Here is a 55,484-nt window from a genome sequence, read left to right on the forward strand (position 1 = left end):
ATTCAACAGCTATCGATCAACTACCCAGCGCCTTCGAAGCCAGCCAGAACAACCCGGCCGACAGCGCCACAGTCGCCGGCAAGGTCAGCACCCACGCCAGCAGAATGGTCTTCACCGTGCCGCCCTGCAGGCCGCTCTTGTTGGCGACCATGGTCCCGGCCACGCCCGAAGAGAGCACATGCGTGGTCGACACCGGCAGGCTGAAGATGTTGGCCATCCCGATCAGAGTAGCAGTGGTGATCTGCGCCGACATCCCCTGCGAATAGGTCATGCCTTGCTTGCCGATCTTCTCGCCAATGGTCAGAACCACGCGTTTCCAGCCAACCATGGTGCCCAGGCCCAGGGCCAGAGCGACCGCCAGAATCACCCAGAACGGGGCATATTCAGTGGTGGTGGTCAGGTCTTTGCGCAGCTTGTCCAGGTCCGCCTTTTCACGTGCGTCCAGGCCCGGCAATTTGCCGACTTTCTTCGCCGTGTCGTCAAGACACAGCAGGTAGCGACGCACTTCGATGCGGCTTTCCGACGACAGCGAGTGATAGTCCGCAACACCTTTGAGCGTATGCAGCAGGGCGGTGATGGTCGGTTCGGTCTGCTGCGGGTTGCAGCGGAATTTCTCCGGCAGATCACCCTCTACGCTCTTGCCCAGGGCCAGGAACTCACCGAGGGAATCGGCGTTGCGCTGATAGAACTGGCTCAAGTGCAGGGTCGCGTCGCGGGTGCGTTCGATCTGGTAGGTGGTGCTGTTCAGGTCGAGGACGAACTGCGCAGGCACGATACCGATCAGCACGAGCATGATCAGGCCGATGCCTTTCTGGCCATCGTTGGAGCCGTGCACGAAGCTCACGGCCATGGCCGAGATCACCAGGACCAGACGGTTCCAGAACGGCGGGTGCTTTTTGTCGTCGATCTTGCGGCGCTGTTCCGGCGTCTTGTGCATCTTCGACAGCGGGCGCCACCACTTCAGGCCGATCAGCACCAGTGCGGCGATGAGGAAACCGGCCATCGGCGAGAACACCAGCGAGGCGCCGATGTCGATCGCTTTCTGCCAGTTCACGCCATCAGCCAGCGGAATGTCGTTGATCAGGGCGTTGGCCAGGCCGACACCGAGGATCGAGCCGATCAGGGTGTGCGAGCTGGAAGCCGGGATACCGAAGTACCAGGTGCCAAGGTTCCAGGCGATTGCCGCGGCGAGCAACGAGAACACCATCGCCAGACCATGACCGGTGTTCACATTGATCAGCAGCTCAACCGGCAGCAGATGGACAATGGCATACGCCACGCCAACCCCGCCCAGCAACACACCGAGGAAATTGAACACACCGGAGAAGAACACCGCCAGGTGCGGCGGCATGGCTTTGGTGTAGATAACAGTGGCTACCGCGTTAGCGGTGTCATGAAATCCATTGATGAACTCGAAGGCGAGGACAAACGTCAGGGCGAGCAAGAGGCTCACAAGCACCCAAGCATCCAGTCCGCTGAATAAATCGATCATGAAGGTTTTCTGACCCGGTCGTAAGGGGGCGCGATTATGCCAGAAAAGACAGGAAATCGATGCCCTGTCTGCTCACTGGTCACATTCATCTTCGATTTAATTTGTTGCAGGGCGTGAAAAACCGGTGTCACGCTGTGTTTATCAAGCTATTGATTTCGTTGATAAAAACGTTTTTTTTAAGCGATATTGCCAGTGTCTTGAAGGCTCAAACGCTTGTCTGAAATATCTCTGAAACCTGTGGGACGTTCGTTTAGAACCTGCGCAACAGGTCGCAGCCGCTGCCCGCGTATAGCGGGCGCGCGAGGTGTCGCCTTTCCACCGCGCTGTAGATCAGGTGGATGCCGACTTCGAGATTCAACGACCGTGGCTCAGGGCTCTTCGGCTTTGAGTTCCTTTTCGATTTTTTCGATTTCCTGCTTGAACACCTGATCTTGAACGGTAGGGCGCTTGCGCCATGCTTTGCGTTCCGGTTCAGGCTGAGCGGCGTAGGTGGTGACTTCCCCGCCGTAGACTTCCTTGTAACGTTGCTCCTGGCGCTCTAGTTCCGCGCGCAGTTCGTCTTTCGTCACGTTATTACCTGTATGAGTTGAATTGAATATCCGGTGAAACGCACTGCAACGAATCGATCGAACCCGCCAACGGTCCATTGTCCGAATGGACATGGAAACATAGGCAAGGCGATCAAGACTTCCATGTTACAGGCGGCTACGACACCCGATTAAAACTGACGCAGCATCAGTTTCCAATTTCAGCGAGCGCTGGCGTTGCAGGCGTAATGAGCGCCAGGCGCTGGCCGGGGCTGAAACGAAAGGCCTCGCTCCAGCGGGTCGCGGGCTTTTGATTAGAGCGCCGCTACTAGCGTGCATTATAGCGGCCGATTCGGGAATGACTATCTTTGCCAAGTTGAAAACGGTTCTGGATGTGTGATCGGTTTTGTTGTTCGCAACTTTTTGTCGCTAGTTAACTACAGAGACCGCGTTGACGGACAAATGATCTATTTCTGGCGCCATTAAGTCGAACATCCAGAATGCACTTCCCGCCTCTGAAGTTCAGAGGCGCCTGTAAAGCTTCCACAAGCACAGGGCAGATTGCGATTATCGGTCGGCGGTTCGATAATCGCCCAATATTGCCTACAGATGCTTGCGCATCGGGCGGCGAGCCTTTTGACTAGCCCATCGGTGCGTGCCCGGACAAGGACAAGAAATGAACGATCAAATGCGCAACTCCTTCACTTCCGTGGCGCCGCCCATCGTCGCCTCGCCGGCCAAGCGCATTCAGGCGCTGACCGGCGACCCCGACTTCATGACTTCTCTGGCCCGTGGCCTGGCCGTGGTGCAGGCGTTTCAGGAGCGCAAGCGGCACTTGACCATCGCGCAGATCAGCCACCGCACGGAAATCCCCCGCGCCGCCGTGCGCCGTTGCCTGCACACGTTGATCAAACTCGGCTACGCCACCACCGACGGCCGCACCTATTCATTGCTGCCCAAAGTGCTGACCCTCGGCCATGCCTATTTGTCCTCCACGCCGCTGGCCGTTTCCGCCCAGCCGTACCTCGACCGCATGAGCGAGCAACTGCACGAAGCCTGCAACATGGCGACGCTGGAGGGCGACGACATTCTCTACATTGCCCGTTCGGCGACGACGCAACGGCTGATTTCAGTGGACCTTTCCGTCGGCGGACGACTGCCGGCCTATTGCACGTCGATGGGGCGAATTCTGCTGGCGGCACTGGACGACACGTCGTTGCGCGAATACCTCGACCATGCCGAACTGGTCGCCAAGACCAGCCGTACGATTCACACCCCCGACGCCTTGCTCGAATGCCTGCAGCAAGTGCGGCAACAAGGCTGGTGCATTGTTGATCAGGAGCTGGAGCAAGGCCTGCGCTCGATCGCCGTGCCGGTCTACGACGCGTCCGGGCAAGTGGTGGCGGCGCTCAACGTCAGCACACACGCCGGCCGGGTCAGCCGTGCCGAGCTGGAGCAACGCTTTCTGCCGGGCCTGCTCAGCGCCAGTCGCGACCTCAGTGCGCAGCTGTTCGCCTGAGGAAGCTGTTCGATAAACGCACAGTGTTGCGTTTGTCGAATTGACGCTAAAACCCTTGGATCATTAATGTCGCGGCAGCGTCATCCGGTGCTGATGTGAATGAGCTCGCCGGACTGTCGACCTCCATAATAATGACAAGAGGCAATTCACCATGCGCTCGCTTTCCAACTGTTTGCCTTCATCGCGCTGTTGCCGGACTCCAAGCAACGCCTGATTCCAACCTTCTATTCTTGTGACCGTGCCGTGCTTTGGCCGGCCGCCGTTCGACTGCGTTTTTGCGTGGAATAAAAATAATGAACCAGCCTCAGTCCGCTGTGGGTAACTGCCTCGATGTGCAGACCTTCATCAATACCCAACCGATCTCGCGCTATCAGTGGCGGGTGGTGATTCTGTGTTTCCTGATTGTGTTTCTCGATGGCCTCGACACCGCCGCAATGGGCTTCATCGCCCCGGCTTTGTCGCAGGACTGGGGCATCGACCGCGCCAGCCTCGGCCCGGTGATGAGCGCCGCGCTGATCGGGATGGTCTTCGGCGCACTCGGTTCCGGCCCCTTGGCCGACCGTTTCGGGCGAAAAGTCGTACTCGTCGGTGCCGTGGTTCTCTTCGGCGGCTTCAGCCTGGCGTCTGCTTACAGCACCAACGTCGAACAACTCCTGGTGTTGCGCTTCCTGACCGGGCTGGGGCTGGGCGCGGGCATGCCGAACGCCACGACGCTGCTCTCCGAATACACCCCGGAGCGCAAGAAGTCGCTGCTGGTGACCAGCATGTTCTGTGGGTTCAACCTCGGCATGGCTGGCGGCGGATTTATTTCCGCCAAACTGATCCCGGCCTTCGGCTGGCATAGCCTGTTGCTGATCGGCGGAATCCTGCCGCTGATCCTCGCCGTGGTGCTGCTGTTCTGGCTGCCGGAATCGGCGCGTTATCTGGTGGTGCGCAACCGTGGTACCGACAAAGTGCGCAAGACCCTCGCGCCCATTGACCCGGTCACCGTCGCCCAGGCTTCGAGCTTCAGCGTGCCGGAACAGAAAACCGTCAAGGCGCGCAACGTCTTCGCCGTCATCTTTTCCGGCACCTACAGCACCGGCACCTTGCTGTTGTGGCTGACCTACTTCATGGGGTTGGTGATTGTGTACCTGCTGACCAGTTGGCTGCCGACGCTGATGCGCGACAGTGGCGCCAGCATGGAGCAGGCCGCGTTTATCGGTGCGTTGTTTCAGTTTGGCGGGGTTCTCAGTGCGGTCGGGGTGGGCTGGGCGATGGATCGCTTCAATCCGCACAAGGTCATCGGCATTTTCTATCTGCTGGCCGGGGTGTTTGCCTACGCGGTGGGGCAGAGCCTGGGCAACATCACCCTGTTGGCGACCCTGGTTCTGGTGGCGGGGATGTGCGTCAACGGCGCGCAATCGGCGATGCCATCCCTGGCGGCGCGATTTTATCCGACCCAGGGCCGGGCAACGGGGGTGTCGTGGATGCTGGGGATTGGCCGCTTTGGCGCGATCCTCGGGGCATGGATGGGCGCGACGTTGCTGGGCCTGGGCTGGAACTTCGAACAGGTGCTGACTGCCCTGGTGATTCCGGCCGCGCTGGCGACGGCGGCGGTGGTGATCAAGGGCATGGTCAGCCATGCGGATGCGACCTGATATTTCCGTATCTCGATCGTTCCCACGCAGAGCATGGGAACGATCATGTGCTAACTAACAATCTGTTCGATAAACGAACACTCAGTCGATTATCGGATTGTTTGGCGATTTGCCCGCGCTTACTCTTCAGTGACTCCGGCGCTGAACCTCGCGCCTTTTTATCACTGGCGATCCATCACAAAAAACGGGAGCCCGCTCCATGGCTGAGATCCTTTCGCTGCACGACGCGGTGAAGCAATTCGTCAACGACGGCGATACCGTCGCACTCGAAGGCTTCACTCACTTGATTCCTACCGCAGCGGGTCATGAAATCATTCGTCAAGGCAAGAAAGATCTGACGCTGGTGCGGATGACGCCCGACCTGATCTACGACCAACTGATCGGCGCCGGCTGCGCGCGCAAACTGATTTTCTCCTGGGGCGGCAACCCCGGTGTGGGTTCGCTGCACCGTCTGCGTGACGCGGTTGAAAAGCACTGGCCGCACGCGCTGGAAATCGAAGAACACAGCCACGCCGACCTGGCCAATGCCTACGTCGCCGGCGCTTCCGGCCTGCCGTTCGCGGTGCTCCGCGCCTATGCAGGTTCCGACCTGCCGAAGGTCAATCCACTGATCAAAACCGTCACCTGCCCGTTCACCGGCGAAGTGCTGGCGGCGGTGCCGTCGGTGCGCCCGGACGTCACCGTGATCCACGCGCAAAAAGCCGATCGCAAAGGCAATGTGTTGCTGTGGGGCATTCTCGGTGTGCAGAAAGAAGCCGCACTGGCCGCCAAGCGCTGCATCGTCACCGTCGAGGAAATCGTTGACGACCTCAACGCACCGATGAACGCCTGCGTGCTACCGACCTGGGCCCTGAGTGCGGTCTGCCATGTGCCGGGGGGCGCGCATCCGTCCTACGCCCACGGTTACACCGAACGTGACAATCGTTTCTATCAGGCGTGGGACCCGATCGCTCGTGACCGTGAGACGTTTACCGCGTGGATCAATGAATACATCCATGGCTGCGCTGACTTCAGCGAGTTCCAGGCCAGGTTGGCCGCTGCTTCGGAGGCCAAGTAATGACTTACACCACCAATGAAATGATGACCGTCGCCGCCGCTCGCCGCCTGAAGAACGGCTCGGTGTGCTTCGTCGGGATCGGCCTGCCGTCGAAAGCCGCCAACCTCGCTCGCCTGACGTCTTCACCCGACGTGGTGCTGATCTACGAATCGGGTCCGATTGGCGCCAAACCGAGCGTGTTGCCACTGTCCATCGGCGACGGCGAGCTGGCGGAAACCGCTGACACCGTCGTGCCGACCGGCGAGATTTTTCGCTATTGGTTGCAGGGCGGACGCATCGATGTCGGTTTTCTCGGCGCCGCGCAGGTTGACCGTTTCGGCAACATCAACACCACGGTGGTCGGCGACTATCACGCGCCAAAAGTTCGCTTACCGGGTGCTGGTGGCGCGCCGGAGATTGCCGGTTCGGCAAAGAGCGTACTGATCATCCTTAAACAGTCGGCGCGTTCGTTCGTCGACAAGCTCGATTTCATCACCTCGGTCGGCCACGGCGAGGGCGGCGATTCGCGCAAGCGTCTTGGCCTGCCGGGCGCCGGGCCGGTCGGCATCATCACCGACCTGTGCATCATGGAGCCGGAAGAAGGCACCCATGAGTTCGTGGTCACCGCGCTGCATCCGGGGGTGACCCGCGAGCAAGTGGTAGCCGCCACGGGTTGGGCGATCCGTTTTGCCGATTCTGTTGAAACCACCGCTGAGCCGACCGACGTCGAGCTGAGCGCGCTGCGTGATCTTGAAGCGCGTACCGCCGCCGCTCACGGTCAGGCACCGGGAGAAGCATGATGCGTGACGTTTATATCTGCGACGCGATTCGCACCCCCATCGGCCGATTCGGCGGCGGGTTGTCCACCGTGCGCGCCGATGATCTGGCCGCCGTGCCGATCAAGGCCTTGATGGACCGCAATCCATCGGTGGACTGGAGCGCCATTGACGAAGTGTTCATGGGCTGCGCCAATCAGGCCGGCGAAGACAACCGCAACGTGGCGCGCATGGCGCTGCTGCTCGCCGGCCTGCCGGAAACCGTGCCGGGCGTAACGCTCAATCGGCTTTGCGCTTCGGGCATGGATGCCGTCGGCACTGCGTTCCGCGCCATTGCCAGCGGCGAGATGGAGCTGGCGATCGCCGGCGGCGTCGAGTCAATGTCCCGCGCGCCTTTCGTCATGGGCAAGGCCGACGCGGCGTTTTCGCGCAACATGAAGCTGGAAGACACCACCATCGGCTGGCGTTTTATCAACCCGCTGATGAAGGCGCAGTACGGCGTCGACGCCATGCCACAAACGGCTGACAACGTTGCCGACGACTATCAGGTGTCGCGCGAAGATCAGGACGCTTTTGCCTTGCGCAGTCAGCAGCGCACAGCAGCAGCTCAGGCTGCCGGCTACTTCGCCGAAGAAATCGTCGAAGTGCGGATTGCCCACAAGAAGGGCGAAACCGTGGTCAGCCAGGACGAACATCCCCGGGCTGACACCACGATCGAAGCACTGCGCAAGTTGAAACCGGTCAACGGCGCGGACAAAACTGTCACCGCCGGTAATGCGTCCGGGGTCAACGATGGCGCCGCCGCGATGATTCTGGCCTCGGCCGAAGCGGTGAAAAAACACGGCCTGACCGCCCGCGCCAAAGTCCTCGGCATGGCCAGCGCCGCAGTCGCGCCTCGCGTGATGGGCATCGGCCCGGTGCCGGCGGTGCGCAAACTGACTGAGCGCCTAGGTGTGGCGGTCGGCGATTTCGACGTGATCGAACTCAACGAAGCATTCGCCAGCCAGGGCCTGGCGGTACTGCGTGAGTTGGGTCTGGCGGACGATGCCGTGCAGGTCAATCCCAACGGCGGCGCAATCGCCCTCGGTCACCCGTTGGGCATGAGCGGCGCGCGGCTGGTGCTGACCGCGCTGCATCATCTGGAAAAGACCGGTGGCAAGAAAGGTCTGGCGACCATGTGCGTCGGTGTCGGCCAAGGTTTGGCCCTGGCCATCGAACGCGTCTGACGTTAGCCGTGACGAACAAGAATTGAGGAAAAGCGAAATGTCTGACAAGCCTGGTTACCGTCGCCCGCAGGAAGGCACTCAGCCTGAATATCTGCACCCGACCTATCAATCCACCAACCTGCGCTCGCCGTCCAAGCCTTTGGTGTACCTGCCCCATTCACTCTCGGAAATCACCGGGCCGACCATCGGCGCCGAACGGCTGGCCGAGAAAGACAACGACCTGACCGCACAGCACGAAGCTGAACCGCTGGGCGAGCGCATCATCATTCACGGCCGCGTGCTCGACGAAAACGGCCTGCCGGTCCCGGGAATTCTAGTGGAGATCTGGCAGGCCAACGCCGCCGGTCGCTACAACCATGCCCGCGACCTGCACGACGCGCCGCTGGACCCGAACTTCACCGGCACCGGCCGCACCGTCACCGATGGCGACGGCTGGTATCAGTTCCAGACCATCAAGCCCGGCGCCTATCCGTGGGGTAACCACCACAACGCCTGGCGCCCGGCGCACATCCATTTTTCGCTGTTCGGCCCGAGCATCCTCACGCGTCTGGTCACGCAAATGTATTTCCCGGGCGACCCGTTGCTGGCCTACGACCCGATCTACAACTGCGTGCCGGACACTTCGGCCAAGGAACGCCTGATCGCCAGTTTCGATCTGGAAAAAACCATTCCGTCCTACGCCCTCGGCTACCGTTGGGACATCGTGCTGCGCGGCCGTGATGCCACGCCGATGGAGAAATAAGATGACCCTGACTGCGACCACGTCCCACACCGTCGGGCCGTATTACCACATTGGCCTGACCTGGCTGAACCGCGAAAACCTCACCAACGAGCTGACCCTTGGCGAGCGCGTGGCGATCACCGGCCAGGTGGTGGACGGCAACGGCGATGTCGTCAACGACGCCATGCTGGAAGTCTGGCAAGCCAACGCCGCCGGCAAGTACGACCACCCGGAAGACCCGCAGGACAAGCCGCTCGATCCGAACTTTGAAGGCTTTGGTCGGGTGCCGGTCGATGCAGAAGGGCGCTTTCGTTTCACCACGATCAAACCGGGCACCGTGCAAGGCCTGAAAGGCTCGACCCAGGCGCCGCATCTGGTGGTGCTGGTGTTTGCCCGTGGCCTGGTCAAGCACCTGCTGACGCGAATTTACTTTGAGGGCGATCCGGCAAACGCTGATGATCCGCTGCTGGAGTGCGTGCCGGCCGAACGCCGCGCGACGCTGCTGGCGAAGAAAGATGCGGCGGGTGTCTATCAGTGGAATGTGATTTTGCAGGGCACCGATGCCGAGACCGTGTTCTTCGATTATTAAGATCGCCACAGAGTTACGTGATCGTTCCCACGCTCTGCGTGGGCAATGCATCCCGTGACGCTCTGCGCCACAGTGGACGCGGAGCGTCCATGGCGGCGTCACCACGCAGAGCGTGGGAACGATCATCCAATACAGGACGTGGAACGGGACTGTTGCAAAGTATGTCTAGACTCTGACGGTCCCTATCGAGTGAAGATAACCATGACAACGCCCACCTCCCATTACACCGGCGAAGAGCGCAGCAAGCGCATCTTCGCCATCGTCGGCGCCTCATCCGGCAACCTCGTCGAGTGGTTCGACTTCTACGTCTACGCGTTCTGCGCGATCTATTTTGCCCCCGCTTTTTTCCCCTCCGACAACCCGACCGTGCAACTGGTCAACACCGCCGGCGTGTTCGCCGCCGGGTTCTTGATGCGTCCGATTGGCGGCTGGATTTTCGGCCGGGTCGCTGACAAGCACGGCCGCAAGAATTCGATGCTCATATCGATTCTGATGATGTGCTTCGGTTCGTTGCTGATCGCCTGCCTGCCGACGTACAAGGACATTGGCGTGTGGGCGCCGGTGCTGTTGCTGTTCGCGCGCCTGCTGCAAGGTTTATCGGTGGGCGGCGAATACGGCACTACAGCGACCTACATGAGCGAAGTCGCGCTCAAGGGCCAACGTGGCTTTTTTGCCTCGTTCCAGTACGTGACGCTGATCGGCGGGCAACTGCTGGCGGTGTCGCTGGTCGTTGTGCTGCAACAGTTCCTCTCTGAAGAGGACCTGCGCGCCTACGGCTGGCGGATTCCGTTCGTGGTCGGTGCGGTCGCGGCCCTGATTTCGCTGTTCCTGCGTCGCTCGCTGAAAGAAACCACCAACAAGGAAACCCGCGCGCACAAAGACGCCGGCAGCATCAGCGCCTTGTTCCGCGATCACAAAGCCGCGTTCATCACCGTGCTCGGTTACACCGCCGGTGGCTCGCTGATTTTCTACACCTTCACCACCTACATGCAGAAATATCTGGTGAACACCGCCGGCATGCACGCCAAGACCGCCAGCTACATCATGACCGGCGCGCTGTTCCTGTATATGTGCATGCAGCCGCTGTTCGGCATGCTCGCCGACAAGATCGGCCGACGCAATTCGATGCTCTGGTTCGGCGCGCTTGGCACGCTGTTCACCGTGCCGATTCTGTTGAGCCTGAAAAGCATCAGCAGCCCGTTTCTTGCCTTCGTATTGATCACCCTGGCGCTGGCGATTGTGAGTTTCTACACCTCGATCAGCGGTCTGGTGAAAGCCGAGATGTTCCCGCCGGAAGTCCGCGCGCTCGGTGTCGGCCTGGCCTACGCGGTGGCCAATGCGATCTTCGGCGGTTCGGCGGAATTCGTCGCCCTGAGCCTGAAGAACATCGGCATGGAAAACTCGTTCTACTGGTACGTGACGGCGATGATGGCGGTGGCGTTCCTGTTCAGCCTGCGCCTGCCGAAACAGGCCGCTTACTTGCACCACGATCTCTAACCCGAAGTGCGCGGGCCGTGTTGGCCCGCGCCGGCAAGGACTGTTTATGACTCAGCGACCGGGCAATCAATTGTTCGATGCCTATTTCACCGCCCGCGATATGCGCGAAGTGTTCTGCGATCAGGGCCGGGTGCAGGCGATGCTCGATTTCGAAGCGGCGCTGGCCCGGGCCGAAGCGCGGGTCGGCCTGATTCCCGGGTCTGCCGTGGCACCGATTGCGGCGGCGTGTGATGCGCGGCTGTACGACTTCGCCGCGTTGGGCGAGGCGATCGCCACGGCCGGCAACTCGGCGATTCCGCTGGTCAAGGCGCTGGGCAAGCAGATCGCGTCTACCGATGCCGAAGCCGAGCGCTATGTGCATCTGGGCGCGACCAGTCAGGACGTGATGGACTCCGGGCTGGTGCTGCAACTGCGTCAGGCACTGGAGTTGATCGAACACGAACTGGCGCAGCTTGCCGATTCGCTCGCCACTCAGGCCCAACGTTTTGCAGCCACGCCACTGGCCGGGCGTACATGGCTGCAGCACGCCACGCCAGTGACCCTGGGCATGAAAATCGCGGGATGGCTGGGCGCCGTGACGCGCAGCCGTCAGCGTCTGCAAGCACTGAAACCGCGTCTGCTGGTGCTGCAATTCGGCGGCGCGTCCGGGACGCTGGCAGCCTTGGGCGAGCAGGCGTTGCCGATTGCGCAGGCCTTGGCCGAAGAACTGCAACTGAGCTTGCCGGAGCAGCCGTGGCACACCCAGCGTGATCGCCTCGTCGAGTTCGGCGCCGTGCTGGGGCTGATCGCTGGCAGCCTGGGCAAATTCGGTCGCGACATCAGTCTGTTGATGCAGACCGAAGCGGCCGAAGTGTTCGAGCCAGCGGCGCCGGGCAAGGGCGGTTCCTCGACCATGCCGCACAAACGCAACCCGGTGGGCGCGGCAGTGTTGATCGGCGCGGCGACGCGCGTGCCGGGGCTTGTATCGACGCTGTTCAGCGCCATGCCTCAGGAACACGAGCGCAGCCTGGGCCTGTGGCATGCGGAATGGGAAACGCTGCCGGAGATCTGCTGCCTGGTGTCCGGTTCGCTGCAACAGGCGCGTCTGCTCATCGACGGCCTGGAAGTCGACGCCGCGCGCATGGCCCGCAACCTTGAATTGACTCAGGGGCTAGTGCTGGCCGAAGCGGTGAGCATCGTTCTTGCACAACGGGTTGGCCGCGACGCCGCACATCATCTGCTGGAGCAGTGCTGCAAACGCGCGGTGGCCGAGCAACGGCATCTGCGCGCGGTGCTGGGTGACGAACCGCAAGTCACCGCGCAACTGAGCGACGCTGAACTCGATGACCTTTTGAACCCCGCCCATTATCTCGGCCAGGCGCGCGTCTGGGTCGAGCGCGCGGTGGCCGAACACAACGCTTTGATTGTCTGAAGGAGAGGGCTGTGGCTTTCGTTCAACTCGCCGATGGCGAACTGCATTACATAATCGAGGGCCCAACGGATGCGCCGGTGCTGGTGCTCTCCAACTCGCTGGGCACGGATCTGCACATGTGGGACGCGCAGATGCAGGCGTTCACCGAGCATTTTCGCGTGCTGCGTTTCGACACGCGCGGCCACGGTCAATCGCTGGTGACCGAAGGGCCGTACAGCATCGAGCAACTGGGCCACGACGTGCTCGCACTGCTGGATGCGCTGCACATCGAACGTGCGCATTTTTGCGGGCTGTCGATGGGCGGGCTGATCGGTCAGTGGCTGGGAATCAACGCCGGCCATCGTCTGCACAAGCTGATCGTGTGCAACACCGCTGCGAAAATCGGCGACCCGTCGGTGTGGAATCCACGCATCGAAACGGTCTTGCGCGACGGCGCGGCGGCGATGGTCGCGCTGCGTGACGCGTCGATTGCGCGCTGGTTCACACCAGACTTTTCGGCAGCGCATCCGGCAGCGGCGAAAAAGATTACCGACATGCTCGCGGCGACGAATCCGCAAGGTTACGCGGCCAACTGTGCAGCGGTGCGCGATGCCGATTTCCGTGACCAACTGGCGTCGATCAACGTGCCGTTGCTGGTGATTGCCGGCAGCGAAGATGCGGTAACGCCGCCGTCCGGCGGGCATTTCATCCAGCAAAACGTACGCGGCGCCGAGTACGCCGAGTTCTACGCAGCGCATTTGTCGAACGTGCAGGCCGGTGCAGATTTCAGCGACCGGGTGCTGGCTTTTTTGCAGGCTCAGTGAGGAAGATGTTGTGGACGAGAAACAACGTTACGACGAAGGCATGCAGGTCCGTCGCGCGGTATTGGGCGATGCCCATGTCGATCGCAGCCTGACCACGCTGACCGAGTTCAACTCGGAGTTCCAGGAGATGATCACCCGCCATGCCTGGGGCGACATCTGGACCCGCCCGGGCTTGCCTCGGCATACCCGCAGCCTCATCACTATCGCCATGCTGATCGGCATGAACCGCGAGGGCGAACTGAAACTGCACTTGCGCGCGGCGGCCAATAACGGCGTAAGCCGCGGCGAGATCAAGGAAGTGATCATGCAGAGCGCGATCTACTGCGGCATCCCGGCGGCGAACGCGACGTTTCATTTGGCTGAATCGGTGTGGGATGAGTTGGGGGTTGAATCCAGGGAATAAAGATTGACCGATCCGACGTCTTCGCGAGCAGGCTCGCTCCCACATTGGAGTGCATTTCCCTGTGGGAGCGAGCCTGCTCGCGAAAGCGGTAGTGGCCGCGACAAATCAAACCGTGGCAACAATAAATATCCGCTTGAACGCAAACAACGTATGCCCATCCCCCTCCTGCGGATAATGCTCATGCACCCGCATCAGGTAGTGATAAATAAACCGCGTCTGTTCCTCTGGACTCAGCGCCTGCATCACCGGCCGCAGCGCCGAGACTTTCACCCAGTCGTACACCGGTGATTTGCCGTCGACTACCTGCAACTGCTCGGTCTCCCAGATATCCAGCGACGAAGTCAGCGGCGCGAGCAAACGGTAGTAATCCTCCAGCGCCAACAACGGCCGCGCCGCCATGCGCTGGCGCAGCTCAGGGGGGCCCAATGGCGTGCCGCCCGGGCCGGCGTCTTCGAGGGTGTCCAGCATCAGCCGATACCACAGCGCATCGCGCCAGTCCGGCATGTGCGCCGCCAGACAACCGCCGGGGTTGATATGGCCGAGCAGGCGTGGGAGCAACGTCTCATGGCCACCAATAAAGTGCAGCACAGCGGCGGCGAGCAGCAGATCTGCCGGTTGCTCCGGTTGCCAGTCGAGCAGATCGCAATGTTTCCACAACGCTTTGACCGGCAGACAGCGCGCTTCGGCGAGCATCTGTGTCGAGCTATCGATCCCCTGCAACTGCGCGCGCGGCCAGCGTTTGGCCAACAACTGCGTCGCAATGCCGGTGCCGCAGCCCAGGTCGTAAATACGTTGCGGGTTTTGCAAGTCAACACGGTCGAGCAATTCATTGACCGGGCGTTGCCTGAGACGGGAAAACTGCTGATACGCCTTGGCGTCCCAGTCGGGTGTTGCGAGACGAGAGATCATTGAGGTGGTCCTCCGGTGATCGTTGGTGTCTTCCGATGACAACCTGGCTCCCAGTTTGAGGACCGACTACGACGACGGAAGCGGAAAGGGTGAAGCACCTGACTCCTTCAGGTTTGGTCACTTTACCTGCCGGCCGGCGAAGTGCCACTTCTCCTGACCAATGGCGCAGAACCAATGTGGGAGCGAGCCTGCTCGCGAAGGCGCCGTGTCAGTCGGCATATGCTTATCTGACACACCGCTTTCGCGAGCAGGCTCGCTCCTACAGGGGAATATCAGTGATTAGAGGAGGCTGATGGGGTAGCTGACGATGAGGCGGTTCTCGTCGAACTCGTTGTTGCTGAAGTCCCGGCGCAGGGTCGAGTTGCGCCATCTGACGTTGAGATTCTTCAGCGTGCCGCTCTGTATGGTGTAGCCCAGTTCCGATTCGCGACCCCATTCCTTGCCATCGGTGATCGCCCCTGTGTGCACGTTGTCGCCGCTGATGTAGCGGTTCATCAGTGTCAGGCCGGGAATGCCCAACGCTGCAAAGTTGTAGTCATGACGCAACTGCCAGGAACGCTCTTGCGCGTTGTCATAACTCGCGTTGTAGCTGTCGTTGGCCAAGGTGCCGCCGCTGGTGCCGTTGACCCGCATCCAGGCGCTGTCGCCGGTGAGTTTCTGCAGGCCGACGTAGAAGGTGTTGCCGCCATACCGGGCTGAAAACATCCCGGACCAGGTCTTGTTATCGAGATCGCCGGCCCGCGCGCTGCCGTCATCCTTGCCGTAAAAAAAACCGAGGTTGGCACCCAGAGTCCAGTCGCCGAGCGGCTGACTGTGGACCAGATTGATGTACTGCTGGCTGTAGATGTCTCTCAGTTCGGCGTTCCACACACCGATTTGGGTGCGTTTGTCATTGAAGGCGTATTCGCCGCCCTGAAAGTTGAAGCGGTCAGAGGTGAAACCGGCTTTGCCGGTCATCGACATATCGCTCATGCTGCTGTCGTCGCGTGGGCTGTTGGCCCGGAACTGGCCGCCATACAGGGTCAGGCCGTCGATTTCCTTTGAGGTGATCTGCCCGCCACGGAAGGTTTGCGGCAGCGAACGTCCGTCGTCCGAGCGCAGAATCGGCAGCACCGGCATCCATTCCCCGACCTTGACTTCGGTCTGGGAATATTTCGCCTTGAACGCGACGTTGGTGCGACCGAAGTTGTCCGCCGGACGGCCGTCACGGTCCAGTGGCAACAGCTGTGTGCCGCCCGTGCCCTTGCCGCCATCGAGTTTCACCGAATACAGCCCCAGCACGTCCATGCCGAAACCAAGAGTGCCTTGGGTGAAGCCGGACTTGGCATCGAGAATGAAACTCTGCGTCCACTCTTCAGCCTTGCCCTGGGTTTTGGTGGGATTGGTGAAGTTGCGGTTGATGTAGAAGTTGCGCAGGTTCAGGTTGACCTTGGCCCCTTCGATGAAACCGGCTTCTTCAGCCGCAGCGGGCATCGCTGCGCCGGCCAGGGCCAGGGCGATCAGACCGGGAAATGCGTAAGGCGCAGGGGAGGTTGTCATGGGCTCGGGTCTCTCTTGTTTTTTTAAGGCGAACGGGTGCGCTGCGGCCGTTTTTTACGGTGCAGAAATGCGATGAATTCAGGGGGGAAGCGACGGCGGTCAGCCGGTCGGAGCAGGGCGCGGGAGCATGGTGTCGAACCTGTGTTATTGGTTTTGTGGAGCGAATGGTGCGGGGGGCGGATGTTCGGATTCAATTGCGTAAAGCAGGTTTTGGGCGATTATCGAACGCAAGATTGAGTCGGGTGTTTTGGGTGAATGTAAGGGCCTCTTCGCGAGCAGGCTCGCTCCCACATTTGGAATGCGATCCCCTGTGGGAGCGAGCCTGCTCGCGAAGGGGGGCCAGCCCAAACAACATACTTTTCTGACAGGCAACAAAAAGCCCACCAATCGGTGGGCTCCTTGTGTTCACCGGATGATGATCAGAACAGCTTCATCTTCGGCGCTTCTTCTTTCAGCGGTTCGTTCTGCGCGGTCTGCGCATTCCAGCCACCGCCCAAAGCCTTGTACAGGTTGACCGCACTGGTCAGCTGCGCCAGGCGGTCGGTGATCAGGGCTTGCTGGGCGCTGAACAACTGACGCTGGGCATCGAGGAAGGTCAGGTTGCTGTCGACGCCGATGCGATAGCGACGTTCGGCCAGACGGTAGTAATCCTGGTTGGCCTGAACGAAATCACGCTGCGCCTGCAACTGCTCGGTGTAGGTCTGGCGCGCGGCCAGGCCATCGGCGACTTCCTGGAAGGCCGTCTGAATGGACTTCTCGTAGTTCGCCACGCCAATGTCCTTCTGGATCTTGGCGTAATCGAGGCTGGCGCGCAGGCTGCCGGCGTTGAAGATCGGCAGGTTGATCTGCGGCTGGAACAGCCAAGTCCCCGAACCGCCCTTGAACAGGCCGGACAGGTCCGGGCTCAGGCTGCCCGCGTTGGCGGTCAGGCTGATGCTCGGGAAGAACGCTGCACGGGCCGCGCCGATGTTGGCGTTGGCGGCCTTGAGGTTGTACTCGGCCTGCAGAATGTCCGGGCGACGTTGCAGCAGATCCGACGGCAGACCGGCCGGCACATCGCTGAGCAGGTCGTCCGCCAGCGGTTTGGCCGCTTGCAGGTTGGCCGGGATGCCGGTGCCGAGCAGCAGGGTCAGGCTGTTTTCGTCCTGCGCGACCTGACGGGTGTAACGCGCCAGTTGTGCGCGGGCGTTTTCCACCGAGGTACGCGACTGCGCGAGATCCAGCGCCGACGCCACGCCGACTTCGTTGCTGCGACTGGTCAGCCGGTAGCTTTCTTCAAAGGCACCGAGGGTGTCTTGCGTCAGCTTCAGCAGTTCCTTGTCGGCCTGCCAGGTCAGGTAAGCGTTGGCCACGTTGGCGACCAGGCTGATCTGGGTGCTGCGACGCGCTTCTTCAGTGGCGAAGTATTGCTGCAGCGCTTGCTCGCTGAGGCTGCGAACCCGACCGAAGAGGTCGAGTTCGTAAGCACTGACGCCGAGGGTGGCGGAGTAGGAGCTGGTGATGCTCGACTCACCCGTCTGCGACGCACGGGCCGGGACACGCTGGCGGCTGCCGGAACCGTTCGCCGAGACCGCCGGAAACAGATCCGCACGCTGGATGCGGTACTGGGCGGCGTAGGCGTCGATGTTCAACGCCGCGACACGCAGGTCACGGTTGTTTTCCAGCGCTACCTGAATCATTTGCTGCAGGGCAGGGTCGTGGAAAAACTGCTTCCAGCCCTGTTCGGCAGCGGCTTGCGCCGGTGCCTGGGCCGGCGAGTACGCCGGCCCCTGCGGGTACTGACCTGCGACCGGAGCCTCAGGCTGCTGATAATCAGGTATCAGCGAGCAACCGCTCAGCACGAAGGCGGCGACTGCGATGGAGAGTAGCGACTTGCTCATTGGCCAGCCTCTTTAGGAGTTTCAGTAGTCTCATCCGGGTCGGCTTTTTTGCGCTGACCGATGGACGACACAGTAACGAAGAACAGTGGCACCCAGAAGATCGCCAGGATCGTGGCCGTGAGCATACCGCCAATTACGCCAGTACCGATCGCATGTTGACTGCCCGAGCCAGCGCCCGTGGAGATCGCCAACGGTACAACACCGAGGACGAAAGCCAGCGACGTCATGATGATCGGTCGCAGACGCATGCGGCAGGCTTCGATCGCCGCCTCACGCAGGGTGCGTCCCTGTTCATGCAGTTCCTTGGCGAATTCGACGATCAGAATGGCGTTTTTAGCCGCCAGACCGATGGTCGTCAACAGACCCACCTGGAAGTACACGTCGTTGGACAGGCCGCGCAGGCTGGTGGCCATCAGTGCACCGATGATCCCCAGCGGCACCACGAGCATGACCGCGATCGGAATCGACCAGCTTTCATACAGCGCCGCCAGACACAGGAACACCATCAGCAACGAAAGGGCGTACAGCGCCGGCGCCTGGGAACCGGACAGACGTTCCTCATACGACAGGCCCGTCCAGGAAATACCGACACCGGTCGGCAGTTTCTTGGCAATCGCTTCGACTTCGGCCATCGCTTCACCGGTGGAGTAACCCGGTGCAGGAGCACCCAGTACCTCGACCGCTTCTACACCGTTGTAGCGCGCCAGTTTCGGTGAACCGTAGACCCACTCGCCCTTGGCAAACGCGGAAAAAGGAACCATGGTGCCTTCGGCGTTACGCACGTACCACTTTTTCAGATCCTCCGGGCTCATGCGCGAGTCCGGCTGGCCTTGCACGTAAACCTTCTTCACTCGACCGCGGTCGATGAAGTCGTTGACGTAGCTACTGCCCAAGGCGATCGAGAGCGTGTTGTTGATATCGCTGATGGTGATGCCCAGCGCACTGGCCTTCTCGTCATCGATTTCGAGCTGGAACTGCGGCTCGTCGTTCAGACCGTTCGGACGCACCTGCGTCAAAACTTTGCTTTGCGCGGCCATGCCAAGGAACTGGTTGCGCGCTTCCATCAGTTTTTCGTGACCGATACCGGCGCGGTCCTGCAGGAATACGTCGAAACCGGTGGCGTTACCCAACTCCAGTACCGCTGGCGGGGCAAAGGCGAACACCATCGCATCGCGGAAGCTGAAGAAGTGTTGCTGCGCCCGCTCCGCGAGCTTGAACACGCTGTTGTCGGCGTTACGTTCATCCCACGGCTTGAGCATGATGAACGCCATACCCGAGCTCTGGCCACGGCCGGCGAAGTTGAAGCCGGTCACGGTGAACACCGAAGCCACCGCGTCCGCCTCACCGCCGTCCTTGTTCGGACGCAGCAGGTATTCGCGCATTTCATCCACGACCACTTGCGTGCGCTCGGCACTGGAACCGGCCGGGGTCTGCACTTGGGCGAACAGTACGCCCTGGTCTTCTTCCGGAAGGAACGCGGTCGGGATGCGGGTGAACAGCCAGATCATGCCGACTACGATCAGCAGATACGCCAGCAGATACGGCGCCTTGCGGGTCAGCATATTGCCGACGCCGCGCTCGTAGCTGCGCACGCCCCGGTCGAAGTTGCGGTTGAACCAGCCGAAGAAACCTTTCTTCGGCGTACCGTGCTCGCCTTTCGGAATCGGCTTGAGCATGGTCGCGCAGAGCGCCGGGGTGAAGATCAGGGCAACCAGTACCGACAGGGCCATGGCCGAGACGATGGTGATCGAGAACTGCTTGTAGATCACGCCGGTGGAACCGCTGAAGAACGCCATCGGCAGCAATACCGCCGAGAGCACAAGGGCGATACCGACCAGTGCGCCCTGGATCTGGCCCATGGATTTCTTCGTCGCTTCTTTCGGTGACAAGCCTTCTTCGCTCATCACCCGCTCGACGTTTTCCACCACAACGATGGCGTCGTCCACCAGCAGACCGATGGCCAGCACCATGCCGAACATGGTCAAGGTGTTGATGCTGAAACCGGCAGCGGCGAGGATGCCGAACGTACCGAGCAATACCACCGGCACCGTCATCGTGGTGATGACCGTGGCGCGGAAGTTCTGCAGGAAGAGGAACATCACCAGGAACACCAGCGCGACGGCTTCGACCAGCGTGTGAACCACGCCTTTGATCGATTCGGTCACCACCGGGGTGGTGTCATACGGGAACACCACTTCCATGCCTTGCGGGAAGAACGGCTTGAGGCTGTCGATGGTGGTGCGCAGGGCCTTGGCGGTGTCGAGGGCGTTGGCGCCGTTGGCCAGTTTCACCGCCAGACCGGAAGCCGGGCTGCCGTTGAACTGGGCGCTGATCGCGTAGTTTTCGCCACCGAGGCCGACTTCAGCGACGTCTTTCAGGCGAACCTGAGAGCCGTCCTTGTTGACCTTGAGCAGGATTTCCTTGAACTGCTCGGCGGTTTGCAGACGGGTCTTGCCGATGATCGTCGCGTTCAGTTGCTGACCCTGCACGGCAGGCAAGCCACCGAGCTGGCCGGACGAAACCTGGACGTTCTGTGCCGCAACGGCGTTTTTCACGTCGACCGGGGTCAGGTTGAAGTTGTTCAACTTGGCCGGATCGAGCCAGATGCGCATCGCATACTGGGCACCGAAGACCTGGAAGTCACCGACACCGGCGGTCCGCGAAATCGGGTCCTGCATGTTCGAGACGATGTAGTTGGACAGGTCGTCCTTGGTCATGCTGCCGTCACGCGAGACCACGCCGATCACCAACAGGAAGTTTTTCACTGCCTTGGTAACGCGGATACCTTGCTGCTGCACTTCCTGCGGCAGCAGTGGGGTAGCCAGGTTCAGCTTGTTCTGGACCTGGACCTGCGCGGTGTCGGAGTTGGTGCCTTGCTCGAAGGTTGCGGTGATGGTCATGCTGCCGTCGGAGTTACTTTCCGACGACACATAACGCAGGTTGTCGATACCGTTGAGCTGCTGCTCGATCACTTGCACCACGGTGTCCTGCACGGTTTGCGCGGACGCACCCGGGTAGGTCACGGAGATTGCAATGGCCGGAGGCGCAATGCTCGGGTATTGGTTGATCGGCAATTTCAGGATCGAAAGTGCCCCGACCAGCATGATCACCAGGGCGATTACCCAGGCGAAAATCGGACGGTCAATGAAGAATTTTGACATGAATTACTCCCCTTGGCCGCCGGCGGCTTTGTCAGCTGCCTGGGCGGGGGCCGGGTTCTTTGCTCCGACGTTGGTCGCTTCGGTCGCTTTGACTTCGACGCCCGGTTTGACGTATTGCAGACCTTCGGTGATCAAGCGATCGCCGGCTTTCAGGCCGTCTTCGATAAGCCACTGACTGCCGACGGTGCGGCTGGCCTTGAGCTGACGCAACTCGACCTTGTTGTCTGCACCGACGACCAGCGCGGTCGGCGTGCCTTTGAGGTCACGGGTCACGCCTTGTTGAGGGGCGAGGATCGCGGCGCTGTTCACACCGGCCTGCAACTGAGCGTGGACGAACATGCCCGGCAACAGCGTGTGATCGGGGTTCGGGAATACCGCGCGCAGGGTGACCGAACCGGTGGCCTGATCGACCGACACTTCGGAGAACTCCAGCTTGCCGTCGAGTTTGTACTGGCTGCCATCTTCCAGGGTCAGCTTGACCGCAGCGGCGTTGTCGCCGGCCTTCTGCAGACGGCCGCTTTCCAGTTCGCGGCGCAGTTCCAGCAGCTCGACCGACGACTGGGTGACGTCGACGTAGATCGGATCGAGCTGTTGAATCACCGCCATCGCATCAGCCTGGCCGTTGCTGACCAGTGCGCCTTCGGTCACCGAAGAACGACCGATACGGCCCGAGATCGGCGCGTAGACCTTGGTGTAGCGCACGTTGATCTGCGCGCTCTGCAGCGACGCTTCCGATTCCATACGATTGGCCACGGCCGTGTCGTATTCCTGACGGCTCACGGCTTGCTCATCGACCAATTGCTTGTAGCGATCGGAGATCGACTTGGTCGAACGCAGGTTGGCTTCGGCGCTTTTCAGGGTCGCTTCATAGACCGACGGATCGATCTGATAAAGCTGCTGGCCGGCTTTGACGTCGGCGCCTTCCTTGAACAGACGCTTGAGAATGATGCCGTTGACCTGCGGGCGAACTTCAGCAATGCGGAACGCACTGGTGCGACCCGGCAGTTCGGAGGTGAGGGTAAAGGCTTGTGGTTGCAGGGTGACGACGCCGACCTGAGGGGGCGGAGCGGCAGGGGCCGCTTCTTCCTTTTTACATCCGCTGAGCAGCGATGCCAGGGCGACGGCAGTGACCAGAGCGGTAACAGCTGGCTTGAATTGCATGAAGATCCTCGGGTCAGGCGCGCAAAAAGCGCACAAGAAGTGTGAAAAAGTAAAAATCGGGCACCGGGTGGATAAGTAGCTTGCTAAGTAATATACTTACGTTCATGGTTGTTTGTAAATACCTTCGCCGCGTACCCACCCCGCTACAAAAATCGACGCAAGGTTAGAAATTGTAGGCCGGGGAGCCGATTCATGAGAAATCGTCCCCCTCTTTAATCAGCGGATATTCAGCCATCCCTGAGACATTCTGTTTGAGGTTTTACTGCCATGGTCCGTCGTACCAAAGAGGAAGCTCAGGAAACTCGCAGCCAGATTCTGGAAGCGGCCGAAAAAGCCTTCTATGAAAGAGGGGTCGCCCGCACGACTCTGGCGGACATCGCGACCCTGGCTGGCGTGACTCGCGGCGCGATCTACTGGCATTTCAGCAACAAGGCTGATCTGGTCCAGGCCATGCTCGACAGCTTGCACGAGCCGCTGGATGAACTGGCCAAGGCCAGTGAGAGCGAGGACGAGCTCGACCCGCTGGGCTGCATGCGTAAATTGCTGATTCATTTGTTTCATCAAGTTGCACTGGACCCGAAAACCCGGCGCATCAACGAAATTCTGTTTCATAAGTGCGAATTCACCGATGAAATGTGCGATTTGCGCCAGCAGCGTCGGACAGCCAGTCTCGATTGCAACCTGCGCATCGGCCTGACCCTGCGTAATGCGGTGAACCGCGGTCAACTGCCGGAAAATCTCGACACTGGCCGCGCGGCCATCAGCATTCACGCTTATATCGATGGCCTCCTTTACGGCTGGCTGCTGGCCCCGGACAGCTTCGAGCTGCATGCCGAGGCCGAACGCTGGGTCGACACCGGGCTGGACATGCTGCGCCTGAGCCCCAGCCTGCGCAAATGAAACTACATACAGAAAAATGGCAGGTGTACCGTATCGGATCGGATCAGCACCGCCATCGCTCGTACACCGTGGCAAGATGACCTTTATAAACCGATGCTGTCTGAGTTGGTAGGCAGACTGTCGTGAATTTTGTAGGGGTTTTGTTGCGCGTTTGTGAAGGTCTGTGAATGCCCCGTAAAGAAGATCCACGGGGCGGTGTTCTTTAACCCAGGGTGATCTCTACGCTGAAGCTGTAGGGGGCGTTATCCTCTGCACGGGTAATTTGGCTCGTACATTTGATCGGCGTGGTGCCGATGGAAGCAACTTTACTTGTGCGAACAGGGGTAAGTGTTGGAGTAAAAACACCGAAAGAGGTATTGACGCGCAATCCGAAGTCAAAACGGAAACCCAGGCTCTCGTTGCCGAATATAATGAAATGCTTGTATATGTCTTTGTCAGGGGTGCCTAATTGTCGAGAGTATGTGAAATCGCAATGAAATGCTTCGATTTCCTGGGGGAGGATTTTTAGATAGTCTTGTTCATCAACGGTCAGCGCGAGACTGTTTTTATTGATGTCAAAAGTATGGGAGGTCGTATTTTTTATCTTGACGATGAGCCGTGTCTGAGTTGATTTGATCTTCTGGTTCTCCCAGACCTTAACTTCCTGGTTGACCTTCTCGTCAAGTCTCGCATGAGCTGCAAGTTTATTGAGAAGCTCCAGATTTTCTGCTGTATTGAGCGATTGAGCGTAGTCGTAGATAGCGACCCATGGCGCGAAGCCGATCAAGGATGCTATTTCTCTTAAAGTATCAGCGGTGTTTTCCAGAGAGTCATCATTCATCGTAAATTCCTTTTTATTCATATTTGTTTATAGGGTGTCTGTTGGCAGGTTGTTAAGCCTGCTGCCCAATATGATGATTTTAAAAGGAGTATGAAAGTCTGGAAGTAGTACTGAATATTTAATGCCGCAAAAGAAAGCCCCAGCTTTTTGAGTTGGGGCTTTTATTGTTTCAGTTATAACTTAGAGTGCCGGGTAATCAATGTAGCCCACCGGGCCTTTGCCGTAGAAGGTTTCCGGGTGCGGCTCGTTCAGCGGCGCATCAGCCTTCAGGCGTGCCGGCAGGTCGGGGTTGGCAATGAAAGGCACGCCGAACGCTACCGCGTCCGCTTTACCGTCTGCCAGCCAGGCATTGGCGCTTTCCTTGGTGAATTTTTCGTTGGCGATGTACGGGCCACCGAAGGCTTCTTTCAGCTGTGGGCCGAGGCTGTCGGCGCCTTCTTTCTCGCGCGAGCAGATGAACGCAATGCCGCGCTTGCCCAACTCACGGGCGACGTAGGTGAAAGTTTCGGCCAGGTTGTCATCGCCCATGTCGTGGGAATCCGCACGTGGTGCCAAGTGCACACCCACACGACCGGCGCCCCAGACTTCGATGGCGGCGTCGGTGACTTCCAGCAGCAGGCGTGCACGGTTTTCCAGCGAGCCGCCGTAGTTGTCGGTGCGCTGGTTGGTGCTGCTTTGCAGGAACTGATCGAGCAGGTAACCGTTGGCGCCATGAATTTCCACGCCGTCGAAACCGGCCGCCTTGGCGTTCTCGGCGCCGGTGCGGTAGGCGTCGACGATGTCGGCGATTTCAGCGGTTTCCAGGGCGCGCGGCGTCGGGTAATCGGCCAGCGGGCGAACCAGGCTGACGTGGCCCTTTGGCTGGATGGCGCTCGGCGCGACCGGTGCTTCGCCGTTCAGGTACGAAGGGTGAGAAATGCGGCCGACGTGCCACAGCTGCAGGAAGATCTTGCCGCCTGCAGCGTGAATGGCTTTGGTCACGTTGGCCCAGCCACGCACTTGATCGTTCGACCAAATGCCCGGGGTGTCCGGGTAGCCCACGCCCATCGGCGTCACGGAGGTGGCTTCGCTGAGGATCAGGCCGGCCGAGGCGCGTTGCACATAGTATTCAGCCATCAGCGCGTTCGGTACGCGGCCTTCGTCGGCGCGGCAGCGGGTCAGCGGCGCCATGATGATGCGGTTGTTCAGCTCGATGTCGCCAAGTTTGATCGGGTCGAAAATTGTCGCCATGTCTATAAGCCTCTTTAACAGGAAGTTGATCAGTTGGAAGCAGGGGCCAGTTCGGCATTGCCGTTCTGGCGGAAAGTAATCAGGGTCACCAGCAGGGCGAGCACGGCCAGCGCGGCGGCGGCCAGCGGCACGCTGGTCAGGCCGAAACCGTGGGCGATGACGCTGCCGCCGACCCAGGCGCCGAGGGCGTTGCCGACGTTGAAGGCGCCGATGTTCAGGGTCGACACCAGGTTCGGTGCTGCTTTGCCGAAGGTCACCACGTTGATCTGCAATGCCGGTACGGCCGCAAACGACGCAGTGGCCCAGAGGAACAGGGTGATTTCGGTAGGGATCAGCGCGACGCTGGTCCAGCTCAGCACGGTGGACACCACCGCCATCGCCACGAACACGCCGATCAGGGTGGCGCCGAGGCGCTTGTCCGCCAGTTTGCCGCCGATGATGTTGCCGACCGTCAAACCGAGGCCGATCAATAGCAGGGTCCAGGTCACGCCTTTTGGCGAAACGCCGGTGACGTCGCCAAGCAGCGGCGCGACGTAGGTGAAGAGGGTGAACATCGAAGCGGAAAACAGCGCGGTCATGCTCAGCGACAGCCAGATGCCGGCGCCTTTGAGGGCAGCGAATTCGGCGCGCATGTCCAGTTTTTCTTCGTCACGCTTGCCCGGCAGGAAACGGATCAGGCCGATCAGTGCGATCACACCGATTACGGTCACGGCCCAGAACGTCGAGCGCCAGCCGGCCTCCTGACCCAGCGCCGTGCCCAGCGGAACGCCGAGCACGTTGGCCAGGGTCAGGCCGGTGAACATCAACGCCACCGCCGAGGCACGTTTGTTCGGTGCTACCAGACCGGCCGCGACCACCGAACCGATGCCGAAAAATGCGCCGTGACACAGGGCGGTAACCACGCGGGCAAACATCAGCACGTTGTAATCGCTGGCGATGGCGCAGAGCAGATTGCCGACAATAAAGATGCCCATCAGCGCGACCAGTGCTGCCTTGCGCGGCAGCTTGGCGGTGGCCAGTGCCATGAACGGCGCACCGATGGCAACGCCCAGGGCGTAACCGGTGACCAGCCAGCCGGCGCCGGGAATCGACACGCCGAGGTCAGCCGCCACGTCGGGCAGCAGGCCCATGATGACGAATTCGGTGGTGCCGATGGCGAAGGCGCTCAGGGCGAGAATGAGTAGCGAGAGGGGCATGCGGTTTCCTTGTCGGCTGGCTGACGTTAAGGGTCAGAGCTCTTTACTGAGGGTGCTGAGAAACGCTTGAATCACGTCCTCGTTGCGTTTGAAAAAATGCCACTGCCCAGCTTTTTGGCTGCTGATCAAACCGGCCCGTTGCAGAGTCGCCAGGTGCGCCGACACGGTCGATTGCGACAGGCCGCAACGCTGGTCGATCTGCCCGGCGCAGATGCCGTATTCGTGGTTGTGCAACTGCTCGGGAAATTCGTTTTTCGGCTCTTTGAGCCAGTTGAGGATGTCTCGCCGTACTGGGTGCGCCAGGGCTTTTATTATTTCGTCGAGGTCGAGGTTCATGGCTTGGGCTCATGTGGGCAGTGGCGATATATCGCGATGAAGCGAACTTTAAATCGTTGAATCGCGATATACCAATATGAATTTGATCTGACGAGCGCATAAATCGCTATATCGGGTTATAACGATATTGGCGTGCTGGATGACCGAGCGCAGTGCTAAGCTGCGCCCATGAACTATCTCGCGCATTTACATCTCGGCGGTCAGCGCCCCGGTCAGTTACTCGGCAGCCTGTATGGCGATTTCGTCAAAGGCCGGCTGCAAGGGCAGTTCGCGCCAGAGGTCGAGGCGGCGATTCAACTGCATCGTCGAATCGATGTGTTCACCGATCGCCACCCATTGGTGGATATCGCGCTGGGGCGCTTTTGCGCAACCCGGCGGCGCTATGCCGGGATCGTGCTGGATGTGTTTTTCGATCACTGCCTTGCGCGCGACTGGACGCTGTATGCCGATCGACCGCTAAAGGTTTTCACTGCTGACGTCTACCGAGTCTTGTCCCAAGAGCAACAACTGCCCGAGCGGCTGGCACAGATCGCCCCGCACATGGTCGCCAATGACTGGTTGGGTTCGTATCGGGAATTCGAGGTGCTGGAGCAAGTGCTGCGCGGGATTTCCCGACGGCTGACCAGACCTGAAGAACTGGCGGGGGCGATGACGGAGTTGCGGCGGTTGTATGAGCCGTTGAGTGAAGACTTCAGCCTGTTTTATCCGCAACTGCAGGATTTCGCACAAAACTCTGATCCACTGAAGATCTGAATGTGGGAGCGAGCCTGCTCGCGAATGCGGTGTCTCAGCCAATATAGATGCTGAATGTCACGCCGCCTTCGCGAGCAGGCTCGCTCCCACAGGGGATTTGTATTTTCAGGCGGCGATCAGGTCGCCTGCGCGACGCGGTTCGGCAGGTTTCGCTACTTCGCCAAACAACGCCCGCTGCACCGCCTGCTGCGCCTCGAACGCCAGCGCCGCACGTTCCCGACCCTGACAGGCGATCGGCTTGAGCAGATGCACTTCGACATCGCCGCAATCGTTGCTGAACAACCGCATCAAATGCGACAGCAGATCGTCGTCACCAATGAACGGCGCCAACGCATCGATTTCGCCGTCACGCAGGTAACGGATCGCGACCGGTTGCAACATCACTTCGGAGTCAATCGCCGCCGACAGCAAGCGACCATGAAACGTGCGCAGCGAGCGGCCGTCGGTGGTGGTGCCTTCCGGGAACATCAGCAGCGCATGTTCGGTTTGCAGGTGACGGGTCATTTGCTTGCGGATCAACTGGCTGTCGCCCGAGCCGCGGCGGATAAACAGGCTGCCAGCCTTGGCCGCGAGCCAGCCCGCCACCGGCCAGGTGCGCACTTCGGCCTTGGACAGAAACGACAGCGGCGTGAGCATGCCCAGCAGCGGAATGTCCGTCCATGACACGTGGTTGCTGACCCACAGCATCGGCTGTTTCGGCAGTTCACCGTAAACCGTCACGCGAAAGGGCAGGGCGCTGCTCAGCCGCGCCATGAAAAACCGCGACCAGCGCTGGCGACGTTCCATTGAGTGCGCCAGGCCAATCCGTTCGAACACGCCGAAGACACTGGCCATGGTCAGCCCCAGCGCCACCACCAGCAGCACCCGCGTGATTCGCGCGTACACGCGCAACCGGCTCATCACACGGCTGCCTTGAAGTGTTTGGCGTAGCGCGGGCAGAGCTCGTCGCGCTTGAGCAGGATGAACACGTCGGCGACCTGGAAGTCTTCGTCCCAGCAGGGCTCGCCGCAAATTTTCGCGCCCAGGCGCATATAAGCTTTTAGCAGCGGCGGCATTTCGGCGATGACGTTGGAAGGAATATCCAGCGTCGGCAACGGATTTTTCGGTTCGGCGCGCAAGTGTTCGGTGCACAGATAACGTTCGCGCAAGCGCTGCATGATCGCGTGGGCCTGTACGCCGCCATCCTGCATCGGGATGCTTGCGCAACCCATCAAGTAGCTGTAACCGCCCTGATTGAGCACTTCGGCCAACTCGCCCCACAGCACCGCGATGGTGCCGCCGTTGCGATACGCCGGGTCGACGCAGGTGCGGCCGATTTCCAGGATCGTGCCCTTCAGGTGCGCCAGCCCGTGCAGGCTGAATTCTTCTTCGCTGTAAAACTTGCCGAGGCTGCTGGCAGCGGTGTGATCGAGCAGACGCGTGGTCGCCACCAGGCGGCCAGTGTTCAGGTCACGCACGCCGATGTGGCTGCAGTGGACATCATAATCATCCATGTCCAGACCCAGTTCCGCGCCTTTCAGCTTGGCGTTGAACTCGCCGCTGAAAACGTTGAAGCGCAAGGCCTGGGCTTGCTGCAAGGCTTCGGCGCCGATCAGGCGTTCGGCTTGCAGGCGGCGTTCATTGCCGGTGTCGCTGATGCGGGCGATTTGCGTCATGTGGATCTCCGTACGGGCCTTTAACCCGTCGTGGGTTGCAGCCGATCGACTTTCTTTATGCAGCCGTGTTGTGCAAAGTCAGGCTATGTAGCCCCGGTGTCATCGCCATGAACGTTCGGTGATGCTTATATGACAGCCCACAAGGAGGCGCTTATGCCCTGGCCAGATCTGCTGCAACGTCGTGACCGATTGCCCGCCGTGGCAGATCTGGCGGACGGTTTCGCGACGTTGTTGCTGGCGTTGGGCAACGTCACGCCGTTCGAATTGGCGGTGACGGGTGGGCGGCGGATGGCGACGCCTGGGCTGGCGTTTCTGGTTGGGTATCAGGCGGCGTTGCGCATGCTCTGGCCGAGCGCGCCGCTGAGCCTCGGCGCGTTGTGCGCGACCGAGCTGCGCAGCCTGCGCCCGGCGGACATGCAGACGCGACTGAGCGGTTTGCGCGTCAGCGGGCGCAAGGATTTCGTCACCGCTGGCGACGCCGCCGACTGGTTGCTGGTTGCCGCGCGCAGTGAAGAACCGGGCGAAACACCGCGCCTGAGCCTGGCAGTGGTTTATCCCGGCGAGCCCGGCGTAACGCTGGAAAAACTGCCGGCGCTGCCCTTGATGCCGGACATCAGTCATGGTCGGCTGCACCCCGACGGCGCGTTGTGTGAGTTGCTTGCCGGCGACGGCTGGGACGCTTACGTCAAACCGTTTCGCACCCTCGAAGATGTTTACGTGCTCAGCTCAATGACCGCGTGGCTGTATGGCGTCGGCCAGGACAGCGACTGGCCGCAGACGCTGCAACTGCGGTTACTGGCGCTGCTGGCCGGCTGCGCCGAGGCGAGCCGGCAACCGCCGGACAATCCGGCCGTGCACGTGCTGTTGGCTGGGTTGTTTGCGCAGTTCGAGTCACTCAAGACCGAGGTCGATCAGGCGTTGGTGCAGGGTGATCCGCAGTGGGCGCAGATGTGGCAGCGCGACCGAGGGGTGATGCAATTGGCGGCGGGCGCCAGAGCCAAGCGCCTGGCCAAGGCGCTGCATAGACCCCTGTAGTAGCTGCCGAAGGCTGCGATCTTTTGATCTTGTTTTTTAAAATCAGGATCAAAAGATCGCAGCCTTCGGCAGCGCCTGCCAAGAGCATGCCCGCCATTGTCATTTATTCGGGCTAGCATCGACCGATCTCTTTGCCGAGCCATCACCATGTTCAAAGGCCTGCCCCTGCTTCTGCTACTGATCAGCCTCACCGTTCAGGCCGAACCATGGCCCGACGAAGACTGGCCGGTCGGCCCGCGTATCACCACCGTCAGCGACCTGGAAACCTACGCCTTTCCACCCCGTGACGACACCACCCGCCACGGCATCCGCACCGATGCCTTGCTGATCATCCGCGACGGCCAGATCGTCTACGAACGCTACGCCGGCCCGACCACCGAACAGACGCCGCACCTCACCTGGTCGATCAGCAAAAGCCTGATGGCCACCGTCCTCGGTGTGGCCTACGGCGAAGGCCTGTTCAAACTCGACGACCCTGCGCTGAAGTTCTACCCGGCGTTGGAAAGACACCCGGCCATCACCCTCGCCAATTTGCTGAACTGGGCATCCGGTCTGGACTGGCAGGAAGACTACGAATACGCGCCGCTGAAATCTTCAGTGGTGGCGATGCTCTACACCCGAGGCCATCGCGATATGGCGGCGTTCACCGCCGAGCACGACCGCTACGCCGCGCCGGGTCAGGCGTTCCGCTATTCAAGCGGCGACAGCAACCTGCTCGCCACCGCCCTGAAAACCATGGTCGGGCCGCAGCGTTATTTCGACTACCCGTGGACCGCTTTATTCGAACCGCTGGGCATTCGCCATGCCGTGTGGGAAACCGACGGCAGTGGCACGTTTGTCGCCTCCTCTTACGCCTATCTCACCGCACGAGATCTGGCGCGGGTCGGTCTGTTGATGGCGCGGGGCGGGCGCTGGAATGATCGGCAATTGCTGCCCAAGGACTGGGTAGCGTTCAGCCTGAAACCCTTCGAGGCCTACAAGGCGCACCAGGACGAAGCTGTGCCCGGCGGACACTGGTGGCTCAATCGCCCGGCCGAAAGCGCAATATCACCGTGGCCCGACGCGCCGCCCGACACCTTCGCCGCCCTCGGCCATTGGGGGCAGGCGCTGTATGTGATTCCCAGCGAAAAACTGGTGATCGTGCGATACGGCGATGACCGCGACGGCAGCTATAAGCACAACGAACTGCTCAAGCGTGTGTTGCAGGCGGTGCGCCCATGAAGCGGTTTCTACTGTTGTTGCTGGTCGTACTGCTGGGCTGGGGTGTTTATGAGCGCGAGAACCTTTGGGCATTCCCGGACATCATCAGCGCCTACACCGCCAAGGAATATTGCTCGTGCCGCTACGTGACGAACAATGACGCCGGGTATTGCCGTGGCTATGTGAAGCAATGGTTGCCCACCAGCCAATTCACGGATGACTCTGCCAGCAAAACCATCACGGTCAGCGGCATGGGTCGCAGCAATAGCGCGCAGTGGCTGAGCGACCGCCAAGGCTGCCGCCTGATTCCCTGACATGCCTACGGTTTCCAATAAACAGAGAACCCTGTGGGAGCTGGCTTGCCAGCGATGGCGGTGTGTCAGACACCCAAAAATCGCCTGTGCCGACGCTATCGCTGGCAAGCCAGCTCCCACAGTAAACGTCATCAGTCGAAGGTTTTGCGTTGATCAAGTTTGCAATAACCGTGGAGGCGGTTAATGTTCGGCTCAGGTTCATCCCCCCACGAGTGTTCAATGTTCAACCGCTCCCTCTTTAAAGTCTTCGCCAGCCTGCTGCTGGCCGCCCCTGCGTTACCGGCACACGCCAATTGGTACCTGGACGGCGAGTCGTCGCGGCTGTCGTTCGTCAGTACCAAAAACGCCCACATCTCGGAAGTACAGCGTTTTCTGGTGCTGCACGGCAAGGTCGATCCCAACGGCCGCGCCGAAGTTTCGGTCGAGCTGGACTCGATCAACAGCGGCATCCCGCTGCGCGATGAGCGCATGCGCAAGGAGCTGTTCCAGATCGAGCAATTCCCTGAAGCCACCATCACCACGCAAATCGACCTGCGCCCGATCAACGATCTGGCCTCCGGTGCGCAGCTTGAACTGCGCCTGCCGCTGACCGTCAACCTGCACGGCAAGCAGCACGAATACCCGGCCGAGTTACTGGCCACGCGTCTCGATGACCGGCGCTTCCAAGTCGTGACGCTGGAGCCATTGGTGATCAACGCCGAGGATTTTGATCTCGTGCCGGGGCTGGACAGCCTGCGCAAACTGGCAGACCTGTCGGCCATCAGCCTGTCGGTACCGGTGGGTGCGGTGCTGATTTTCACGGCGCGCTGACATGCGCGGGGCGATCTTCCCATGGCGTGACGGCAACCGATTCGAGCTGTTGATCGACGGCCCGCAATTCTTCCCGCGCATGCTGGTGGAGATTGCACGCGCCGAGGAACAGGTGGAGCTGGAGTTGTATTTGGTCGAGGCGGGTGCCTGTGCCGAAGCCGTGGTTTCGGCGTTGGTCCAGGCCGCCGAACGCGGGGTACGGGTGCGCTGCCTGTTCGATGATTACGGCAGCCTCGCGTTCACCCCGGACCTTCGTCAGCGATTGATTCACGCCGGCGTCGAACTGCGCTTTTACAATCCCCTGAACTGGCGGCGTTGGGTGGGCAATTTCTATCGCGATCACCGCAAATTGCTGTTGGTCGATCAACGCCTGGCAGTGGTCGGCGGCACAGGCGTGACCGATGAATTCTGGACACCCGACCAGGACACCAGCGAGTGGCATGAAGTGATGGTGGAAATCACCGGTCCGCTGGTGCTCGACTGGCAGATCCTGTTCGACCGTCAGTGGATCGCCAATCGTCATCGCCGGGCATGGAAACCCTCGGCACACGTCGGCCTGCCACGCTTGCCGAAAGTGCCGGACACGGGCACCGGCATGGGCCGCGTGGCATATGCCGATGCGGGCCAGCATCGCGACATTCTGCAATCGTTGTTCCGTGCATTGAACAGCGGGCAGAAACGCATCTGGATGGCCACGCCGTATTTCCTGCCAACCTGGAAAATCCGCCGCTCCCTGCGCAAGGCCGCCGCACGCGGGGTCGATGTGCGTCTGCTGCTGACCGGGCCGCGCACCGATCACCCGTCGGTGCGCTACGCCGGGCATCGCTATTACCCGCGACTGCTCAAGGCCGGTGTGCAGATCCACGAATATCAGCCGTGCTTCCTGCACCTGAAAATGGTCATGGTGGACGACTGGGTCAGCATCGGTTCATGCAACTTCGATCACTGGAATTTGCGCTTCAATCTGGAGGCGAATCTGGAGGCGCTGGACCCGTCATTGACGGCAGCGGTGGAGGCGAGTTTCGTTAAAGACTTCGGGCTGAGTCACAGGGTGAGCCTGGAAGAATGGCGACGCCGACCGTTATGGCGCCGGGTGAAGCAGAGGGTGTGGGGCTGGGTGGATCGGTTGGTGGTCAATCTGCTGGATCGCCGCGGCTAGCAGCCGAACCCACATTCCCCGATGTTTGATCGTTCCCAGGCTCCGCGTGGGAACGATCATTGTGGGAGCAGGGTTACAGCAGTTCAAAGCTCTGCTGCTTCACGCTCTGGGAATCCAGACCGATCTGCACGTTGAACTTGCCGGGCTCGGCCGCGTATTTGAGCTGGGTGTTGTAGAACTTCAGATCATCCTCGGTGATGGTGAAGTGCACGACTTTCTGTTCGCCGGCCTTGAGCATGATTTTCTGAAAGTTCTTCAATTCCTTCACCGGGCGGATCATCGAACCGGTGACGTCCTGAATGTACAGCTGCACCACGGTTTCGCCGTCACGCTTGCCGGTGTTTTTCACCGTGACGCTGGCGTCGAGCTTGCCGGTGGTGTTGAGCGTGGTCGACGACAGCGCCATGTCGCTCAGGCTGAAATCGGTGTAGCTCAGGCCATAACCGAACGGGAACAGCGGCCCGGTCGTATCATCGAAATACTGCGACGTGTAGTTGCCCGGCTTGCCCGGCGTGAATGGCCGGCCAATGCTCAGGTGGTTGTAGTAGGTCGGAATCTGCCCCACGGAACGCGGGAAAGTCACCGGCAGTTTGCCCGACGGGTTGTAATCGCCGAACAGCACGTCGGCGATGGCGTTGCCGCCCTCGGTGCCGCTGAACCAGGTTTCCAGAATGGCGTCGGCCGATTGGTTCTCTTCGAGAATCGTCAGCGGGCGGCCGTTCATCAGCACCAGCACCAGCGGTTTGCCGGTGGCTTTCAGGGCGCGGATCAACTCACGCTGGGTTTCTGGAATGTTCAGCTCAGTGCGGCTGGAGGATTCGTGGGACATGCCACGGGACTCGCCCACGGCGGCAACGACTACGTCAGCTTCCTTGGCCGCTTTGACTGCTTCGTCGATCAGCACGTTGGCCGGGCGCGGGTCATCGACCACTTCCGGTGCATCGAAGTTGAGGAAGTTCAGGTAATCGAGGACCTTCTTGTCGCCAGTGATGTTGGCGCCACGGGCGTAGATCAGGTTGGTCTTGTCGCCCATCAATGCGCTCATGCCATCGAACAGCGTCACGGATTGCTCCGGACGCCCGGCGGCGGCCCAACTGCCCATCATGTCGATCGGCGCCTTGGCCAGCGGACCAACCAGCGCGACTTTTGCGGTCTTCTTCAAGGGCAGGGTTTCGTTCTGGTTCTTCAACAGGACCAGACTGCGACGCGCCACGTCACGGGCCTCGGCCCGGTGCAGACGGCTCTCGGCGTAAGTGTCGGCCGGATCGTCCTCAGCCTTGCCGATGCGCAGGTACGGATCCTTGAAAAGGCCCATGTCGTACTTGGCCGCCAGCACTTCGCGCACGGCATTATCGATGTGCTTCTGTTCGATCTCGCCCGACTTGAGCAGCCCCGGCAGCTCTTTGCCGTACAGGGTGTCGTTCATGCTCATGTCGATACCGGCCTTGATCGCCAGCTTCGCCGCCTCACGACCGTCGCGGGCGACGCCGTGCTTGATCAGTTCGAAAATGGCGCCGTGGTCGCTGACCGCCAGGCCCTTGAAGCCCCAGTCCCTGCGCAGCAGATCATTCATCAGCCAGGTGTCGGCGGTGGCAGGGATGCCGTTGATCGAGTTCAACGCCACCATCACACCGCCCGCGCCGGCATCGATCGCCGCGCGGTACGGTGGCAGGTAATCCTGGTACATCTTCACCGGGCTCATGTCGACGGTGTTGTAGTCGCGACCGCCCTCGACCGCGCCGTACAGGGCGAAGTGCTTGACGCTCGCCATGATGCTGTCGGCGGCGCTCGGGGTTGCGCCCTGATAGGCCTTGACCATGACTTTGGCGATGCGCGAGGTCAGGTAAGTGTCTTCACCGAAACCTTCGGAACTGCGGCCCCAGCGAGGATCGCGAGAGATGTCGACCATCGGCGCGAAGGTGATGTCGAGGCTGTCGGCGGCAGCTTCTTTGGCGGCGACACGCCCCGAGCGGCCAATGGCGTCCATGTCCCAGCTCGACGCCAACGCCAGCGGAATCGGGAAAATCGTACGGTGACCGTGGATGACGTCGTACGCAAAAAACATCGGAATCTTCAGGCGACTGCGCATGGCAGCGTCCTGCATCGGGCGGTTTTCCGCGCGGGTGATCGAGTTGAAGGTGCCGCCGATGTTACCCTCGGCGATCTCCTTGCGAATCCGCTCGCGGGGCATTTCCGGGCCGATGCTGATCAGGCGTAACTGGCCGATCTTTTCGTCGAGGGTCATTTGCTTCATCAGGTTATTGATGAAGGCGTCCTTGTTCTCAAGGGGTACCGGGGTCGTGGCGGCCAGTACCTGGTGACTGGCCAGGCTGACGAACAGACCCAGCAAACACAGCTTCTTCATGAATTTTTTCTCAAGGGCCCAAACGGTGATGTAACACCGGCCAGCCAAAATGTAGGGAGCGACTATTGTTGTTCGGTGCCGGCTCAAAACCCTGAGCCAGAAAACCGCGGCCGACAGCGGCAACGTAAACGCGAAGGGCACTTTTTAGCCGATTAGCCCGTCGCATGCCAGTGGCGGCGCCGATTATGCCCCAACCGCTGGCCGGGAATGCCCAGCGCTCGGTTTTTAAATCAAATGTGCCATGGAGCATCACTGCAATGAAGATCATTCCAACCTATCGTTCACGGCTACAGATCGCCTCTCTGCTGGTGTTCGCAACATTGTTGACCGCGTGCGGTATCAATAATATCCCGACCCTCGACGAACAGGCCAAAGCGGCGTGGGGCCAGGTGCAGAACCAGTATCAGCGCCGCGCCGATCTGATTCCCAATCTGGTGGAAACGGTAAAGGGCTACGCCGCGCACGAGCAGGAAACCCTGACCGCGGTTATTGAAGCGCGGGCCAAGGCGACATCGATTCAGGTCGATGCCAGCACCCTCGACAACCCCGAGAAGCTCAAGCAGTTCCAGCAAGCGCAGGATCAACTGACTGGCGCCCTTAGCCGCCTGATGGTGGTCTCGGAACGTTATCCGGATCTGAAGGCCAACCAGAATTTCCTCGCCCTGCAATCGCAACTCGAAGGCACGGAAAACCGCATCGCCGTGGCGCGTCGCGATTTCATTCTCGCGGTGCAGAAATACAACACCGAGATCCGCACGTTTCCCGGTCGTCTCTGGCACAGCGTGATGTACAGCGACCTGCCGATGCGCGAAACCTTCGAAGCCACCACGCCCGGCGCGGAAAAGGCCCCGGAAGTGAAGTTCTGACTCGAGGTTGCCCATGCGTGTGTTGAAACTGGGCCTGGTGTTGATGCTGTGGCTGTTCGCCGTCAGCGCGCAGGCCGAATTGACGTTCCCGGCGCTGAGCGGGCGCGTGGTCGATCAGGCGCAGATGCTTGAGCCATCGGTGCGTGCGCAACTGAGCCAGCAATTGCAGGCCCACGAACAGGCGACCGGCGAGCAGTTGGTGGTGGTCACGTTGCCGAATCTGCAAGGCACCACCATCGAGGACTTCGGTGTTCAGCTCGGTCGACACTGGGGCATCGGGCAGAAAGACAAAAACAACGGTGCCCTGCTGATCGTCGCCCGTGACGAGCGCAAACTGCGTATCGAAGTCGGTTATGGTCTGGAGGACCGACTGACTGATGCCCAGTCTTCGGTGATCATCCATCAGGTCATTACCCCGGCATTCAAGGCCGGTAACTTCAGCAAAGGCATCACGGATGGCGTCGCGGCGATGCTGGTGGTGCTGGGTGGCAATCCGCTGGACGAACCGTCGACCGTGTACGAATCCAGCGGCGACCCGGCCGATGATTTCATTTCGCGGCATCCGGCGCTGTTCATGTTTCTGGTGATGTTGTTCATCCTGACGGTGTTTGTCTGCCAGATGCTCGGTATCCTTCCCGCCGGCCGTGGCGGCTCCGGTGGCGGTGGAGGCTTCGGCGGTGGAGGTTTTGGGGGCGGCGGTGGAGGCGGGGGCTTCAGCGGTGGCGGGGGCAGTTTCGGCGGCGGCGGTTCGTCCGGCGGCTGGTGAGATCAAAAGAACAATGAGCAGGCATTTTTCAACATGGCATTACTGACTGAACACGAACAACGCAAAGTCGCCGAGGCAATCGCGCGGGTCGAGCGTGACACTGACGCCGAACTCGTTACGGTGCTCGCCGCCCGCGCTGACGACTACGCGTACATCCCGCTTTTGTGGGCCAGCCTGCTGGCGCTGGTGCTGCCGGGCATCGTGCATTACCTCACCGGCTGGTTGACCCTGCGCAGCCTTTTGCTGGTGCAATGGGGCATGTTCATCGTTTTGTGCCTGCTGTTTCGTCTGCCCAGTATCACCACCCACCTTATCCCGCGCCGGGTTCGCCACTGGCGAGCGTCGAATCTGGCGCGACGGCAGTTCCTGGAGCAGAACCTGCACCACACCGTGGGCAGCACCGGCATGCTGATTTTTGTCTGCGAGGCTGAGCGCTATGTGGAGATTCTGGTCGATGAGGGGATTTCCAGCCGGCTGGATAACAAGAACTGGGATGCGATTGTTGCCGCGTTTACCGAACAGGTGAGGCAGGGGCGAACGCTGGAGGGGTTTGTGACGTGCGTTGAGGCGTGTGGCGAATTGCTGAAAGTGCATGTGCCGGTGACGCAGGTGCGCAACGAGTTGCCGAATAGGTTGGTGGTTCTGGGGTAGATCAAAAGATCGTCCGAAAGCAACCCGAGCCTTCGGCAGGTCCTACAATTGGAATGCGTTCTCCTGTAGAAGCTGCCGAAGGCTGCGATCTTTTGATTTTCGCCGTTCGGTAAATTAGGGCGTGTCCCCACCCCCCATCGGCCCTAAAATGGTCGCCATTCCCGATTTCGCCCGTTCGAGGCCGTTTTTCATGTCCGTTACCGCTCCTGCCGCGCCGTCCGCCAAACCGGCGCCCGATCAACATGCCCAGTTCCTCGAGCTGCTGCAAACCAGTCTCGACGACAGCGGTTTCATCAAACTGGTGCTCGCCAAATACGTCGGTGAAGAGGCGGATCTGCAGCGGGTCATCATCAAACCGGTGACAGTCAAGGCGCAGCCGTGCCTGTCCTTCGTCTATCGCTACAAGACCCGCGACATCACCAAGAATCTGCCGCTCAATGACGGCGTGGCCCTGATTGCCGGGCTGTTGCCGACCTCATTCAAAAATGCGCACTTGCTGGCATTGACCGACGAAGCGCAGCTGGAATACAGCAAAAAGGGCAAGAGTTCGCTGTTCAAAAGCAAACCTCAGCAATTGCGCGAAGCGCCGTCCGCCGAGCACAACCGCGAGAAAAACCGTTTCCTCGAACTGAACCGGCCGTTCCTCAAGGACCTTGGCGTGACCAACGCTCAGCATGAGCTGATCCCGGCGATGTCGCGCAAGTGGAAGCAGATCAACAAGTTCATCGAAGTATTCAGCCATGCCTTGACCACTTCGCCGCTGGCGCTGGACAAACCGGTGCGTGTCGCCGATTTCGGTTCGGGCAAGGGTTACCTGACGTTCGCCATTCACGATTACCTGCGCAACACCTTGAAGGCCGAGGGCGAAGTCACCGGCGTCGAGCTGCGCGAAGAAATGGTCAACCTGTGCAACGCAGCCGCGGCGAAGCTGGAGCATCCGGGGCTGGTGTTCAAGTGCGGTGACGTGCGCACCGTGGCGCCAAGCGAGCTGGACGTGATGATCGCCCTGCATGCCTGCGACATCGCCACTGACTACGCGATTCACACCGGCATTCGCTCGGGCGCCTCGATCATCATGTGCTCGCCGTGCTGTCACAAACAGATCCGCCTGCAGATCCAGAGCCCGGCGCTGCTCAAGCCGATGCTGCAATACGGCCTGCACCTCGGTCAGCAGGCCGAAATGGTCACCGACAGCTTGCGTGCGTTGTTTCTCGAGGCCAGTGGCTACGAGACCAAGGTCTTCGAATTCATCTCGCTGGAACACACCAACAAGAACAAGATGATCCTGGCGGTGAAGCGCGCCGAGCCGGTCAATCCGGCGCAGCTGTTGGCGAAGATCGAGGAACTGAAAGCGTTCTACCAGATCAGCGAGCACTGCCTGGAAACCTTGCTGCGTGCCGACGGCTATCTGCAGTGAGAGGCAGCTTCAAGCTTCAAGCGGCAAGTTGAAGCATGACGCTGGTGTGCCTGATTTGGGTGATCTTGCTTTTCTGAAGCTTGAAGCTTGCAGCGAAAAAAACCGATCATCTGTGACAGACTGCGGGCGCTGGTCTTTACTCTGAAGCGCGAGATCTCTCAATCGCCCCAGGAGAAACAGACATGTCCGGATGGTACGAAGTGAGCAAAAGCAGCAACGGCCAATTCAGGTTCGTGTTGAAAGCGGCGAACGCCGAAACGATTTTGACCAGCGAGCTTTACAGCACCCGCGCCGGTGCCGACGGCGGCATCGCTTCGGTTCAGACCAACAGTCCGCTTGACGACCGATACGAGAAGAAATCGACGAAGGACGGCCATCCGTACTTCAACCTCAAGGCTGCCAATCACCAGGTCATCGGCAGCAGCGAGTCGTATTCCTCGGACGGCGCCTGTGACAAGGGCATCGCCAGCGTGAAGGCCAACGGTGCGACCAAAGTCATCAAGGACAAGACCTTGCTTGTCCTCTGAGCTCAGAGCACGAGCCTTGAAAAATTCAATTGATCGCCCGATCACGGCCCGAGCCTCGGACGATCTTTTGATCTTGCTTCAAACCTCGACCGGCACCGACAACTTCGAACTGCCCAGCGCATGCGTCTTCGCGTCGAAAAATCGCAACTGAGCCCCCGTCCCCTCAAACACCTTTGCATAGTGCCGCTTCTGGTGCTGCACAAACGCGGCGCTGCGCGGATAAATCGAGATTGCCACAACCTTCGGTTTCGCCAACTGCAGCGCCCGAACAATGTGCGCATCCTGCTCGCCCAATGCATGACCGAAGACGCACAGACTGTCGCCATGCCCTGACAACTGCTGATAACAGAACGACAGATAATCCGAACTGCGAATGGTTTTGAGCTTGTCGACGCTCGGCCCTTCGGTGACGAACAGCGGCACGTCATCCAGCGTCTTGATGGTGTTGTTAATGGCAAAACTGCCGAGCAAGGTGCCCTCGGTCGAGGTCAGTTTGCGCGCGGTGCCGTCCTGATTGCGCACCAGATGCAGGCCGCCGTGCAGGTACAACAAACGCGGCTTGTCCGTGGCACTTCGGCCCAGGTCGAAACTGGCGTCCGGGCCGTTGAACAGATCGTCAATGAGCTCGCCCGGGTGTTGCAGCGCCCAATAATTGAGCAGGTCGTAATTGGTGGTAAACACCGTGCGATAGCGCGCCAGTTCTGCATTCAGCACCGTCAGGGTCGAAGGCTGTACCAGCCGCCACGGAATGTGCACCGCGTGCACCGTGTTGATCAGCGCTTCCTTGATCGCGTAATAGCGATTGCGCGGCGCCGCCGAGCTGACGGCCAGCGCCTTGTTGACCCGGCTGGTGGTTTTCAGGGCGCCGAGCACTTGCTCGAAACTGCGCGTGCGCATCGCATCGAACACCGCCAGTTCCGATGGGCTCAGCGGTTTCTCTTCCACCGTGCGCGCGTTTTCGAACAGCGACTCGTAGCCGAAATCATCCCAGACCGCACGGCTGGCGCCATTGCCCACCAGCAAGCCGTTGAAATCGGTTGCGGCGCGCAGGGCGTTCCAGTCTTCGAGGGTGGCGTCGACGTGCAGAAAATCGGTCATTGCGTGGGCGGTCTCAAAACAAGGGGCAGATGGACGGTGACTTTATCACGAGCGGACATTGAGCCAGATCAACATTGGCCGTGACCGATCGGTCGATCCTGTGTGTATCCGCCGGATGGCAACTGCCGATCCGGCCTCAGTCAGGAGACACGCGATGAGCAGCACCTTCTTCATTCCAGCGGTCAACATCATGGGCAACGGCTGCCTGGACGAAGCCATGGTCGCGATTCGTAATTATGGTTTTCATAAGGCGCTGATCGTCACCGACAGCGGTTTGGCCAAGGCCGGCGTGGCCGCAATGATTGCCGAGAAACTGGGGATGCAGGACATCGACTCGGTGATTTTCGACGGTGCGAAAGCGAACCCGAGCACGGCCAATGTCGAGTCGGGGCTGGGGCTGTTGAAAGAAAGTGGCTGCGATTTCGTCGTGTCGCTCGGCGGTGGTTCGCCGCACGACTGCGCCAAAGGTATCGCCCTGTGCGCGACCAACGGAGGGCAGATTGGCGATTACGAAGGCGTCGATCGATCAAGCAAGCCGCAACTGCCGCTGATTGCCATCAACACCACCGCCGGTACCGCCAGCGAAATGACCCGTTTCTGCATCATCACCGATGAATCGCGCCACGTAAAAATGGCTATCGTCGACCGCAACGTTACGCCGCTGCTGTCGGTCAACGACCCTGAGCTGATGGTCGCGATGCCCAAGGGCCTGACCGCCGCCACCGGCATGGACGCGCTGACCCACGCCATCGAAGCCTACGTCTCGACCGCCGCCAACCCGATCACCGACGCCTGCGCCCTGAAGGCAATGACCCTGATCAGCAACAACCTGCGCCTGGCTGTGCGCGACGGCACTGACCTTGTGGCGCGGGAAAACATGGCCTACGCGCAGTTTCTCGCGGGCATGGCGTTCAACAATGCCTCGCTCGGTTTTGTCCACGCCATGGCGCACCAGTTGGGCGGCTACTACGACTTGCCTCACGGAGTCTGCAATGCCGTGCTGCTGCCGCATGTGCAGAGTTTCAATGCGCTGGTTTGCGCTGACCGGCTGAGGGATGTGGCGCACGCCATGGGCGCGGACATTCGTGGTTTCAGCGCGGAGGAGGGCGCGCAAGCGGCGATTCATGCGATTCGCAGTCTGGCCAAAGACGTCGGGATTCCAGGCGGTTTGAGAGAGCTTGGCGCCAGGCTCAACGATATTCCGATCCTCGCTGCCAATGCGCTGAAAGACGCCTGCGGATTGACCAATCCACGGGCGGCGGATCAGCGTCAGATCGAAGAGATTTTTCGCAACGCGTTCTGAAACGGGCACAGCGGTGGCGAACCGCGTTATCCTCGACGCCCGTTTGCGCCACCACCGTCGAGTCTCGCATGCTGCAAAAAAGCCTGATCCGCCGCCTCGATCTGATCACCCTGCAGCTGTTTGTCGCCGTGCATGAAGAGGGCACGCTGACCCGTGCGGCTGCACGCGAAGCCATTGCAGTGTCGGCGGCAAGCAAGCGTCTGATGGAGCTGGAGGAGGCGTTGGGCATCAGTCTGTTCGTGCGTCAGGCCAAGGGGATGACCCTGACCCCGGCTGGCGAGACGCTGCTGCACCATGCACGACAGATGTTGTTCAACATGGAAAAAATGGGCCTGGAGCTGGGCGAGCACAGCCACGGCATACGCGGCTACGTGCGCATGCTGGCAAACCTGTCGGCGATCATTGAATTTCTTCCCGAGGACTTGCGCGACTTTTCCGCTCGGCATCCGCAGGTCAAGACCGATCTTGAAGAGCGACCCAGCGCCGGGGTGATTCAAGGGGTGCTCGACGGGGTCGCGGATCTCGGCATCTGCTCCAGCGACAGCGACATCAAAGGCCTGCACAGCGTGCTGTACCGGCCGGACAAACTGGTCGTGGTGATGTTGCCGGAACATCCGCTGGCGCGGCGTGAATCCGTCACCTTCAGTGAAACCCTGGACAGCGACTACGTCGGTTTGCACGCGGCCAGTTCAATCAACATGCGCACGCACGCGGCGGCGCGGCAGGCCGGGAAAGTCTTGCGCATTCGCATTCATGTGCCCGGGTTCGACGCGGTCTGCCGGATGGTTCAGGCGAACATGGGCATCGGCATTCTGCCGCAGCGCGCGTATGAGTTATTCGGTCAGGCGCTGGGGTTGCATGCCGTGCCTCTGACGGATGCCTGGTCGGATCGGACGTTGATCGTGGTGGTGCGCGATGAGACCGGCCTGTCGCCGGTGAGCCGGATGTTGTTTGAGCATTTGCGCGGCCGGTAGATCTCGATTGCTGCTGATGGCCTCTTCGCGAGCAGGCTCGCTCCCACATTGAGCTTGTGTGAACTCAGAGTTTGAAACCACCACAAAACCCTGTGGGAGCGAGCCTGCTCGCGAAGGCGGCCCGGAACTCATCGCGGGATCACTCTGGAGCGTTCGCATTTCGCGAACGCTCATTGCCGAGAGAAGGTTGGATTCACCGATCATCGTTCCTCTAGCCTTGGCGACAAATTCCAAGAACAAGAGGTACCCCGCGATGACTGCCCCGTTGAGTGCGATCAAAGTGATTGAAATCGGCACCCTGATCGCCGCGCCGTTTGCCGCGCGAATACTGGCCGAGTTCGGCGCCGAGGTGATCAAGATCGAAGCCCTGGGTCAGGGCGACCCGCTGCGCAAATGGCGCAAGATGCACGAAGGCACGTCGCTGTGGTGGTACCTGCAATCGCGCAACAAAAAATCCCTGGCGCTCAATCTCAAATCCACTGAAGGCATCGAACTGGTCAAGCAACTGGCCCGCGACGCCGACGTCATCATCGAAAACCTGCGCCCCGGTGCGCTGGAAAAACTCGGTTTGGGCTGGGATGTCCTCCACGCGCTGAACCCCAATCTCACCCTCGTGCGCATTTCCGGTTACGGCCAGACAGGCCCTTACCGCGATCGCCCGGGTTTTGGTGCGATCGGTGAAGCCATGGGCGGCATTCGCTACACCACCGGCACCCCCGGTTCGCCACCGGCGCGGGTCGGCGTCAGCCTTGGTGATTCACTGGCGTCGTTGCATGCCGTGATCGGGGCATTGATGTCGCTGTTGCGGGTCAAGACCGGGAAGGGCGACGGGCAGATTGTGGATGTATCGCTGGCCGAAAGCGTGTTCAACGTCATGGAAAGTCTGGTACCGGAATACGACATGTTCGGCCACGTCCGCGAACGCAGCGGCGGCGCCTTGCCCGGCATCGCGCCCTCCAATACTTACCTCACGGCCGACGGCGCCTACGTGGTGATTGCCGGCAACAGCGATCCGATCTACAAGCGCCTCATGCACACCATCGGCCGCTCTGATCTGGCCGATGCAGAAGAATTCGCCCACAACGATGGTCGGGCCGCCAAGAGCGGATTGCTCGATGCGGCTATCACTCACTGGACCAGCAGCCTGCCGATCGACGAGGTACTGGCCGCCCTCGAAGCTGCTGAAGTGCCGGCCGGGCGCATCTATTCAGTGGCTGACATCGTCGCCGATCCGCATTATCAGGCGCGGGACATGCTGCTCAATGCCGAACTGCCCGGCGGCGCCACGGTGCAAATGCCCGGCATCGTCCCGAAACTTTCGCAAACCCCCGGCGGGGTGAACTGGTCCGGGCCAACTTTGGGCCAGCACACTGGCGATATTCTCGCGGGTCTGGGCCTGACTGAACTAGACATTGAGCGCCTGAAAAAGCAGGGGGTGGTGCAATGATCACCGACTGTTCGCACACCTTGATCGTTCAAGAGGTCTCACCCCGCGACGGCTTGCAGATCGAGCCGACGTGGGTGGAAACCGCTGACAAGATCGCCCTCATCAATCAACTGTCACAGGCCGGATTCAGCCGTATCGAAGCCGGTTCGTTCGTCTCGCCTAAAGCCATTCCGGCCCTGCGTGACGGCGAGCAGGTGTTCAACGGTATTCAGCGCCAACCCGGCGTGATCTACGTGGCGCTGATTCCCAACCTCAAAGGCGCGCAACGTGCGCTGGAGGCGGGCGCGGATGAACTGAATCTGGTGATGTCCGCGAGCCAGACCCACAACCTGGCCAACATGCGCATGCGTTGCGAAGATTCCCTGGCGGCGTTCGGTGACATCGTCACGTTCGCCAGCGGTTCGGGTGTGCGTCTCAATGGCAGCATTGCCACGACGTTCGGGTGCCCGTTCGAAGGCAGGATCGACGAGGATCGCGTGCTGCAAATCGTCGAGACCTATCAGGCGCTTGGCATTCAGGGCATCACCCTTGCCGATACCACCGGCATGGCGAATCCACGACAGGTGGATCGACTGGTTCGGCGAGTGTTGCAGCGGGTTTCGCCGGCCGACCTGACGTTGCACTTTCACAACACTCGCGGCCTCGGTCTGTGCAACGTGCTGTCGGCTTACGAGGCCGGGGCACGGCGTTTCGATGCAGCCCTCGGTGGCCTAGGGGGCTGTCCGTTCGCGCCCGGCGCGTCGGGCAATATTTGTACCGAAGATCTGGTGAACCTCTGCGATGAAATCGGCGTTCACACCGGCATCGACTTGCCGTTGCTGCTGACACTGTCACGCGGTCTGCCGGCCCTTTTGGGGCACGACGTCCCCGGCCAACTGGCCAAGGCCGGGCGCAACTGCGACCTGCATCCAATCCCAGCCTGAACATGTAAACCCTTGTGGGAGCGAGCCTGCTCGCGAATGCATCTGATCAGTCGATAGCGATGCTGAATGACACACCGCCTTCGTGAGCAGGCTCGCTCCCACACAAAAGCGCTCCACAGTAAGCGTCATAACCAGACAACAAAAACAATCGGACGCCCACCGGCAAGTCCGCCTGGAGAAAATCTATGAGCCTCAACGTAATGGAGGCGGGCGTAAGTCCGTCCGTCGATCACGATGCCGAAAAAGCCCTGGTCAGCAAAGTCGCCTGGCGCCTGATGCCGTTGATCATGGTCTGCTACCTCTTCGCCTTTTTCGATCGCATCAACATCAGCTTCGCCAAATTCCAGTTACAGGCCGACCTGAGCCTGAGCGACACCGCATACGGCCTCGGCGCCGGGCTGTTCGTGGTCGGATATGTGCTGTTCGAAGTTCCGAGCAACATGATGTTGTACAAAGTTGGCGCACGGCGCTGGATCGCGCGGATCATGATGTCGTGGGGCGTGGCGACGGCCTTGATGGTCTTTGTCACCAGCGAATGGCAGTTCTATGCCTTGCGCTTTCTGATCGGCGCGATGGAAGCCGGTTTCGCGCCGGGCGTTCTGTATTACCTGACGCTGTGGTTTCCGCAGCATTTCCGCGGGCGCATCACTTCGATGCTGTTTCTTGCCTCGGCGTTTGCCGGGCTGGTTGGCGCGCCGTTCTCCGGTCTGGTGCTGGAACATCTCGACGGCGTCATGCAAATGCGTGGCTGGCACTGGTTGTTCCTGCTCGGTGGCGTGCCGTGCATCGGTCTCGGTTTTCTGGTGCTGATGCTGCTCAAGGATCGCATCGAGGATGCCCATTGGCTGACGGCTGACGAGAAAAAACTCCTCAGCAGCCGCATCGCCCATCACGAACCGCACAAGAGCGGCGGTTCGTTGCTGGCGGCTCTGAAAATTCCGGGTTTCCTGACGTTGGGATTGATCTACTTCCTCATCCAGGTCGCTTCCTACGGGCTGAATTTCTGGGCGCCGCAATTGATCCGCAGCGCCGGCACCGAAAGCCCGGTGACGATTGGATTGCTGACCGCCATTCCCTACGTTTGCGGGGCGATCACCATGGTCGTGGTCGGACGCTTGTCAGACGCGACCGGTGAGCGGCGCAAGTTTGTCGCCGGACTGGTGATCATCGGGGCGATCGGGTTCTTCAGCGCGGGAATCTTCGCCAGCCACACGACGTTTCTGATTGTTGCCCTTGGCTTGCTCGGCGCGGGCATCATCGCTTCGATTCCGAGCTTCTGGACCCTGCCACCGAAATTGCTGGCGGGTGCCGGCGCCGGCGCGGCAGGGGGGATTGCGGTAATCAACACGCTGGGACAATTTGGCGGGATCGTCAGTCCGGTGATGGTCGGGCGGATCAGGGATCTGACCGGCAGCACCACGCCGGCGCTGTATGTGATTGGCGTTGCGGCACTGATTGCGGCGGCTTTGCTGCTATGGGGCTTGCCGCAGAAACTGCGCACACTCGATAAGTACTGATAGTTGCAGTGACGCCTTCGCGAGCAGGCTCGCTCCCACATTTGGCATGCGCTTTCCTGTGGGAGCGAGCCTGCTCGCGAATTCCGATTCCGGACACTTCAGCAGATTCGCTGGCCTGATCTGTTGAATCCTCCGATTCAGAAGGGGATAGTGCGCGGCTGGAAATGTCATCAGGGAGAGGGAAGTGACAATGAAGTCGATGTGGATCAGCGCTGCAGCGCTCTGCGGGTTGGTCATGGCAGGTCACGCGTGGGCTGATTGCACGCCGCCCGCGACCAGCGCAGAAGCGGATTTTTCTCTGTGCAAGGACTGGCCGGCTTATCCGCCGCTGACGATCACCGCGCTGTCGACGTTTGTGCCCGATCCGGTCTATGGCCACGGTGGCAGGGTTGGTTCATATGACCTGAGTCTGGCCATCATCACGGCTGGCAGCCCCAAGCCGCTGGCGACCTATCATCAGCCGTCGACATTTCTCTCCGATGCCATCGCGCTGGACAGTCTGGAACTCGATACCGCGCGCTATAAACTCACACCCGACCTTCGTGCATTCGGCGTCCGCGCCAACTTCAAGGGCTCCTCACGCGTAAATCCGCTGGATGAAACCTTGCTGTCGCTCTACGTGAAAGAGGGCGACAAACTGCGCCCGGTGCTGGATCGCTTGCTCGTCTACAGCTTCAGTGGCGAATGGGATGGCAATTGCGCGGGAGAGCGCTCGGAGACGGTGCGCACGCTTGAGATGGGTAAAGCCACTTCTCATGGTTATGCCGATATCATCGTCCGCTCAGTCACCACTGGCCTTGCTGGCGAGGGGCCGCCTGATACCTGCGAATCTAAAACGACCTACGAAAAGCCAGTACTGACCACGCTGCGTTACGACGGCAAAACCTACGTTTTGCCGCAAGGTTTCAAGGGCATGTGACTGGCGTCACTTACAGGGATTTTTCAAGGAAGAACCATGATTGTGCATCTCCGCATTTTTATCGCACTTGGCTTGTTCGCGCTTACGGCTCAAGTCCATGCCGCTTGCGAAACCAAAGCCTTCGATGGCAAATCCCTGTCGCGCTGCAAGGTCTGGCCCGCCGCGCCAAATCAGGCGATTGCTGTCAAATCCACTTATCTGGCGGATTCGGATGACGCAGAGGTCGGGGTGTTCGATCTCGACCTGGCACTCGTCAATGCCAGCAACGCCAAACCCATTGCCACCTACCGCAAACCTGGCGCTTACAACTCCGACGCCGTGCGTTTTGACGATCTGCGCATCGACACCGGTCGCTATCGCCTGGCAGCGGATGTTCGCGCATTTGGCTTGCGTTCGAAGTTCGTCCACAGTTCCCACGCTATTCCTTATGAGAAAACCGATCTGGCGTTGTACGTGCGCGACGGCAGTGAACTGCGCCCAGTTCTCGAAGGCTTGGTGGTGTACAAGAACAACGGTGAGTTCAGCGGCGACTGCGAGGGCTACCTCAAACAGGTGCGCCGCACCGTTGAGATCGCTCATTCCAACCATCATGGTCTGGCCGATCTGATCGTCACCAGTCGTGGCAGCAAGATGAAAAACACTCAGTCGGGTAAACAGTGTCTTTCGAAAACCACCAACTTGAAAACAACCCAAGTCACTCTGATCTACGATGGCCAGCAATACGTCGTTCCTGAAAATCTCAGAGGCTATTGAACCGATGCTCAGCGGACTCAATCACTTGACTCTGGCGGTCGCCGATCTGCAGCGCAGCCTGACGTTTTACCGCGACGTGCTGCAATTGCGCGTCGAGGCGACGTGGGATTCCGGCGCCTATCTGTCGCTGCCGGGGCTGTGGTTGTGCCTGTCCGTGGATCCGCAGCGCAAGAATGAGCCGGGCGCCGATTACACCCATTACGCCTTCAGTGTGAGCGCGGCAGATTTCCCCTCATTGGTAGAAACGCTGAACTCGGCTCAGGTGCGCCAGTGGCGCGACAACCGCAGCGAAGGCGCGTCGTTCTATTTCCTCGATCCCGATGGTCACAAACTTGAGGCGCATGTCGGCGATCTCGCGTCTCGACTGGCGGCTTGTCGGCAAAAACCGTATCCCGGCATGCGTTTTCACGACGCGCCCTGATCCGGCGCATTCGCGCTGATATAGACTGGCCGCCACGTGTTCTGGCGTTCGCAGGTTTTTCATGACTCCATCATTGCTATTGGCCGTTCTGGCCTCGGGTTTCATCTACGGGATCACGCCCGGGCCGGGTGTGCTGGCGGTGTTCGGGATTGGCGCGGCGCATGGACGGCGGGCCGGGGCAGGGTTTCTCTGCGGGCACTTGCTGGGTGACGTGATCTGGTGCAGCACGGCGCTGGTGGCGATTGTCGGCGCCCGGGAAATCGGCAGCACCGCGTTCGACGTGCTCGGTGTGCTGAGTGCCGTGTATCTGTTCTGGCTCGGTTGGCGTGCGGTGCGTGCCCAGCGCCGCCAAGGCGACGAAGCTCAAGGCGCGGCGCGCCAGCCGTTCTGGCATGGTATCGTGTTCGGCCTGACCAATCCCAAGGCTTATCCGGTGGCAGTAGCGACCTTCACCGCGCTGTTGTCGAGCCGCGCCGAGTTGCTCAACTGGTCGATGCTACCAGCGTTGATCGCCCTGAGTTTCGTTGGCGGCGCGGTGGCCTACGCGATCCTCATTGGCGTCGTCGGCGCGCAGCGAGTGCGTACGGTTTATCAGCGTCACGAATTGCTCATTACCCGATTGTGCGGCGTGATGTTCATCGGTTTCGCCATCAATGCTCTGGTGCACGCGCTTCCGGGCCTGATACCGAACAAGGCCTGATATTGAAGAGGTTCCGGGCGCTGAACATCCTATTCCGAGCACACCGTTCGTCGCACCTGGGCCAACTTTTCTAAACCTTTGACCGCCAAAGCATTCTTAACTCAGGCGGGCGACAGTCCGCCGCAACTATTTGAGCAGCGGGCGAACATGCCCGCTTGAATTTTCAACGAAGGAGGGCGCGACCATGAGCCGGATGGCCACCCGTTTACGTAACGTCAGTATTGCAGCCCTGCTCGGCCTGTGCGCCAGCACTGCGTTTGCCCAGTCGCCTGCCGATTTCATCAACGATGCATCCGCCAAAGGCATGGCCGATATCGAAGCCAGCCGTCTGGCCCACGGCAAGACCGAATCCAAAGAGGTCAAGGATTACACCATTGTCGTGATCAACGACCGCACCACGGCCAACCAGCATTTGGCAAAGATCGCCAAAAAGCTCGACCTGCCTGTCGCGCCCCGTGATCAGCTCGCCGACAAGGCCAAAGAGCTGATGCCGGAAGTGAAAGACGGCGCGACCTTCGATCAGGCCTACGCTGCCAGCCAGGTCAAGGCCACCGAAGAAGCCATTACGCAGATCGAGCAACAGGCACAGACCACCAACGTGCCGGAAATCAAAGCGTTTGCCGATGAGACCTTGCCGAAATTGCAAAGCCATCTGGAGAGAGCCCGCGCGCTGCAGGCCAGTCGCTAACGTCACAGATGTTCTGAACCCACCCGCGCCTGCACGAAGTAATGCAGGCGCGGGCGAGTTTTCAGCACTCGTTCAGATTCTGCTTTGGCTTGCTCTTGTCACCCAACCCCTCAAGATCGAACACCTCACTCTCGCCCAACGCGCGGTAATGCCGACGTAGCGCCTCCAGCTGCTGCAGGTCCAGCGCTTCCAGCCCGAGCATCGCGTTCTGTGCCTCCTTGTTCACCCGAAGCAGCTCATCAAGTTTCAGATGCAGAATGTCAGTGTCGCGGTTCTGCGTATTCTGAATCAGGAACACCATCAGAAACGTGATGATCGTGGTCGAGGTATTGATGATCAGCTGCCAGGTATCGTTGTAGCCAAAGATCGGCCCACTCAAACCCCACAGCCCGATCAGAATCAACGCTCCCATAAATGTCTTCGGGCTACCGGCCCAGAGAGCGAGGTTTTGAGCAACTTTTGCGAATTTCATGCTGGGTTCCTTTTCGTGGGAGCTTGAAATTCAGACACCACCGTTGCGCTGAAAATTCTGTTTACAAATTATCGACGCTGGACCTAGGTAGGGAGGCCACGCCAGGCAGATCGCTGTATCGTATCGCCAGCTGTTTTTCCCCGTTGCCAGAACGCCCCGACAGGAGAACGCAATGAGTTGGTCTGCCAAGCAATACGTCGCTTTCGAAGATGAACGCACCCGCCCGGCCCGCGATCTGCTGGCGGCGATTCCCACCGCGCAGGCGCGGGCGGTGGTGGATATCGGGTGCGGGCCCGGAAATTCCACCGAGTTGCTGGTTGAGCGATTTCCCGAGGCCAGCATCGCGGGTCTCGACAGTTCGGTGGATATGATCGCTGCGGCGCGCAAGCGCTTGCCCGACGTGCGTTTCGAAGTGGCCGAGATTGATAAGTGGGCGGACGCCGGCCCGTTCGATGTGATCTTCGCCAACGCGGTGCTGCAATGGGTGCCTGATCACGCTTCGTTGCTGCCCACCCTCGCGAGCAAGCTGTCATCGGGCGGCAGCCTCGCAATCCAGATGCCGGCCAATCTCAATGAACCGTCGCACCGCTTGATGCGCGAAGTGGCCGCCAATGGGCCGTGGGCGAGCAAGCTCAGCGGCGCGGCCGGGCAGCGTACCGACATGGCCAGTGCCAGCGAATATTTCTCGATGCTGCGGCCGCACTGCGCACGGGTCGATGTGTGGCGCACCACCTATCACCATCAACTGGCGGGCGGGGCGGCGGGGGTGGTCGAGTGGTTCAAGGGCAGCGGGCTGATTCCATTCTTGAGCCCGTTGACCGAGGAGGAACGAGCGCAATATTTGCAGCAGTATCTGGCGGCGGTTTCGCAGGCTTATCCCGCATTGGCTGACGGCTCGGTGCTGTTGCCATTTCCACGGCTGTTTATTGTTGCGACTCGCTGAAGGGCGCCTTAGCGCTGCACCGCCACCAACATCATCATTGGCCGCTCGCGCTCTTCGGCCAGGGCCGGTTGCGACACGACGTCTTCGTCGCTCGGGCCCCATTCATTGACGTGACGGATGTTGAAACCCGCAGCGATCAATGCATTAAGCAGCGTCCCCACCGTGCGATGCTGCTTGATCACGCCATCGGCCAGCCAGTTCGTCACTCGTTCGCCTTCCATCTGATAGCTGTCCAGCGGCCACCGCTTGCGGCCCTCGTTGTCGACCAACCAGCCCGGATTGCGCGGCGCCATGAAGATGGGATGTTCGATGGAAAACACAAAATGTGAACCCGGTTTAAGCGCGGCATAAAGCTGCGCGAACAGCCCCGGCAGATCCTTGATGTAGTGCAGCGCCAGCGAACTGTAGGCCAGATCGAAATGGCAGGCGGGCAAGTCGAGATGCTCGAGGTCGGCGCGTTCATAGTGGATATTCGCATCGGTGGACGATTGCCGTGCCCGGTCGAGCATCTTCTCCGAGACATCCAGGCCCAGCACAGCGGCCGCGCCGTTCTCGACGGCCCAGCGGCAGAACCAGCCGTAACCACAACCCAGATCCACCACATTCAAACCGTGCATGGCCGGCAGCAGTGCCTTGAGCGCCGGCCATTCCGGCGCGGCATCAAGGCCGCCGATGGAGCGGCTCATCTGGCTGTAGCCGTGGAAAAAATCGGGATCGTCGTAGATGTTTTGCGTCATTGTGGCGGCATCCTTTGGAATTCGTTTCGCGTTGAATGTGTCGGAAAATTCCAGCGATATCCAAGTCTTTTCACGGATCGCGCCGTGGCTGTTTAAAGTTGAATCGCGTTACGTCCTACGCACAAAAAAAACCGGCCATCAAGGCCGGTTTTTCAATTCCTGCATCCCCCGTCAGACAACGCAACGTGAGATCAATATTGGGTGGAGCGGGTAGTTGCGTGTAAGCCACAGTGTTCTCATTAGGCTTTCTTTTCACGCGCCGCCAGCATCACTTCAATCTGTTTTTTTGTAGCCTCGGTCAGCACTTCGCTGTAAACGCGCTTTTTTTCTTCCGATTTAGCATTACGGATAAAGTCCGCGAACGGGCTACTGGATTCCTTCTCGGATTCGAATTTCATGCGATTGCTCCGTCAGTGATCCCAAGCATGGTCATCAGCTCATGTCTCGTATGCTTCTCGGGGATATGGTAGTCGATTTTGTCAATTCCAGCCTTATAGAGACGCCCGGAGTTATCAATATGCTTCACAAGAAGATCGACATGTAAATCTTTGCCGAACTCTAGCTTAAGCGCGTTCACCACGTCACGAGCTGCAAAGTATTGTTCGACGAAATGCTCCGGTCGAATCCTCCGTCCCTCGGCTTCCTCACGGTCTCGAACGAAAGACCACGCAAGCTTTGGATCTTGATAGACGTAGAGAATCTGCACGAATCTCCCCTTGCTGAGGCATCGTTGCACATTAGTTCTAGCGATCTCGATATTGGAAAGCGTCCCGTCCAGCAGAAAAGATTGCTTCCGGTCCAATGCGAGGTCAATGAGCTTACCAACGAGAATCGAGACTGCGCCTTGGAAAAGCCAGGCATTGCCACCCTGATAGGCGTCGAATTCGTTTCTGAGTTCGTCTGGATCAATACGCAGGATTGGTGTGTCGGAGAAAAGGTTCAACAGGGCTAATGATGCCTCTGTTTTACCAGCACCCGGCGATCCAGCCATAAAAACCGAAACAGGCTCCTTTTCAGGTGGATATTGGGTCTGATCCGTAAGCCGCTTGCCAATAACCTTCTTGTTCAATCGAGCAAACCTTATTGCATCATCCCAAATGGCCAGCTCTTCTCTGGTCATTCCAAACCTTTTGTCTTCCTGCATTGAATGGGACCTTTTCAAGTGCAAATGATTGGTTTTTTTTACTCGGGATATACTCGGCGGCGACTTTTCCAGCCGCTCGAAGCCTGGTAGCGGCTGGGTCTGTCGCTGGGGGGAAATTAGACGCAGGGCCCCGGCTAGGGGCCGCTTTATCATTAAAAAGATCAAAGCGTATGCGCAACCGGCGAATCTGCAATCTATGGTTTGTTTCTGGATTGGTCTGCCTTGTTACCGGATGACCTCAAATCCCACGCACAAAAAAACCGGCCATCAAGGCCGGTTTTTCAATTCCTGCATCCCCCGTCAGACAACGCAACGTGAGATCAATATTAGGTGGAGCGGGTAGAGGGAATCGAACCCTCATCTAAAGCTTGGGAAGCTTTCGTTCTACCACTAAACTATACCCGCTCAGAGCGGCTGACTTTGTACCAGACTCGGCCGCGGATTTGAAGTTTTTCTTTTCTGCGTGAAGGCGTTACTACGCACGAAACGCTCAGTCGCGAGCAAGTGCTGCACGGTGCAAGCTAACACCTCAAGCCGCCAGCCTTGCCCGCGACGACGCTGTTTCAAATGGCCAATGCATGCTGATCCTGCACAAACGGGTAGCGTGTGCGGCTGGCCTGCTGCTCAGGTTTGAGAAAGCCTACGACGGCGTTCTGGCTGTCGCGGCAGGCGGCTTTGTGCTCCATGTCGAGGAAGTGCCCGGTGGCTTGCAGGGTGGTGAAGGTGCTGTGCGCGACGTGGTTGCCGAACAGGCGCGCATCGGCGGCGGCGGTGTATTCGTCCCATTCGCCGTTCAAGAACAGTACCGGTACGTTGATCTTTTTTGCCGCATTCAAATAGCACTGCCGATCGCTGTGCAGCACGTCGTTGAGGTGGAAGTGCATCTGCCCGTATTCGTGCTCGGCCAGGCTGCTGACGTGGCGGTAGTTGAAGCGCTTGAATAGCGACGGCAAGTGTTTGCCGATGGTGTTGTTGACCAGATGGCCGACCCGGTCGCCGTCGCGGCTGCCCAAGTAGTCGACGCCGCGTTCGAGGTAATCGAGCATGTGCGCGTTGATCACCGGGGAGAACGAACTGATCACGGCTTTCTCGATGCGCCGGGGCTGCTGCGCGAGGGCGACGAGGGTGGCGGCGCCGCCCCAGGAGAATGACAGC

General features: G+C 60.1%; 54 protein-coding genes and 1 tRNA gene (1 of these 55 running past the window's edge). 34 read left to right on the forward strand and 21 right to left on the reverse strand.

Features of this window, described 5'->3' with window-relative positions:
* Positions 1-16: 16 nt before the first annotated feature.
* Together HU727_RS00005 and HU727_RS00010 are read right to left on the reverse strand one after the other, a co-directional pair.
* Positions 17-1,492, reverse strand: coding sequence for an inorganic phosphate transporter (locus HU727_RS00005; RefSeq protein WP_186532276.1), 1,476 nt, complete (start codon positions 1,490-1,492; stop codon positions 17-19).
* Between the two features lie 368 nt (positions 1,493-1,860).
* Complete coding sequence (locus HU727_RS00010) at positions 1,861-2,061, reverse strand: hypothetical protein (RefSeq protein ID WP_008080067.1); 201 nt, start codon at positions 2,059-2,061, stop codon at positions 1,861-1,863.
* Between the two features lie 634 nt (positions 2,062-2,695).
* Here HU727_RS00010 and pcaR point away from each other — a divergent pair.
* The 11 genes from pcaR to pcaC all read left to right on the forward strand — a co-directional run bounded on the left by pcaR (position 2,696) and on the right by pcaC (position 13,640).
* Entirely contained in the window at positions 2,696-3,538 is an 843-nt protein-coding gene (pcaR, locus tag HU727_RS00015) for a pca regulon transcriptional regulator PcaR (protein WP_186532275.1), read from the forward strand.
* A 293-nt stretch (positions 3,539-3,831) separates the two neighbouring features.
* Positions 3,832-5,178, forward strand: a complete 1,347-nt coding sequence (pcaK, locus tag HU727_RS00020) for a 4-hydroxybenzoate transporter PcaK (RefSeq protein ID WP_186532274.1) — start codon at positions 3,832-3,834, stop codon at positions 5,176-5,178.
* 199 nt (positions 5,179-5,377) lie between these two features.
* Positions 5,378-6,235, forward strand: a complete 858-nt coding sequence (locus tag HU727_RS00025) for a CoA transferase subunit A (protein WP_186532273.1) — start codon at positions 5,378-5,380, stop codon at positions 6,233-6,235.
* On the forward strand, positions 6,235-7,014 hold the full coding sequence (locus HU727_RS00030) for a CoA-transferase subunit beta (RefSeq protein WP_186532272.1): 780 nt from the start codon (positions 6,235-6,237) through the stop codon (positions 7,012-7,014). The genes HU727_RS00025 and HU727_RS00030 overlap by 1 nt, the downstream gene beginning before the upstream one ends.
* Positions 7,011-8,216, forward strand: a complete 1,206-nt coding sequence (pcaF, locus tag HU727_RS00035) for a 3-oxoadipyl-CoA thiolase (RefSeq protein WP_186532271.1) — start codon at positions 7,011-7,013, stop codon at positions 8,214-8,216. Before HU727_RS00030 ends, pcaF begins: the two co-directional genes overlap by 4 nt.
* A gap of 37 nt (positions 8,217-8,253) precedes the next feature.
* On the forward strand, positions 8,254-8,958 hold the full coding sequence (pcaH, locus tag HU727_RS00040) for a protocatechuate 3,4-dioxygenase subunit beta (RefSeq protein WP_186532270.1): 705 nt from the start codon (positions 8,254-8,256) through the stop codon (positions 8,956-8,958).
* A gap of 1 nt (position 8,959) precedes the next feature.
* On the forward strand, positions 8,960-9,526 hold the full coding sequence (pcaG, locus tag HU727_RS00045) for a protocatechuate 3,4-dioxygenase subunit alpha (protein ID WP_186532269.1): 567 nt from the start codon (positions 8,960-8,962) through the stop codon (positions 9,524-9,526).
* 201 nt (positions 9,527-9,727) lie between these two features.
* Complete coding sequence (locus tag HU727_RS00050) at positions 9,728-11,023, forward strand: MFS family transporter (RefSeq protein WP_186532268.1); 1,296 nt, start codon at positions 9,728-9,730, stop codon at positions 11,021-11,023.
* A 46-nt stretch (positions 11,024-11,069) separates the two neighbouring features.
* Entirely contained in the window at positions 11,070-12,434 is a 1,365-nt protein-coding gene (locus HU727_RS00055) for a 3-carboxy-cis,cis-muconate cycloisomerase (RefSeq protein WP_186532267.1), read from the forward strand.
* Between the two features lie 11 nt (positions 12,435-12,445).
* Positions 12,446-13,237, forward strand: a complete 792-nt coding sequence (gene pcaD / locus HU727_RS00060; RefSeq protein WP_186532266.1) for a 3-oxoadipate enol-lactonase — start codon at positions 12,446-12,448, stop codon at positions 13,235-13,237.
* A 10-nt stretch (positions 13,238-13,247) separates the two neighbouring features.
* Entirely contained in the window at positions 13,248-13,640 is a 393-nt protein-coding gene (pcaC, locus tag HU727_RS00065) for a 4-carboxymuconolactone decarboxylase (protein WP_007917093.1), read from the forward strand.
* A 105-nt stretch (positions 13,641-13,745) separates the two neighbouring features.
* Here pcaC and HU727_RS00070 read toward each other — a convergent pair whose 3' ends face one another.
* The 5 genes from HU727_RS00070 to emhA all read right to left on the reverse strand — a co-directional run bounded on the left by HU727_RS00070 (position 13,746) and on the right by emhA (position 22,290).
* Entirely contained in the window at positions 13,746-14,549 is an 804-nt protein-coding gene (locus HU727_RS00070; protein WP_186532265.1) for a methyltransferase domain-containing protein, read from the reverse strand.
* A 279-nt stretch (positions 14,550-14,828) separates the two neighbouring features.
* Positions 14,829-16,088 carry an OprD family porin gene (locus HU727_RS00075; RefSeq protein ID WP_186532264.1) on the reverse strand — a complete coding sequence of 420 codons (1,260 nt, stop codon included), beginning with the start codon at positions 16,086-16,088 and terminating at the stop codon, positions 14,829-14,831.
* A 419-nt stretch (positions 16,089-16,507) separates the two neighbouring features.
* The gene (emhC, locus tag HU727_RS00080; RefSeq protein ID WP_186532263.1) at positions 16,508-17,968 is read right to left on the reverse strand and encodes an efflux RND transporter outer membrane subunit EmhC; all 1,461 of its coding nucleotides are present in this window, start codon (positions 17,966-17,968) and stop codon (positions 16,508-16,510) included.
* Positions 17,965-21,129, reverse strand: coding sequence for an efflux RND transporter permease subunit EmhB (gene emhB / locus HU727_RS00085; RefSeq protein WP_186532262.1), 3,165 nt, complete (start codon positions 21,127-21,129; stop codon positions 17,965-17,967). Before emhB ends, emhC begins: the two co-directional genes overlap by 4 nt.
* A 3-nt stretch (positions 21,130-21,132) precedes the next feature.
* Positions 21,133-22,290 (reverse strand): efflux RND transporter periplasmic adaptor subunit EmhA, encoded by a 1,158-nt coding sequence (gene emhA, locus HU727_RS00090; protein WP_186532261.1) that lies wholly within the window; start codon positions 22,288-22,290, stop codon positions 21,133-21,135.
* Positions 22,291-22,557: 267 nt separating this feature from the next.
* Between emhA and emhR the strand changes: the two genes are divergently transcribed.
* The gene (emhR, locus tag HU727_RS00095; protein WP_186532260.1) at positions 22,558-23,190 is read left to right on the forward strand and encodes an efflux system transcriptional repressor EmhR; all 633 of its coding nucleotides are present in this window, start codon (positions 22,558-22,560) and stop codon (positions 23,188-23,190) included.
* Between the two features lie 202 nt (positions 23,191-23,392).
* Here the strand turns inward: emhR and HU727_RS00100 are convergent, their stop codons facing one another.
* From HU727_RS00100 to HU727_RS00115, 4 genes are all read right to left on the reverse strand, one after another.
* A complete protein-coding gene (locus HU727_RS00100) occupies positions 23,393-24,010 on the reverse strand; it encodes a hypothetical protein (RefSeq protein ID WP_186532259.1) in 618 nt (205 codons plus the stop codon).
* A gap of 180 nt (positions 24,011-24,190) precedes the next feature.
* Positions 24,191-25,240 carry an alkene reductase gene (locus HU727_RS00105; RefSeq protein WP_186532258.1) on the reverse strand — a complete coding sequence of 350 codons (1,050 nt, stop codon included), beginning with the start codon at positions 25,238-25,240 and terminating at the stop codon, positions 24,191-24,193.
* Positions 25,241-25,269: 29 nt separating this feature from the next.
* Complete coding sequence (locus HU727_RS00110) at positions 25,270-26,436, reverse strand: MFS transporter (protein WP_186532257.1); 1,167 nt, start codon at positions 26,434-26,436, stop codon at positions 25,270-25,272.
* 33 nt (positions 26,437-26,469) lie between these two features.
* Positions 26,470-26,772: an ArsR/SmtB family transcription factor gene (locus HU727_RS00115; RefSeq protein WP_186532256.1), complete on the reverse strand. Its 303-nt coding sequence runs from the start codon at positions 26,770-26,772 to the stop codon at positions 26,470-26,472.
* A gap of 168 nt (positions 26,773-26,940) precedes the next feature.
* Between HU727_RS00115 and HU727_RS00120 the strand changes: the two genes are divergently transcribed.
* On the forward strand, positions 26,941-27,525 hold the full coding sequence (locus HU727_RS00120; RefSeq protein WP_186532255.1) for an acyl carrier protein phosphodiesterase: 585 nt from the start codon (positions 26,941-26,943) through the stop codon (positions 27,523-27,525).
* 105 nt (positions 27,526-27,630) lie between these two features.
* Here HU727_RS00120 and HU727_RS00125 read toward each other — a convergent pair whose 3' ends face one another.
* Both HU727_RS00125 and olsB read right to left on the reverse strand, forming a co-directional pair.
* A complete protein-coding gene (locus tag HU727_RS00125; protein WP_186532254.1) occupies positions 27,631-28,425 on the reverse strand; it encodes a lysophospholipid acyltransferase family protein in 795 nt (264 codons plus the stop codon).
* Positions 28,425-29,180 (reverse strand): L-ornithine N(alpha)-acyltransferase, encoded by a 756-nt coding sequence (gene olsB / locus HU727_RS00130; RefSeq protein WP_186532253.1) that lies wholly within the window; start codon positions 29,178-29,180, stop codon positions 28,425-28,427. The genes HU727_RS00125 and olsB overlap by 1 nt, the downstream gene beginning before the upstream one ends.
* 153 nt (positions 29,181-29,333) lie before the next feature.
* Between olsB and HU727_RS00135 the strand changes: the two genes are divergently transcribed.
* The 5 genes from HU727_RS00135 (at position 29,334) to HU727_RS00155 (ending at position 33,698) form a co-directional block, all read left to right on the forward strand.
* A complete protein-coding gene (locus HU727_RS00135; protein WP_186532252.1) occupies positions 29,334-30,215 on the forward strand; it encodes an acyl-CoA dehydrogenase middle domain-containing protein in 882 nt (293 codons plus the stop codon).
* A 147-nt stretch (positions 30,216-30,362) separates the two neighbouring features.
* Positions 30,363-31,436: a serine hydrolase domain-containing protein gene (locus tag HU727_RS00140; protein ID WP_186532251.1), complete on the forward strand. Its 1,074-nt coding sequence runs from the start codon at positions 30,363-30,365 to the stop codon at positions 31,434-31,436.
* Positions 31,433-31,729 carry an amidase gene (locus HU727_RS00145; protein ID WP_186532250.1) on the forward strand — a complete coding sequence of 99 codons (297 nt, stop codon included), beginning with the start codon at positions 31,433-31,435 and terminating at the stop codon, positions 31,727-31,729. The genes HU727_RS00140 and HU727_RS00145 overlap by 4 nt, the downstream gene beginning before the upstream one ends.
* 219 nt (positions 31,730-31,948) lie before the next feature.
* Entirely contained in the window at positions 31,949-32,539 is a 591-nt protein-coding gene (locus HU727_RS00150; RefSeq protein WP_186532249.1) for a YceI family protein, read from the forward strand.
* A gap of 1 nt (position 32,540) precedes the next feature.
* Positions 32,541-33,698 carry a phospholipase D-like domain-containing protein gene (locus HU727_RS00155; RefSeq protein WP_186532248.1) on the forward strand — a complete coding sequence of 386 codons (1,158 nt, stop codon included), beginning with the start codon at positions 32,541-32,543 and terminating at the stop codon, positions 33,696-33,698.
* 73 nt (positions 33,699-33,771) lie between these two features.
* Here HU727_RS00155 and bglX read toward each other — a convergent pair whose 3' ends face one another.
* Positions 33,772-36,063 carry a beta-glucosidase BglX gene (bglX, locus tag HU727_RS00160; RefSeq protein ID WP_186532247.1) on the reverse strand — a complete coding sequence of 764 codons (2,292 nt, stop codon included), beginning with the start codon at positions 36,061-36,063 and terminating at the stop codon, positions 33,772-33,774.
* Positions 36,064-36,320: 257 nt separating this feature from the next.
* Here bglX and HU727_RS00165 point away from each other — a divergent pair, with 257 nt between their 5' ends.
* The 5 genes from HU727_RS00165 to HU727_RS00185 all read left to right on the forward strand — a co-directional run bounded on the left by HU727_RS00165 (position 36,321) and on the right by HU727_RS00185 (position 40,290).
* Positions 36,321-36,929, forward strand: a complete 609-nt coding sequence (locus HU727_RS00165; RefSeq protein ID WP_186532246.1) for a LemA family protein — start codon at positions 36,321-36,323, stop codon at positions 36,927-36,929.
* A 13-nt stretch (positions 36,930-36,942) separates the two neighbouring features.
* A complete protein-coding gene (locus HU727_RS00170; RefSeq protein WP_186532245.1) occupies positions 36,943-37,695 on the forward strand; it encodes a TPM domain-containing protein in 753 nt (250 codons plus the stop codon).
* Between the two features lie 33 nt (positions 37,696-37,728).
* On the forward strand, positions 37,729-38,346 hold the full coding sequence (locus HU727_RS00175; protein ID WP_186532244.1) for a TPM domain-containing protein: 618 nt from the start codon (positions 37,729-37,731) through the stop codon (positions 38,344-38,346).
* A gap of 190 nt (positions 38,347-38,536) precedes the next feature.
* On the forward strand, positions 38,537-39,763 hold the full coding sequence (locus HU727_RS00180) for a class I SAM-dependent methyltransferase (protein ID WP_186532243.1): 1,227 nt from the start codon (positions 38,537-38,539) through the stop codon (positions 39,761-39,763).
* 182 nt (positions 39,764-39,945) lie between these two features.
* A complete protein-coding gene (locus HU727_RS00185) occupies positions 39,946-40,290 on the forward strand; it encodes a YegP family protein (RefSeq protein WP_186532242.1) in 345 nt (114 codons plus the stop codon).
* Between the two features lie 78 nt (positions 40,291-40,368).
* On the opposite strand, the gene HU727_RS00190 is transcribed toward HU727_RS00185, so the two are convergent.
* Positions 40,369-41,388 (reverse strand): DUF4917 family protein, encoded by a 1,020-nt coding sequence (locus HU727_RS00190; protein WP_186532241.1) that lies wholly within the window; start codon positions 41,386-41,388, stop codon positions 40,369-40,371.
* 154 nt (positions 41,389-41,542) lie between these two features.
* On the opposite strand from HU727_RS00190, the gene yiaY reads away from it, so the two are divergent.
* The 10 genes from yiaY (at position 41,543) to HU727_RS00240 (ending at position 51,033) form a co-directional block, all read left to right on the forward strand.
* Entirely contained in the window at positions 41,543-42,691 is a 1,149-nt protein-coding gene (yiaY, locus tag HU727_RS00195; RefSeq protein WP_186532240.1) for an L-threonine dehydrogenase, read from the forward strand.
* Positions 42,692-42,759: 68 nt separating this feature from the next.
* On the forward strand, positions 42,760-43,665 hold the full coding sequence (locus HU727_RS00200; RefSeq protein ID WP_186532239.1) for a LysR family transcriptional regulator: 906 nt from the start codon (positions 42,760-42,762) through the stop codon (positions 43,663-43,665).
* Between the two features lie 253 nt (positions 43,666-43,918).
* Positions 43,919-45,112, forward strand: a complete 1,194-nt coding sequence (locus HU727_RS00205; RefSeq protein ID WP_186532238.1) for a CaiB/BaiF CoA transferase family protein — start codon at positions 43,919-43,921, stop codon at positions 45,110-45,112.
* The gene (locus tag HU727_RS00210; protein WP_186532237.1) at positions 45,109-46,035 is read left to right on the forward strand and encodes a hydroxymethylglutaryl-CoA lyase; all 927 of its coding nucleotides are present in this window, start codon (positions 45,109-45,111) and stop codon (positions 46,033-46,035) included. Before HU727_RS00205 ends, HU727_RS00210 begins: the two co-directional genes overlap by 4 nt.
* A gap of 185 nt (positions 46,036-46,220) precedes the next feature.
* The gene (locus tag HU727_RS00215; RefSeq protein ID WP_186532236.1) at positions 46,221-47,552 is read left to right on the forward strand and encodes an MFS transporter; all 1,332 of its coding nucleotides are present in this window, start codon (positions 46,221-46,223) and stop codon (positions 47,550-47,552) included.
* 190 nt (positions 47,553-47,742) lie between these two features.
* Positions 47,743-48,471 carry a PA3715 family protein gene (locus tag HU727_RS00220; protein WP_189673781.1) on the forward strand — a complete coding sequence of 243 codons (729 nt, stop codon included), beginning with the start codon at positions 47,743-47,745 and terminating at the stop codon, positions 48,469-48,471.
* Positions 48,472-48,507: 36 nt separating this feature from the next.
* Positions 48,508-49,224, forward strand: coding sequence for a PA3715 family protein (locus HU727_RS00225; protein WP_186532234.1), 717 nt, complete (start codon positions 48,508-48,510; stop codon positions 49,222-49,224).
* 4 nt (positions 49,225-49,228) lie between these two features.
* Positions 49,229-49,645, forward strand: a complete 417-nt coding sequence (gene fos, locus HU727_RS00230) for a fosfomycin resistance glutathione transferase (RefSeq protein ID WP_186532233.1) — start codon at positions 49,229-49,231, stop codon at positions 49,643-49,645.
* Positions 49,646-49,706: 61 nt separating this feature from the next.
* Entirely contained in the window at positions 49,707-50,345 is a 639-nt protein-coding gene (locus HU727_RS00235) for a LysE family translocator (protein ID WP_186532232.1), read from the forward strand.
* Positions 50,346-50,529: 184 nt separating this feature from the next.
* Complete coding sequence (locus HU727_RS00240) at positions 50,530-51,033, forward strand: DUF4142 domain-containing protein (protein WP_186532231.1); 504 nt, start codon at positions 50,530-50,532, stop codon at positions 51,031-51,033.
* A gap of 61 nt (positions 51,034-51,094) precedes the next feature.
* Here HU727_RS00240 and HU727_RS00245 read toward each other — a convergent pair whose 3' ends face one another.
* A complete protein-coding gene (locus HU727_RS00245) occupies positions 51,095-51,505 on the reverse strand; it encodes a low affinity iron permease family protein (protein ID WP_186532230.1) in 411 nt (136 codons plus the stop codon).
* A 172-nt stretch (positions 51,506-51,677) separates the two neighbouring features.
* On the opposite strand from HU727_RS00245, the gene tam reads away from it, so the two are divergent.
* Positions 51,678-52,448 (forward strand): trans-aconitate 2-methyltransferase, encoded by a 771-nt coding sequence (gene tam / locus HU727_RS00250; RefSeq protein ID WP_186532229.1) that lies wholly within the window; start codon positions 51,678-51,680, stop codon positions 52,446-52,448.
* Positions 52,449-52,456: 8 nt separating this feature from the next.
* On the opposite strand, the gene HU727_RS00255 is transcribed toward tam, so the two are convergent.
* From HU727_RS00255 to HU727_RS00275, 5 genes are all read right to left on the reverse strand, one after another.
* The gene (locus HU727_RS00255) at positions 52,457-53,185 is read right to left on the reverse strand and encodes a class I SAM-dependent methyltransferase (RefSeq protein WP_186532228.1); all 729 of its coding nucleotides are present in this window, start codon (positions 53,183-53,185) and stop codon (positions 52,457-52,459) included.
* 239 nt (positions 53,186-53,424) lie between these two features.
* Positions 53,425-53,583 (reverse strand): hypothetical protein, encoded by a 159-nt coding sequence (locus tag HU727_RS00260; protein ID WP_186532227.1) that lies wholly within the window; start codon positions 53,581-53,583, stop codon positions 53,425-53,427.
* A complete protein-coding gene (locus HU727_RS00265) occupies positions 53,580-54,329 on the reverse strand; it encodes a zeta toxin family protein (RefSeq protein WP_186532226.1) in 750 nt (249 codons plus the stop codon). Before HU727_RS00265 ends, HU727_RS00260 begins: the two co-directional genes overlap by 4 nt.
* 331 nt (positions 54,330-54,660) lie before the next feature.
* Positions 54,661-54,734 (reverse strand) — tRNA-Gly (locus HU727_RS00270).
* 158 nt (positions 54,735-54,892) lie between these two features.
* Positions 54,893-55,484: the 3' portion of an alpha/beta fold hydrolase gene (locus tag HU727_RS00275; RefSeq protein WP_186532225.1), read on the reverse strand. 293 nt of this gene lie beyond the right edge of the window; 592 of the gene's 885 nt are visible here — the last part of the coding sequence; the start codon falls outside the window, past its right edge; the stop codon is at positions 54,893-54,895.

The sequence above is a fragment of the Pseudomonas khorasanensis genome (genome assembly GCF_014268505.2).
In the GTDB taxonomy this organism is placed as follows: domain Bacteria; phylum Pseudomonadota; class Gammaproteobacteria; order Pseudomonadales; family Pseudomonadaceae; genus Aquipseudomonas; species Aquipseudomonas khorasanensis.

What these genes read in the sequence shown, in the direction of transcription:
- HU727_RS00180 (WP_186532243.1), top strand. Translation starts at nt 38,537, where the DNA reads ATGTCCGTTACCGCTCCTGCCGCGCCGTCCGCCAAACCGGCGCCCGAT.
- HU727_RS00155 (WP_186532248.1), top strand. Translation starts at nt 32,541, where the DNA reads ATGCGCGGGGCGATCTTCCCATGGCGTGACGGCAACCGATTCGAGCTG.
- emhB (WP_186532262.1), bottom strand. Translation starts at nt 21,129, where the DNA reads ATGTCAAAATTCTTCATTGACCGTCCGATTTTCGCCTGGGTAATCGCC.
- HU727_RS00120 (WP_186532255.1), top strand. Translation starts at nt 26,941, where the DNA reads ATGAACTATCTCGCGCATTTACATCTCGGCGGTCAGCGCCCCGGTCAG.
- HU727_RS00005 (WP_186532276.1), bottom strand. Translation starts at nt 1,492, where the DNA reads ATGATCGATTTATTCAGCGGACTGGATGCTTGGGTGCTTGTGAGCCTC.
- HU727_RS00245 (WP_186532230.1), bottom strand. Translation starts at nt 51,505, where the DNA reads ATGAAATTCGCAAAAGTTGCTCAAAACCTCGCTCTCTGGGCCGGTAGC.
- HU727_RS00265 (WP_186532226.1), bottom strand. Translation starts at nt 54,329, where the DNA reads ATGCAGGAAGACAAAAGGTTTGGAATGACCAGAGAAGAGCTGGCCATT.
- HU727_RS00140 (WP_186532251.1), top strand. Translation starts at nt 30,363, where the DNA reads ATGTTCAAAGGCCTGCCCCTGCTTCTGCTACTGATCAGCCTCACCGTT.
- HU727_RS00150 (WP_186532249.1), top strand. Translation starts at nt 31,949, where the DNA reads ATGTTCAACCGCTCCCTCTTTAAAGTCTTCGCCAGCCTGCTGCTGGCC.
- HU727_RS00105 (WP_186532258.1), bottom strand. Translation starts at nt 25,240, where the DNA reads ATGGCGACAATTTTCGACCCGATCAAACTTGGCGACATCGAGCTGAAC.
- HU727_RS00145 (WP_186532250.1), top strand. Translation starts at nt 31,433, where the DNA reads ATGAAGCGGTTTCTACTGTTGTTGCTGGTCGTACTGCTGGGCTGGGGT.
- HU727_RS00165 (WP_186532246.1), top strand. Translation starts at nt 36,321, where the DNA reads ATGAAGATCATTCCAACCTATCGTTCACGGCTACAGATCGCCTCTCTG.
- HU727_RS00190 (WP_186532241.1), bottom strand. Translation starts at nt 41,388, where the DNA reads ATGACCGATTTTCTGCACGTCGACGCCACCCTCGAAGACTGGAACGCC.
- pcaG (WP_186532269.1), top strand. Translation starts at nt 8,960, where the DNA reads ATGACCCTGACTGCGACCACGTCCCACACCGTCGGGCCGTATTACCAC.
- HU727_RS00225 (WP_186532234.1), top strand. Translation starts at nt 48,508, where the DNA reads ATGATTGTGCATCTCCGCATTTTTATCGCACTTGGCTTGTTCGCGCTT.
- HU727_RS00075 (WP_186532264.1), bottom strand. Translation starts at nt 16,088, where the DNA reads ATGACAACCTCCCCTGCGCCTTACGCATTTCCCGGTCTGATCGCCCTG.
- HU727_RS00025 (WP_186532273.1), top strand. Translation starts at nt 5,378, where the DNA reads ATGGCTGAGATCCTTTCGCTGCACGACGCGGTGAAGCAATTCGTCAAC.
- tam (WP_186532229.1), top strand. Translation starts at nt 51,678, where the DNA reads ATGAGTTGGTCTGCCAAGCAATACGTCGCTTTCGAAGATGAACGCACC.
- HU727_RS00220 (WP_189673781.1), top strand. Translation starts at nt 47,743, where the DNA reads ATGAAGTCGATGTGGATCAGCGCTGCAGCGCTCTGCGGGTTGGTCATG.
- HU727_RS00115 (WP_186532256.1), bottom strand. Translation starts at nt 26,772, where the DNA reads ATGAACCTCGACCTCGACGAAATAATAAAAGCCCTGGCGCACCCAGTA.
- emhC (WP_186532263.1), bottom strand. Translation starts at nt 17,968, where the DNA reads ATGAGCAAGTCGCTACTCTCCATCGCAGTCGCCGCCTTCGTGCTGAGC.
- HU727_RS00200 (WP_186532239.1), top strand. Translation starts at nt 42,760, where the DNA reads ATGCTGCAAAAAAGCCTGATCCGCCGCCTCGATCTGATCACCCTGCAG.
- HU727_RS00125 (WP_186532254.1), bottom strand. Translation starts at nt 28,425, where the DNA reads ATGAGCCGGTTGCGCGTGTACGCGCGAATCACGCGGGTGCTGCTGGTG.
- HU727_RS00205 (WP_186532238.1), top strand. Translation starts at nt 43,919, where the DNA reads ATGACTGCCCCGTTGAGTGCGATCAAAGTGATTGAAATCGGCACCCTG.
- HU727_RS00030 (WP_186532272.1), top strand. Translation starts at nt 6,235, where the DNA reads ATGACTTACACCACCAATGAAATGATGACCGTCGCCGCCGCTCGCCGC.
- HU727_RS00235 (WP_186532232.1), top strand. Translation starts at nt 49,707, where the DNA reads ATGACTCCATCATTGCTATTGGCCGTTCTGGCCTCGGGTTTCATCTAC.
- HU727_RS00185 (WP_186532242.1), top strand. Translation starts at nt 39,946, where the DNA reads ATGTCCGGATGGTACGAAGTGAGCAAAAGCAGCAACGGCCAATTCAGG.
- HU727_RS00210 (WP_186532237.1), top strand. Translation starts at nt 45,109, where the DNA reads ATGATCACCGACTGTTCGCACACCTTGATCGTTCAAGAGGTCTCACCC.
- fos (WP_186532233.1), top strand. Translation starts at nt 49,229, where the DNA reads ATGCTCAGCGGACTCAATCACTTGACTCTGGCGGTCGCCGATCTGCAG.
- olsB (WP_186532253.1), bottom strand. Translation starts at nt 29,180, where the DNA reads ATGACGCAAATCGCCCGCATCAGCGACACCGGCAATGAACGCCGCCTG.
- HU727_RS00215 (WP_186532236.1), top strand. Translation starts at nt 46,221, where the DNA reads ATGAGCCTCAACGTAATGGAGGCGGGCGTAAGTCCGTCCGTCGATCAC.
- HU727_RS00170 (WP_186532245.1), top strand. Translation starts at nt 36,943, where the DNA reads ATGCGTGTGTTGAAACTGGGCCTGGTGTTGATGCTGTGGCTGTTCGCC.
- pcaF (WP_186532271.1), top strand. Translation starts at nt 7,011, where the DNA reads ATGATGCGTGACGTTTATATCTGCGACGCGATTCGCACCCCCATCGGC.
- emhR (WP_186532260.1), top strand. Translation starts at nt 22,558, where the DNA reads ATGGTCCGTCGTACCAAAGAGGAAGCTCAGGAAACTCGCAGCCAGATT.
- HU727_RS00110 (WP_186532257.1), bottom strand. Translation starts at nt 26,436, where the DNA reads ATGCCCCTCTCGCTACTCATTCTCGCCCTGAGCGCCTTCGCCATCGGC.
- HU727_RS00260 (WP_186532227.1), bottom strand. Translation starts at nt 53,583, where the DNA reads ATGAAATTCGAATCCGAGAAGGAATCCAGTAGCCCGTTCGCGGACTTT.
- HU727_RS00050 (WP_186532268.1), top strand. Translation starts at nt 9,728, where the DNA reads ATGACAACGCCCACCTCCCATTACACCGGCGAAGAGCGCAGCAAGCGC.
- pcaH (WP_186532270.1), top strand. Translation starts at nt 8,254, where the DNA reads ATGTCTGACAAGCCTGGTTACCGTCGCCCGCAGGAAGGCACTCAGCCT.
- HU727_RS00070 (WP_186532265.1), bottom strand. Translation starts at nt 14,549, where the DNA reads ATGATCTCTCGTCTCGCAACACCCGACTGGGACGCCAAGGCGTATCAG.
- yiaY (WP_186532240.1), top strand. Translation starts at nt 41,543, where the DNA reads ATGAGCAGCACCTTCTTCATTCCAGCGGTCAACATCATGGGCAACGGC.
- HU727_RS00240 (WP_186532231.1), top strand. Translation starts at nt 50,530, where the DNA reads ATGAGCCGGATGGCCACCCGTTTACGTAACGTCAGTATTGCAGCCCTG.
- HU727_RS00255 (WP_186532228.1), bottom strand. Translation starts at nt 53,185, where the DNA reads ATGACGCAAAACATCTACGACGATCCCGATTTTTTCCACGGCTACAGC.
- HU727_RS00055 (WP_186532267.1), top strand. Translation starts at nt 11,070, where the DNA reads ATGACTCAGCGACCGGGCAATCAATTGTTCGATGCCTATTTCACCGCC.
- emhA (WP_186532261.1), bottom strand. Translation starts at nt 22,290, where the DNA reads ATGCAATTCAAGCCAGCTGTTACCGCTCTGGTCACTGCCGTCGCCCTG.
- HU727_RS00100 (WP_186532259.1), bottom strand. Translation starts at nt 24,010, where the DNA reads ATGAATGATGACTCTCTGGAAAACACCGCTGATACTTTAAGAGAAATA.
- HU727_RS00175 (WP_186532244.1), top strand. Translation starts at nt 37,729, where the DNA reads ATGGCATTACTGACTGAACACGAACAACGCAAAGTCGCCGAGGCAATC.
- pcaK (WP_186532274.1), top strand. Translation starts at nt 3,832, where the DNA reads ATGAACCAGCCTCAGTCCGCTGTGGGTAACTGCCTCGATGTGCAGACC.
- pcaR (WP_186532275.1), top strand. Translation starts at nt 2,696, where the DNA reads ATGAACGATCAAATGCGCAACTCCTTCACTTCCGTGGCGCCGCCCATC.
- bglX (WP_186532247.1), bottom strand. Translation starts at nt 36,063, where the DNA reads ATGAAGAAGCTGTGTTTGCTGGGTCTGTTCGTCAGCCTGGCCAGTCAC.
- HU727_RS00135 (WP_186532252.1), top strand. Translation starts at nt 29,334, where the DNA reads ATGCCCTGGCCAGATCTGCTGCAACGTCGTGACCGATTGCCCGCCGTG.